Source organism: Mycobacterium sp., from assembly GCF_025965855.1.
Lineage (GTDB): Bacteria > Actinomycetota > Actinomycetes > Mycobacteriales > Mycobacteriaceae > Mycobacterium.
This window is the reverse complement of record NZ_JAOPWB010000243.1, coordinates 1-41,596: the sequence shown is the minus strand read 5'-3', so window position 1 is coordinate 41,596 and position 41,596 is coordinate 1. Positions and strand designations below refer to the sequence as shown.

Here is a 41,596-nt window from a genome sequence, read left to right as displayed (position 1 = left end):
CCCCGAGCTTGCGGTATTTCTCCGGATCGCGCAGGTAGTCGACCACCTCGCTGATCTCGGCCTTGACCTCATCGATCCCGGCGACGTCATCGAAGGTCACTCGCACCGATTCCGGGTCGACGGGCTTCCGCTTGTTCCAGGCGAAGCCGCCGAACATCCCCATTCCCAACTTCTCGCTGCGCTTGAAAAGCCAGTACCAGAAGCCGAACAGCAGCAACATCGGGGCAACCGAGATCAGGAGGTTAGCCAGAATTCCGCGCTGCTGGGTAAGCGGGGTCGCCGAGACCGTTGCGCCACTGTTCTTCAATTGCGTTAGCAGGTCGTCCTGCGCGAAGGTTGGGCGCTCGGTGGTGAACTTCTGATACGTCCGGACATTTTGCGCGCCCGCGGCTTGGCCGGGCAGCGGCTTTGCTTGGCGCAATGTGCCCTCGATGGTGTCGCCGTGGGAGAACACCTCAGCGACATTGCGCTGCTCGACCTGGGTCGTGAATTCGGTGTAGGGCACCTTCGGCGGCGCACCGAGTGCGTCCTGGAAACTCAGTCCCCCAAACAGCAGGAAATACCCGAGTCCGAAAAATAGTAGGACTAACCACCAGTTCGGCCCCCCGCGCCCTCCGCCCTCATCGCCCCGCGCCGGGAGACCCTCGGTGCGCCATGGCTTGGCCGCCGGCCTGTCCGACGGCGGCGCCGATCCGCCGATGCTGTTGTCTTCTGACGGCTGTGTGGCATCTTGCTGTGCCATGACGTGTACCCCACCCCGACAGTTGACGGGAGACACCCGCCTGAATGCGCCATTTGCTTGTTCTTCGACGATATCGCCGAACACCGGGTTTGGTGGAGGGTTGGCACTCTCAGCGTAGTGCTGGTATGACCGCACCATCTCCTCGTGGAAGTCATGTACGGCCGGGCGTATACGCCGGCGATTAGCGCCGCGCTGCCGGCGAAGATTCTCGCCAGCGTCGGCCTGCCGCTGACGACACGCGTGGAACCATACGACGATCACGATGACGTGCTCTGGGCCGGCGATCAGGAGCGCTCCGCCGAGCAACGCGCCGCAATCGCGGCCGAACAAGAACGGGTGTTCACCCGCCGTGGCGGCTGAGTTTCAGCCGGAGGAGATCTTGGCCGTCCTGGATCGCCACGACGTGACCTATGTGTTGATCAGCGGCTACGCCGCGCTATTGCACGGATCAACGTTGCCGACTACCGACATCGACATCACGTCGCGACGTGACCGGGGTAATCTTGCGAAACTTGTTGCGGCACTGGGCGAGTTAGATGGTCGCATCCGCGTCAGCAACGATGTAGAGCCGCTACAGTTCCAGACGAGCCCTGAGTCACTTTCTTCGGCGACAGTGTTCAATCTCGCCACCAGATTCGGCGACCTCGACAGCTGTGTCGCTCCGAAAGGACCACGCCGCCGATCGATCGGGCAGCAGTGGCGCTGTCCGGCAACACTATTCGCATCCACGGTCGGTAGTGCACTCGCAACGTATAGCCAGCCCTGACGCCGCGATCACCCCGGCAGCATCGCCCACGGCCACACCCTCGGCCCCCAGCGCGGAGAGCAGGCCCGGCCGGCGTCGGCGTGGCCGACAGACGCGGCAGGAGGACGATTTCGTCGATGCCGAAGCGGCGGCCGCCGCGCAACGCGCGGAGCACTTCTTCCGGGGATGGCTGATCGTGGCCACGGGCATCTCGATCGTGGCGAACGTGGCTCATGCGTGGTTGAAGGGCACCCGATGAAATCCGGGTGCTCGCGACGATAGCAGCATTTGTTGCATCTGTGATCCAGTCGGTCACCTCCTGTGCGTGACGTTACTGCCGAAATCGAGTCCGGTTGGGATGCTGACGGTTTCGAGGTCGGCGTATCGTGCCACTCTCAACTCCCCGGGGGTGCCCATGAACGCCGCAACGCAATGTGAAAAACGATTTCCGCATGTATAAACGGAGGGTTTTCGATTGCCGGAATTGGAGGGCATGCCGTGGCTAGGATGCAGAAGCGCGAAAACTGTTGGCCGAGGTGGATGCCGAGTTGGCGCTCGCGTCGGAGCGGCGCGGCGAAACGCTTGAGTGGTACGGCGTCGGAGCGGGCTGTTCGCGCCCTGACCTCGGCGACAATCGACCGCAAAATGTGGCTGTCTCGCGCGGACGGCAAGTGCGGTGATGATGTGAAGCTGCGGGTGAAGCTGTCCGCACACCGGCATTCGTCAATCAATCCGAAATATCCTTCTGCAGCAAGTCTTTCAACACGATCTGGTGCGGGTCGCATGCCGACAGCTCCGCGCCGCACGGCATGGTGACGCCGGCGGTCGTCACCGCACCCGATCTCGTCCAGCGATCAGCGGCACCATGCACGTGCCTTAAGGAGCCGCGTATTCAGCGGCTGAATCTCGGCGTTCGTGCCGATGGGCCATAAGGCGACAGTCAGGGCGGATCTACGAGGCACATCCCGCGGATGTTATCTAGAGCCGCTCATTTCCTGTCCTAATCCATTTGTGTTTGAAGGTGATTCGCGTCGAGCTCCCGGTGTGCCGCGTGTGCCGCTCGCAGTAGATCCATCAGCTCTTCTTCACGCCGAATCCGTGCCCGGTGCTTCGGTGCAAGCGCCTTGATCTGTTTCTCCTCATCGAGGAGCCTGGCGAAAATCTTCTCGCGCTCGGCTTGATCGGCGCAGTAATTCAGGTCGAGGTACTCGGTGGCGTGGCGACGGGCGCCAGCGACGGCGTTCTGGGCCCGGCCTCTGGTCGAAAGCAGCGATGCGACGGTGGTGATGACCAGCACACCGACGATCACTGCCAACGACAGGCCGCTGCTGATCTCGGCGACGTCGACGGAATCACCGCCGCGGGTTGGCCTTACGTAACCTGACGATCTCGGCCTCGAGCTCCGCCGCTGTTTGGCCCGGTGACGTGACTGGTCGACGAGACAGCGGCACCAACGCCGCGACACCGTCGGCTAGAGGCGACGTTGATCGACGTAGAACGTCGGCCGCGAGATGCCGTAGCGGCGGCACGTCTCGGCCACCGTGATCTGGTCGCGCATCGGGGTCAACAGAATCTCCAACCAGCATTCGTTCACACTTAGCACTCTCACTTCCGGAGAGTGTCAGGGATGTCCCCGGAACGATGTCTCAGCCATGTGTCCGGACTGAACATCAACCCGGTAAGCACACCTGCTCACTTTTCGACGGAAGAAACTGCGCAACATTCAACCGGAACCGACAGACGGTGGCAGCGCTGGTAGGCGTCCGTCTCGCCGTTGCGGAGAGGCTATGCCGTCCGATGGGTTCCCTGCTGTTGACCGGCCGGATACACGCTGCTGCGGTCGCGGACTGGCGAGCAGCCGCCAGGTTCGATGCTCCTACTGACGGGGCGAATCGGTGTCGAGATTTCTGGCTTGGTGGGTGCACGCGGCGGTCGCATCGGGTTGCCAGACTCGTTTTCAGGGAGGCGTTTCACGGCGTGCTGGCCGCGGCGATTCTCACTCCGGATACGAAGGACTTGGTTTGGGGCGAGATTCGAAGCAATCAATTGGATGGTGGGTGACATCGTGACAACCGAAGCGCCCACGCTGGCGGGGGTTGAGGCTCGCCGTCGGTTGTTGGCGCGGCTGAGGTTCACGGGCACGCTGGCCTACAAGCTGGCGACCACCACCAATCACAAGGTGATCGGGATCATGTACCTGGCGACCTCTCCCATGCGCGGCATGACTGCCGTGGACGCTTCTTGTGGCCGCCTTGCGCAGGTTCCGGACGGGTTTCGCTCATCACTCTCTCCTGTTCACCGCATGAATCGCAGGGGAACATCAGCACCCGGGGGAGCGGTCTTGCTCGCACAAGGCAAGCGATGACTGACCGGGAAGGCAGCGCCCCACGCGGCAGACTCGGCGCAGTCGTCGCCATGTTGGTCAACCGCTTTGAGGAAGTGATCTATGGGATCGCCTTCCTGCTGCTCGCGGCGGCGGCCGTCCTGGTAGTGATCGGCACAATCGGGGCAGTCATCCAAGCCGTGACCCGGCGGATGAGCACGATCGAGGGCGGTGTGCTCGTCCTGGAACGCACTCTGCTCACCCTCATCATCGCCGAACTCGCCTACACGCTGCGTACCGACTTCTTGCACCACGAGATCGCTGCTGAGCCATTCCTGTACATCGGGTTGATCGCCACTGTCCGGCGGATGCTGATCGTGACCGCGGCGTTCGAGCAGCCACAGTCGGACTCGGAGCTCAACCGTCTCCTGCTCGAGCTCGGTGTGCTGGCGCTGCTCGTGCTCGCCATCGCCGCCGCGATCTTCTTGACCCGCTACGGCGCCCGGAAATTCGTCCCGCGTCTCGCCGCGAGCTGATTGTCGAGCGGGGTTGAGAGTCGGTGGCGGTTGTTTACACACCAGCGGTCGGCGGTTCGATACCGTCGGCGCCCGCTCGGTTTGGCGAGCGTGACGCCACTGTGAAAAACCAAGCCGATTTTCGCCGCGGCGTTACGCTCGCGGAGCCGTGTCACGTCGGCGTCAACAGCGATCCAGTTGCATTTGGCAGGGGAACCTCCCAATGCGCCAAAAGATCAGCGACAGCAAAAGACATTTTCGGCTGATCTGGTGCCTTCGAGAAGCGTTGGACTGCAATAAGGCTCAGTCGATGTCGGACGGAGACCAACTGGTGCTTCGGGGCAGGAAATACTCTGCTGCCACTCCTTGTCGACGACCCTGGTCAACCCGACACCGTGTTGTCGTTGAAGTTGGTGACGTAGACGTCGCCGGCGGTGGTGCCCGTTTGTGGTCGCCGGATAGGCCGCAATTACGCGAAGTCGTCGAGGAGATTGGGATTCCGCTTGATTTTCTGGTCCAACGGCACCACGACGCCTGGCTCCGGCGCATTCGTTGGTTCTTGGTACGCCGACTCAAGACTGGCCGGAACCGCTTCTAGGTCGCGGTATATGCGCATGAGTTGCTCGAGGATCTTGATCCGCTGCTGACGCGCTTCGTCCACCGCCCGCCCGGCCTGCTCACGACAATGATCAGCCTCCCGCTTTGCGTCGGCGACAAGTAGGTCGTGCCCCCGCTGGGCGTCCCGCCACGCCTCATCGATCACCGACTGCGTTTCGGCGCGCATCCTGGCCAGTTCAGCATCGAGCTTCTTCCTGGTTTCCCCATACTCGGCTTCTAGGGCTTTTCGCTCCGCGGCCAGGTTCCCCAACAGCGCTTTGTGCTCTTGCTGCGCGTCCTCGGCCCCGGCCTCGGCCGCCGCGATCAGCGCCTCCGCCTCGGCCCGTGCCTCGGCCTGCATCTCAGAAATCTCGTCGACCGCACGCCGTAGCATCTTGGCCATCCGCCGTTGCATCGCCTGGGGCGAGGGGGAAGCGTCCGTGAGAACGGCGACCTCGTCGGTGAGGACGGCGACCTCAATCCGCAGCCCCGCTGCTTCATCACCGAATTCTTTGAGTCGCGCCCGAAGGCTCTTAATTTCGTCGAGCAGCAACTGCTGCTTGGTGATCGTGTTCCCGATGTAAGCATCAACCTCAGTCGGATCGTAGCCCCTGAAGATGAGAGGAAACGTCTTTGCGGTTTCGGTGATCATCGCCAGTCTCCATTCTGGAAACGCCTGGTAGACCCATGAGACGTACCAAGTCGAGTATTTCACGGTTATGCATCCGTCGGACCTATGCTTCGGACGTTTATTTCACGGGAATTCGGGTAGAGCATGCAGCCGTTATCGAGGGGTATGGCACCAGCGTTCAGCCACCTAGGCGGTGTACAAAGTCACCTAATTACCTAATGACAATTCGATCGCGTTTGCGACGCGTTCTGCGTTGTCGCTGATCTGTCGATATGGCAAGGTCTGGGCGTGGGAGAGCAGCCGGAGTTTCACGGTGCCAGTGGGCCCCGCCCGTGGGGCCGCCGTCGGACCAGCAGCCCGCGAACAAAGCCGAACTGCTAGATGGAGTCCGCACGTTGATTCAGGATGCCGATCGTCCCAGGAGCCAGGCGACCTCGAGGCCGCACGTCGACGACGACGAATCGTGAACCCCGTGAAGCCGTTTCGCATCGACGTCTCCGACGAGGTCCTGGAAGATCTGCGCTCCCGCCTGGCGCGCACCCGGTGGCCCGAAGCCGAATGCGTCGACGACTGGAGCCAGGGCATTCCGTTGAGTTACACCCGCGAGCTGGCCGACTACTGGGCCGCGCAATACGACTGGCGGTCTCGTGAGGCCGCGCTCAACCGCTTCGATCAGTTCACCACCGAAATCGACGGGCTGGACATCCATTTCATCCACCAGCGCTCGCCGCATGACGACGCCTTTCCGCTGGTGATCACCCACGGCTGGCCGGGTTCCATCGTGGAGTTTCACAAGGTGATCGAGCCGCTGACCAACCCGGCATCCGGGCGCGCCCAGGACGCCTTTCACGTTGTGTGCCCGTCGCTTCCGGGGTACGGGTTCTCCGCCAAGCCGACCCGCACCGGATGGGGCGTCGAGAGGATCGCCGAGGCCTGGGAGACGCTCATGCTGCGCCTGGGCTACGACCGCTACGGCGCGCAGGGCGGCGACTGGGGCGCCGCGGTCACCACACAGATGGGCCGAAACCGGGGCCACTGCGCGGCGATTCACCTGAACATGCCGATCGGGCGGCCCACCAGAGAAGCGCTGGCCAACCCGACGCCGGAGGAGCAACGTGCCCTGGTCGCGTTGGCCGAGCACCGCAAGTGGGGGACCGGCTATTCCAAGCAGCAGTCCACCCGTCCGCAAACCCTGGGCTACGGGCTGGTCGATTCGCCGGTGGGGCAACTGGCGTGGATCGTCGAGAAGTTCTGGGCCTGGGCGGATTGCGACGGGCACCCCGAAAACGTGCTGAGCCGGGACGAGCTGCTCGACAACGTGATGGTGTACTGGGTGACCGGCACGGGCGCCTCCTCGGCCCGCTTGTACTGGGAGAGCTTCAGGGTGTGGGGGCAGATGGACCGCGTCGAACTGCCCACCGGCGTCGCCGCTTTCCCCGGGGAAATCATTAAGTCGCGGCGGAGCTGGTGCGAGCCGGCCTACAACGTCACCCGCTGGACCGACATGCCGCGCGGTGGGCACTTCGCCGCGTTCGAACAACCGGAGTTGTTCGTCGAGGACCTCCGCGCGTTCTTCGCGACCGTCCGGTGACCCGCCTGCATCGCCGAGTGTGAATCTGACGACGCGTTCGCGCGGGCGTCGCCAGATTCACACTCGGCGGAGGGTGCGGGGGGTGCGGCCTAGACGATGCGCCAGCCCCGCCGCGCCCGAAAGCGCATGTCCCACAGGTAAAGCTGATAGCCGAAGAGCCACGCCCGATGCGGAATCAGCCGATCGGCCAGCCGCAGGGCGGCCAGCAGCCACTCGAACCGGCGCTGCTGGCCCCGCGACCAGTCCAGCCGCATCAGTGCGCGGAACTCCGGGGCCAAGAACCCCGTCGTCGCGAACAGGTTGAACGGCCCGGCCAACACCCGCAACGGCCACGGCAGAAACGCCATCGAGGCCACCCCGCGCAGATGCTCCCGCACCGGCGGGTCGATGCGCAGCTCGTCGAGGGAGCGCTTCCAGTATTCGTCGAACGCGTCCCGGTCGGGTGGCCACATGCGCTCGGGCACTTGCAAGGTGGTGCCCAACCGTTTGGCGTCGCGATAGACGGCGTCGGCTGCGTCCGGGTCATCCAGGTCTAGCGGTCCGTGCAAAAACTCGTGCTGGTCGACGAAGTAGCGGTACAGGCATGAAGCCACCCACAGCTGCAGCTTGGGGTCGAACGCGTTGTACGACACCGGACTTGACGCCGTCGAGCGAACCTGCCGGTGCGCGACGTCCACGGCGTCGCGAATCAAGGCCCGGTCGGACTCGGTCCCGATGGCCGCGACGGCCAGGTAGGTCCCGGTGGTGCGGGCCCGCTTGAACGGATGCTTGTAGACGTTGCCGCTGTCCACCCGGCTTTCCAGCACCCCATAACCGACGCCGGGCAGGGACAGCTGCATGATCACGTTCGCGGCGGGCAGCAACACCGCCGCCGGGTTCAGCAGGTCGGCGATCCGGGTGGCGGGTCGCTTCATCGCGGACGTCGCCTCATGTAATCGAGTGAACCACGTATGAGACGCTGCCGGGGTGTTTGCGACTCGGACCCGGCTCGCGGGCGTGCTGGCCGGGTATCTGGCCGACCTCGCGCTGGGCGATCCGAAACGGGGTCATCCGGTCGCGGTGTTCGGCCAGGCGGCCGCCGCATTGGAGCGCGTCACCTATCGCGACAACAAGGTGGCCGGCGCGCTGCACGTGGCCGTGCTGGTCGGTGCGGTCACCCTCCTGGGCGCGGCCGCCACAGGCCGGCTCTTAGCCACCGCCGCGGCGACCTGGATCTGCCTGGGCGGAACGTCTTTGGGGCGCACCGGCCTGGAGATGTCGCAATTGCTGGAGCGCGGCGACGTCGAGGCCGCCCGACGGCTGCTGCCGTCATTGTGCGGGCGCGACCCGGCCCGGCTGGACGGCCCGGGCCTGACGCGCGCCGCGCTGGAGTCGGTCGCGGAGAACACCTCCGACGCCGAGGTGGCGCCGCTGCTGTGGGCGACGGTGGGTGGGGCGCCCGCGGTACTGGCATACCGCGGCATCAACACGCTGGATTCGATGATCGGCCACCGCTCTCCGCGCTATCTCCGATTCGGTTGGGCCGCGGCGCGATTGGACGACGCGGCCAACTACGTCGCCGCGCGGGTGACCGCGGCGCTGGTGGTGATGTGCGCACCCCTCGTCTCCGGATCGCCGTCGGGGGCGCTGCGGGCCTGGCGCCGCGACGCGGCGCGGCATCCCAGCCCCAACGCCGGGGTGGTCGAGGCTGCCTTCGCGGGGGCGCTGGGCGTTCGGCTGGGCGGGCCCACGCAGTATCGCCACGGGCTGCAGATCCGGCCCGCGCTCGGCGACGCCCGGCCGCCCGAGGTGGCCGACCTGCGCCGCGCGGTGGCGTTGTCGCGGGCGGTGCAGGCGGTCGCCGCGTTACTGCCCGGGCTTTTTGTTTTCGCCTGGCGGTGACGCGGCCGGGCTTGTCACATCTATCGCCGGCGGCCGTAGCGATCGGCGAGCTTCTCCTCGACGGTCACCGGGGATTGGGGGGCTTGTTGCTTTTCCCGGCGCCGGACACGCATCTCGGAATAGACGAAGTAGCCCAACCCGATCGGCGCGAGAATCCCGAACGAAATCCACTGGATGCCGTAGGACAGGAACGGCCCGGCGTCGAGGTGCGGCACGCCGATCACGCCCAGGCCGCCGGGCTGGTTGTCGACCAATTGCAGATAGGACCCGGCCAGCGGCACCTTGGTCAACGCCGTCACCTGTTCGGTGTTGATCGAATACACCTGCTGCACAGCGTCTCTGAGGAAGGGATCCTTGCCCGGCGCGGTGGGTTCGGAGTCTCGCAGCCGTGCCGTGATGGTCACGGTGTCCGCCGGCGGGCGGGGGATCGGGGGGACGTGAGATCCCTGCTCGGGTCGCACGTAGCCCCGGTCGACCAGAACGGTGGGGCCGTCGTCGACGACGAACGGTGCCAGCACCTCGAACGCCGGGTCCCCCTCGACCACCCGCAGGCGGGCCAGCACCTGCACTTCGGGCAGGTAGTGCCCGGTTGCCGTCACCCGGCGCCACTGCGCGCTCGCGGCCGACGAATCCTGCTGGGGCAACAGTGTTTTCAGCGGTACCGGCGGGTTGTTGAGGGAGTACTCGATCTGGTGGTTCTCCCGCGATGTCGTGGTGTTCTTTCCCAGCTGCCACGGCGCGAGCACCGTGAAGCACAGGTAGGTGAAGGCGATCACCACCAGCGCCAGCGCTATCCAGCCCGGCCGCAGCAGGAAAGCCAGGCTCGTCCTCAGACTGGGCATCAGCCGTTCCCGTTTTCCGCGAGTCGCTCGTCGACCCAGGCGTGCAGGCCGGGCAGGGCCGCCTCGATGACGGTCAAAACGTCTTCGAAGTCGTCGTGGTCGCCGTAGTAGGGGTCGTCGACGTCGAGGGCATGGGCACCCGAGCGCGGGTCGAACGACCGCAGCATCCGTATCCGGTCTTCTCCGACGCCCAGCTGACGCAACATCCGAACGTGGTTGCGGCCCAGGGCCACCACCAGGTCGGCCGCCAGGTGATCGGCGTCCAGCTGCGCGGCGCAGTGGGCGGTGGAATAGCCGTGGGCATGCAGCACCCGGGTGGCCCTGTCGTCGGCGCAACTGCCGACATGCCAGCTGCCGGTGCCGGCGCTGGTCACCCGGACCGCGTCGCTCAGTCCGCGCCGCTGCAGTTGGTCGGCGAACATCTTCTCGGCCATCGGCGAGCGGCAGATGTTGCCGGTGCAGACGAAGGTGACGTGCAGCGGTTCAGACACCGAGCGCCCTCCGCAATTCGTCGATCGTCGCGGCTTGGGTCACCCCGGTGATCCTGAACCCCTCGTGAAAGTCGTCCCGCCCGTAGCCCCAGCCGACCACCACCGTGTCGATGCCGTGCGCGGCCGCGCCGTGCACGTCGTGGCTGCGGTCGCCGACCATCAGCACGCGCTCGGGTAGCGGCTGGAGCTGTTCCAGCGCGTGGGCCAGCACCTCCTCCTTGCTCTTGCGCGAGCCGTCGGGAGCGGCGCCGGCGATGACCTCGAAATGCTGGTCCAGCCCAAAATGGCCGAGGATGCGCCGCGCCGTTGGTTCCAACTTGGAGGTCGCCACGGCCAGCCGGACGCCGGCGGCGCGCAGGTCGGCCAGCAGCGGCTCGATGCCGTCGAACAGCGTGTTCATCGCCCAGCCCCGGGCACCGTACTCGGCCCGGAAGGCCGCGATCGCCTCCCCGGCGGAGTCGCCGAACATCGAACGGAAGGTGTCGTCCATCGGCGGGCCGACGATCTGCGTGACCAGATCGCCCTCGGGCACCGGCGCGCCGACGTGGGTGAGCGCGTGCACGAAGCTGGCCACGATCCCTTCCGCCGAGTCGGTCAGCGTGCCGTCGAGATCGAAGATCACCAGCTGCGCGCCGCCTGACGACGATTTGCGATGCGCGGCGTCGTGAGGAGGGGTCGGGCAATCGGCGCTCGCGTCGATCGTGCCTGTCACCTCACCATTGTCCTAAAGCGTGTCGACCAACTCTGTGCTGGGTGGTCGGCACCGCCCTTCTCGGGCGTCGTCGGTTCAGGCCGCGGGTGCGGTGTGAACGTCGGTTCCCGCGTCTTCCAGGCTGGTTTCACCGGCACACGAAGGGTGCTGGTCAGCGCCGTCCCGTCGGCGAGCATTGGTGGCCCGGCCCCGTTGCTTGAGGGTCCGGGGATCTGGTGATGCATTGTGATGATTCTCGCCCCAGCTAGCCAGGTTCGTCGCCGCGTTGGTGTCGCGGTCGGCGGAATGCCCGCAGCTGCAGGGAGTCCGACCATGCTTTCAACCCTTTGCCGAGGTTTACGGCGGCTTCCTCGAATACTTGCTGGCAAACCTCAGTCCGCCACGCCAAACCAGTCACCACGGTCTCGGTTACGCCATCGCTATCGACGGAGAACACGCGGCCGGCGTCCTCCGTCTTCTTCCAGGCGTTAAACGCATTGATCAGATCAAACCCGGTCCACGGCACGTCGGTGTCTGGGCTGGTCTTGCGTTGCGTGAGAGCGGTTTTCGCCATTCGTAGGCACTGGTTGAACGCAAACCTTGACGCCCCGGCATGGCGGGCCAGCAACTCGCGGTGCTCGACGGTGGGGTCGAGGCAGAATTGGAGTGTCGGCACATCTCACTTTTAGCATCCCAAAGGCCACCGACAATCTCCCTGACATGCGGTGACGTCTCGGACCGCGCGATCAGCATCGGCTGTCATGTGACCCGACCCCCGAAGCGGCCGCGGCCTGGTGCGACGGTGTTCCTGCCACGCGCTTACCGCGGCCCACTAGTGTTTCACGGATGGCGACTCTGAACCCGAGCCCGCCAGCGGCGGCCCGCTATCACGGCGATCAGGCCGTGGCGCCCGGGATGCTCGATTTCGCCGTCAACGTCCGTCACCCGCAGCCGCCGCAGTGGCTGATGCGGCGGCTGGCCGCGCGGCTGCCGGACCTGGCACGCTACCCGGGCCCGCAAGACGTGCACCGGGCGCAGGACGCGGCCGCCGGGCGACACGGCCGGAGCCGCGACGAGGTGCTGCCGCTGGCCGGTGCGGCGGAGGGGTTCGCGTTGCTGCCCAACCTGCGCCCGGCGCGGGCGGTGATCGTTGCGCCGTCGTTCACCGAGCCGGCCGTCGCGCTGGGCGCGGCCGGGGTGCCCGTGCGCCACGTCGTCCTGGAGCCGCCGTTTCGCCTGGAGGGTGCGCAGGTGCCCGACGACGCCGACCTCGTCGTGGTGGGCAACCCGACGAACCCCACCTCGGTGTTGCACACCCGAGAGCAGCTGCTCGCGCTGCGCCGGCCCGGCCGGATCGTGGTGGTCGACGAGGCGTTCGCCGACTCGGTTGCCGGCGAGCCGGAGTCGCTGGCCGGTGACGCGCTGCCCGACGTCCTGGTGCTGCGCAGCCTGACCAAGACGTGGTCGCTGGCCGGGTTGCGGGTGGGCTACGCCCTGGGCGCGCCGGACGTGTTGGCGCGCCTGACCGCGCAGCGCGCGCACTGGCCGGTCGGCACCCTGCAGCTGACGGCCATCGCGGCCTGTTGCGACCCGGGGGCCGTCGCCGAGGCGGCGGCCGGTGCGCTGCGGTTGACGGGGCTGCGCGCCGAGATGGCGGCCGGCCTGGTGTCGGTGGGCGCCGACGTGGTGGACGGCCGGGCCCCGTTCGTCCTGTTCCGTATGCCGGACGCGGCGCGGATCCGAAACAGCCTGCACGACAGGGGAATTGCCGTCCGGCGATGTGACACATTTGTCGGTCTGGACGAGCGGTACCTGCGGGCGGCGGTGCGCCCGGAGTGGCCGCTGCTGATCCAGGCCATCTCGGAGCTGCACCGATGAGCGTGCGGCTGGCCGACGTGATCGCGGTGCTCGACGCGGCGTACCCGCCGCACCTCGCCCAGGCGTGGGACTCCGTCGGCCTGGTGTGCGGCGACCCCGACGAGGCGCTGGACTCGGTGACCGTCGCCGTCGACGCGACGCCGGGCGTCGTCGACGAGGTTCCCGAGCGCGGCCTGCTGCTGGCCCATCACCCGTTGCTGTTGCGCGGGGTCGACACCGTGGCGGCCAGCACACCGAAGGGCGCGCTCGTGCACCGTCTGATCCGGACCGGGCGCTCGCTGTTCACCGCACACACCAACGCCGACTCCGCGGCACCGGGCGTGTCCGACGCGCTCGCCGACGCCCTCGGCCTCTCCGTCGAGGCCGTGCTCGAACCGCTCACTGCGGCGGGCGATCTGGACAAGTGGGTCGTCTACGTGCCGCGCGAGAACGCGGAAGCGGTGCAGGAGGCCGTGTTCGAGGCCGGTGCGGGCCACATCGGCGATTATTCGCACTGCAGCTGGAGCGTCAACGGCATCGGGCAGTTCCTGCCGCACGAGGGGGCCTCGCCCGCGGTCGGCAGCGTCGGCAGCGTCGAGCGGGTGGCCGAAGACCGGTTCGAGGTCGTCGCACCGGCGCGGGCCCGGGGCGCGGTGTTGGCGGCGATGCGCGGCGCCCATCCCTACGAGGAGCCCGCGTTCGACATCTTCGCGCTCGTGGCACCACCCAGCGACGCCGGGTTGGGTCGCATCGGCACGCTGGCGCAACCGGAACCGCTGCGCAGCTTCGTCTCCCGCGTCGGCTCCGCGCTACCGCGGACATCCTGGGGCGTGCGCGCGTCGGGCGACCCCGACGCGCTCGTGTCGCGGGTCGCGGTCTGCGGCGGGGCCGGGGACTCGCTGCTGGCCGCGGTGGCCCGCGCGGACGTGCAGGCCTATGTCACCGCCGATCTGCGGCACCATCCGGCCGACGAGCATCGCCGGGCCTCGAACGTGGCCCTGATCGACGTGGCGCACTGGGCAAGCGAATTCCCGTGGTGCGAGCAGGCCGCCGGCATACTGCGGTCCCGTTTCGGAGCGGCGCTGCCCGTCCGGGTGTGCACCATCCGCACCGATCCCTGGGACCTTGGCACTAGCACTGGAGAGATCAGCCATGAAAGCTGAAGTCACACAGCAAGTTTCGCTACTCGAGTTGTCGAAGCTGGACGCGGAGCTGTCTCGCATCGCGCACCAGGCCACCCATCTGCCCCAGCAAGAGGCAGTGGAGCGGATCCGGGCCGAACACAACGCCGCCGCTGACCGGCTGGGCGCCCTCCGAATTGCGCTAGAGGACCTGGACGCCCAGGTGTCGCGATTCGAGTCGGAGATCGAGGCGGTGCGGCAGCGTGAAGACCGGGACCGCTCGATGCTCAAGTCGGGGGCGACGGACGCCAAGCAACTGTCGGATCTCCAGCACGAGCTCGAGACACTGCTTCGGCGTCAAACCAGCCTGGAGGATTCCCTGCTGGAGGTGATGGAGCGCCGCGAGGAGCTGCAGGCCCAGCTGGATGGCGAGCAGCGGGCGGTCGAGGCGCTGCAGTCCGAGCTGGCCGGCGCCCAGCGGGACCTCGACGCCGCGGTCGCCGAGATCGACGAGGCCCGCCAGACACGTTCGTCGCGGCGCGACACGCTATCCGCGACTCTGGATCCCGCCCTGTCCGCCATGTACGAGCGGCAGCGCGCCAGGGGAGGGCCGGGCGCCGGGCCACTGCTCGGGCATCGGTGCGGCGCCTGCCGGATCGAGATCGGCCGCGGCGAACTGTCCCGCATCTCGGCCGCCCCCGAGGACGAGCTGGTGCGCTGCCCGGAGTGCGGCGCGATCCTGTTGCGGGTCAAGGGGTTCGAGCAGTGAAAGTCGTCATCGAAGGCGACGGCGGGTCGCGCGGCAACCCCGGACCGGCCGGTTACGGCGCGGTGGTGCGCACCGCGGACCGCTCGACCGTGCTGGCCGAGACCAAGCAGGCCATCGGCGTCGCGACCAACAACGTCGCCGAATACCGGGCCCTGATCGCGGGTTTGGAGGACGCGGTGAAACTGGGCGCCACCGAGGCCGAGGTCTTCATGGACTCCAAGCTGGTGGTCGAGCAGATGTCCGGGCGGTGGAAGGTCAAGCATCCCGACCTGATCGAACTGCATTCGCAGGCCCGGAAGCTGGCGTCGCGGTTCGACCGGATCAGCTACACCTGGGTCCCGCGGGCCCGTAACTCGCACGCCGATCGGTTGGCCAACGAGGCGATGGACGCCGCGGCCGCTATCGACAAGGTGCTGGAGGCGGACGTATCCCAGCCGGCCGTCACTGAGCCCGCGAAAAGCGTTGCGGCCGAAGCCAGCACGTCGCCCGGATGGACCGGCGCGCGGGGAACGCCGACCCGGCTGCTGTTGCTGCGGCACGGGCAGACCGAGTTGTCGGCGCAGCGCCGCTATTCGGGGCGCGGCAACCCGGCGCTGACGGACGTGGGGCGGCAGCAGGCCGGGGCCGCGGCGCGGTACGTCGCGCAGCGCGGCGGGATCGCCGCGGTGTTCTCCTCGCCGCTGCAGCGCGCCTATGACACCGCGGCGGCGGCCGCCAAGGCGCTGGGGCTGGACGTCACCGTCGACGACGACTTGATCGAGACCGATTTCGGCGCCTGGGAGGGGTTGACGTTCGCCGAAGCGGCCGAACGTGATCCGGAGCTGCACCGGCGCTGGCTGCATGACACCAGCACGAGGCCGCCGGACGGTGAGAGCTTCGACGCGGTGCTCGACCGGGTGCTGCGGGCGCGCGAACGGATCATCGCCGCGCATCAGGGCACGACGGTGCTGGTGGTCTCCCACGTGACTCCGATCAAGATGCTGCTGCGGCTGGCCCTGGACGCCGGGCCGGGCATCCTGTACCGGTTGCACCTTGACCTGGCGTCGCTGAGCATCGCAGAGTTCTATTCAGATGGGGCGTCGTCGGTGCGGCTGGTGAACCAGACGGGCTACCTCTAGCCCGGCGATGATGCACGCCGCGAGGCGGCGTGAGGTGGGGGTACCTCCCGCTTGCGGGGGCGAGGCGGGCAATCAGGCCGGAGCCGGAGTGAACTCGACCGGCAGTGCGTCCGGCGAACGGAACGCCACGCCGACGACCTGCGGGGACGGGGCGGCCGGATCCAGCCTAAGGTCGGGCAGCCGGTCGAGCAGCGCGTTGATGGCCACCGTCCCCTCCATCCGCGCCAGGTGCATGCCCAGGCACAGGTGCGGGCCGCCCCCGAACGTCAGGTGGGCGATGTTCTTGCGGCTGGGGTCGAAGCGGTCCGGGTCCGGGTAGCGCGCCGGGTCGCGGTTGGCGGCGGCGACGCTGACGCTGACGGTCGTGCCCGCCGGGATCGCGAGCCCGCCGAGCTCGCAGTCGCGGACCGCCCGTCGTACCACCGTGGTGATCGGCGGCTCCCAGCGCAAGGCCTCCTCGAAGGCGCCGCGCAGCTTGCCGCGATCGGCCCGCAGCTCCGCCAGCAGCGGCGGCTCGGTGAGCAGCGCGACCAGCAGGTTGCCCGAGGCGCGGTAGGTCGTCTCGACGCCGGCGGGCAGGATCAGCAGCAAGAACGCGAAGATCTCGTCGTCGGTCAGGCGCGCGCCGTCGATCTCCGACTCCGCCAGCATGCTGATCAAGTCGTCCTGCGGGTGACGCCGCCGCTCCGCGAGGATCTCCGCCAGGTAGGCCTTCAGCTCGGCGGACGCGGCGATGCCGCGATCCCAGTCGTAGACCACGTTGAGCAACTCGATCGACAGCCGCTGGAAGCGCTGGTAGTTCTCCCGCGGCAGGCCCATGATCCGCGCGATGACCTGGACCGGAAACGCGAAGGTGAATTCGCGGGCCAGCTCGGCTCGCCCGCGCGGCGCGAACCGGTCAATGAGCTCGTGGACCACCCGCTCGACGAGTTCGGTGCGCCAGCGCTCCAGCAGCGCCGTGCGGAACGACGGCGAGACCAGCGCTCGGCTGGCCCGATGCTCGGCTCCCTCGAGTTCGAGCAGCGTGCGGCCCATGACCGGGCCCATGATCCGGTCGTAGATCGACGACGAGAAGGTGTCGGGGTGGGTGAGCACCGCCTGGCACTCCTCGTACCCGAGGACCGTCACGCCGAACTCGCCGACCTGCGCGGCGCTGACCTCGGCGAAGGGATCTCCCACGATCACCGGGTGGGCGGCCCGCGCCTCGCGCAACCGCTCGTGCACGTTCTCGACCTGCATGAGCAGCCCGCCCTGCAGCCCGGCCGGGTCGAATTCCTCCGTGGTCGGGTAAGCCGCTTCAGCCATGAGCCGACACCGTCTCGGTGTCGCGCCCGGACCGCAGCACGGTGCCGGGCAGGGCACCGGTGGCGGCGCCGTCGCGGCAGACCTCGACGCCGCCGACCAGCACCGAGGTGATTCCGTGCGCGTCGGCGACCAGGCGGGGCGCGCCCGCGGGCAGGTCATAGCGCGTGCGCTCGGGCCCGTGGTCGACGGTGGCGGGGTCGAACATCACCAGGTCGGCGTGCCAGCCCGGCGCGATGCGGCCGCGTTCGGTCAGCCCGTAGAGCCGGGCCGGCACGTCGGTAATCAACCGGACGGCCTCCTCGAGCGTCACGACCTGGTACTCGCGGACACCGCGGCCGAGCAGCGACGTCGTGTAGATCGCCCCGCACATCATGTCGAGGTGCGCGCCCGCGTCCGAGCCGCCGATCACGGCACCAGGGTGGTGCCACACCTCGGCGCGCGCCCGCCAGTCGGCCGCGTCGTCACCGGTCAGCGGCGGGCTGAGCCCGGTGCGCAGCTCGTCGGCGATCACGACGTCCAGCAGCGTGTCGAAGGGCTCGGCGCCCCGGGCGGCGGCGACCTCGCCGACGCTGCGGCCGGTCGCGTCGGCGTTCGCGGGTGCGAACGTCTCGACGATGACGAGCCGGTCCCATTGCGCGAGGCCGCGCAGCATGCCGGCCTCCTTCGAGGCGGCTCCCTCGGCGAGGCGGCGGCGCACCGCCGGATCGGCAAGTGCGACAAGCCGTTCGGGCACCGGCAGGTGCATCGTGCCGCGCCAGCCCGGCAGCCCGTCGAGCACGAAGCCGGAGAGGAACGACAGCCGGATTTTCATGGCCTGCGGCAAGGTGAGCGCCACCACCCGGCCACCGCGCCCCGCGGCGATCTCCGAGGCCCGTAACTGCCGCCGGTGCCCGTCCGGGTTTGCGGCCGAGACGCCGAGCAGGTTCCAGTTCAGGGGGCGGTCTGCGGCCACCGACATGTCGGTGAGCAGTGCGATGTCGTCGTCGGTAAAGCCCGACAGGCAACCGGCGATGATGGCCTCGAGCGTGGTACCGGGGTGGCCGCGGAGGGCGGCCGCGAGGGTCACCAGCTCTTCTCTCGATGCGCTGCGGGACGGCACCGGCTGGCCGGCAGCGTCGTTGTGGGTGGGCGACTGCGAGGTCGACATTCCGAGTGCGCCGGCGCCGAGCGCGTCGTGCAGCACCGCGACCATCTTTTCGATCTGATCCGGGCTCGCCTCGCCGCCGACGGCGTCGCCGCCCATCGCGGCCAGCCGCAGCGCCGAATGACCCACCAGGAACCCCGCGTTGACGGCGATGCGGCCCTCGAGCCGGCCCAGCCAGTCGCCGAACGACGCCCATCCCCAGTCGAGGCCGGCCCGCAGCGCGTCCAGCGGCATCCCTTCCACCCGCGCCAGCATCCGGGTGAGGTAGTCGTGTTGCTCGGACGCCGCGGGTGCCAGCGTGAAGCCGCAGTTGCCGCCGAAGACGGTGGTGACGCCGTGCTGCACCGACGGGCTCGCGGTCGGGTCCCAGAACAGCTGCGCGTCGTAATGGGTGTGCAGGTCGACGAAGCCGGGTGCCAGCGCCTGCCCTTGGGCGTCGACGGTTTTGGCGGCCATGTCATCAACCTCGCCGACGGCGACGATCCGCCCGTCACTGACCCCGACGTCGCCGTGGCGGGCGGGCGCACCGGTGCCGTCGACGATCTCGGCGTCGCGGATGAGCAGGTCCAACATGGCAAGCCTCCTACACTGTGGCCGAAGTGCCTAGCCACCCGTCGTCCGGCAGCGGGTGGCGGAACAGCTGTGCCGCGTTGCGGTGGGTGATCCGGTCGGCGTCTTGTTCCGACAGGCCGGCGACGTTGCGCGCCACCACCTGTTGGGTGTCGGGCCAGGTGGAGTCGGCGTGTGGGTAGTCGCTTTCGACGAGGATGCGGTCGGCCCCGATCGCGTCCAGCGCGCCGAACGCGTGCGGGTCGTCGATCGAGCAGAACCAGAAGTTACGCCGCAGCACCTCGCTGGGCAGCAGGTCACTCTTCCACGCCCCGCCCTCGTGGCCCGAAGCCGAGTGCGCCAGAACGTAATCGGCGCGGTCGCCGAGCATGGCCGCCCAGCCCAGACCGCCCTCGGCCAGCGTGATGTTCAGCCTTGGGAACCGCACCGGGATGCCCGACCACAGCATGTCCGCGCAGGCGATCAGGCCGTTCACCGGGAACAGGGTGGTGATCGTTTCAAAAGGCGTGTCCGGGGCCGGGATTGGCGCCCATTGCGCGGAGCCTGTGTGCAGGCACACGACGGTGCCGGTTTCCTCGCAGGCGGCGAAGAACGGATCCCAGACGCCGCTGTGCAGGCTCGGGATCCCGCATTGGGCCGGCAGCTCGGGGAAGCTCACCGCCCTGAAGCCGCGCGCGGCGTTGCGCCGGATCTCCTCGGGCGCGAGCTGCGGGTCGGCGAGCCACGGCAGCTGCAGCGGGATGATCCGGTCGGGGTAGGCACCGGCCCACGCCTCGAGGTGCCATTCGTTCCACGCCCGCAGCGCGGCCAGCCCCAGCTGCAGGTCGTCGCTCTTCCAGAAGACGGTGCCGGCGAAGCCGGCGATCAGCGACGGGAAGTTCAGGGATGCCCAGATGCCGGCGAGGTCCATGTCGGCGATCCGGGCGTCGATATCCCAACAGCCACGGCGCATTTCGTCGAACCGGGCGGCATCCATGCTCCATTCCTCGCGGGGCCGTCCGATCACCGCGTTGAGGCCGATGTTGGGATACTCGCGGCCCTCGTAGCGCCACACCTGCCGCCCGTCGGTCTCGACGACCTTTGGGGCGCCGTCGGCCAGCGCCGCGGGGAGCCGGCCGACGAACAGATCGGGCGGCTCGACGACATGGTCGTCGACCGAAATCACCACGTGCTGTCGCTGCCGGGGATCGGGGTCTGGCAGCAGCGCCATACCTGATGACTATCGTCGGATTTCCGGCGCTGTCAATGCTATCTATGCAATCAATGCAAGGTTGGGGCGCTCGACTGTGCTGCCTGGGCTTTCCCTGTGCAGCCAGGGCGCGGATTTGGCGGATGTTCCGCCCTCAGCGCACACGCGAATCCCTCAGGGCACGCTCGAAGGAACCCCTGTTTCGGGGACAGCGTCGCGATATGTCGGACAGCGCTGATCAGTGGTGACACGATACGGAGGTGGACAACAGCGGCGACGGTCGCGGCGCACCGACTGCGGCGGCCCTTAGCTGTGGGTCGTGCGGCACGCTCTTGGGCACGGCCGCCAAGTTTTGCAGTGAATGCGGCACGCCCGTGGCGCACGCCGCGCAATCCGCGGAGTACAAGCAGGTGACTATCCTGTTCGCCGATGTCGTTCATTCGATGGACATCGCCGCGGCGGTCGGCGCGGAGCGCCTCCGGGAGATCATGGCCGAGCTGCTCGATCGCGCGGTGATGGTGGTCCAGCGCTACGGCGGCACCGTGGACAAGTTCACCGGCGATGGCATCATGGCCGTGTTCGGTGCGCCGATAGCGTTGGAGGACCACGCCATTCGCGCCTGCCTGGCAGCCTTGGGCCTTCAAGAAACGGCGCAGCGGCTCGCTATCGACGTCCGACACCGCGACCGCGTGGAGCTGCGCCTGAGGGTCGGCCTCAATTCCGGACAGGTGATCGCTGGTGAGATCGGTTCGGGGCCGCTGGGATACACGGCCATCGGCGAGCAAGTCGGCATGGCTCAGCGGATGGAGTCGGTGGCACCACCGGATGGGGTGATGCTGAGCGATTCGACGGCGAGGTTGGTGCGGAACGCCGCCGCCCTCGGTGAGCCCGAACTGGTTCACATCAAAGGTGGCAACACGGTGATCGCACGGCGCTTGTTGGCGATCGGCGAGCACCAGCCGCGGCGCCGCACCCAATCGAAACTGGTCGGGCGTACTTGGGAACTCACGACCATCAGCGGGATCCTCGAAGAGGCGATCGCGGGGACGGGCTGCATCGTCAACATCGTGGGACCGGCGGGTATCGGCAAGAGCAGATTGGTCCGTGAAACTGCCACGCTGGCGGGCGGTCGCGGTGTACCGGTGTTCAGCACCTACTGCGAGTCGCATGCCACCGACATCCCGTTCCGCGTGGTAGCCCGGATGCTGCGCGCGGCACTGGGAGTCGACGAACTCAGCGACGACGCCGCGCGGAAGCAGGTACGCGACCGATTCCCGGCTGCCGCCCCGGAAGACCTGCTGCTGCTGGACGACATGCTGGGGATCCGTGATGCGGCCACGACGCTGCCGGACATCTCCCCCGACGCGCGGCGCCGACGATTGACCGCCCTGATCAACGCTGGAGCAGTGGACCGGCCGGAGGCGGCGGTGTACGTCATCGAGGATGCGCATTGGATCGATGAAATCAGCGAGTCGCTGCTGGCCGAGTTCCTGGGCGTCGTGCCCCAGATCCCATCTTTGGTACTGATCACGTACCGTCCGGAATACCAAGGCGCGCTCGGCCGCATCCCCGGCGCCCAGACAATTGCGTTGCGGCCGTTAACCGATGCGCACACCCTGGCGCTGACGACTGAGCTACTGGGCGCCGGGTCGTCGACGGGCGAACTGGGAGCGCAGATTGCCGGCCGCGCGGCCGGGAACCCGTTCTTCGTCGAGGAAATCGTGCGCGATCTGGCCGAACGCGGCGTGCTGCACGGCCAGCCTGGCGCCTACCAACCGTCCGGTGACGCCGAGGATGTCGACGTACCGGCCACGCTGCAAGCCACCATCGGCGCACGCATAGATCGCCTTGGGGCGTCGGCCAAACAGACGCTGAATGCCGCGGCGGTCATCGGGGCGCGATTCGACGCCGATCTGCTGGCCGCACTGGTCCCCGATGTGGACGTGGTACCGCTGACCGAGGCAGAACTTGTCAATCAGGTGAGGTTCGCACCCTATGCCGAGTATGCGTTTTGCCATCCGCTGATCCGCACGGTTGCCTACGAGTCTCAACTCAAATCCGTTCGCGCGCAATCACATCGACGACTCGCGGCAGTGATAGAGGCGCGGGCATCGGCGGACGAGAATGCGGCGCTGATCGCTGAACACGTTGAGGCGGCAGGGGATTTGCATGCGGCCTTCGACTGGCACATGCGTGCCGGCACGTGGTCCGCCTTCCGCGACATGGTCGCGGCACAGACGAGTTGGCGGCGGGCTCGGCGGGTCACCGATCGGCTGGCTCAAGACGATCCTGATCGTTTGACCATGAGTATCGCGCCCCGAACACTCTTGTGCGCGCAGGCATATCGGGTGGGCGGCAGTGGCGCCGACACCGGGTTTGAAGAGCTGCGTGAGTTGTGCACCGCCGCGGCTGATCAGCAGTCGCTCGCCATCGGGATGGCGGGCCAAATGACGTGGCAGACAATGAAAGCGAACCGCCGGGAGGCATCGGAGCTCGCCGACGAACTCGTCGAACTGCTGGAGGCCATCGGCGATTCAATGTTGACGGTCGCGCTGGCCTATGCCGCAATGCTTCCCAAACATGACACCGCCGAAATGGCCGACGTGCTTCGGTTCGCCCAGCTCGCCATCGACCTTGCCGAGGGTGATCCCGCCAAAGGCGACCTGATCTTCGAATCTCCCTTGACGCTCGCAATCACCACGCGCGGTTTCGCCCGATGGTGCATGGGCATTGCCGGCTGGAGAGATGACTTCGACCAGGCCATCACCACCGCGCGTGCGCTCTTGACTGATCCAGGGGCAATTGGCGGTGTCATGTGGTTCACGTACGGCCCCGCGATCCCGTACGGGGTGCTGCTGTCCGATGCAGCGGCCCTGCGCGACACGGCGGAATTCCTGTCAATAGCTGAGCAATCGGGTGACGATCTTGCCCTTGACCTGGCTCGGGGAGTTCATGGCCTCGCTCTGGCATATCAGGACGGTCCCGCGCGCACACGTGGCTTTGAGTTGCTCGCCAAGGTGCGAGAGCGGTGCGCCAACAACCGGTTCGCCTTGAACAATCTGCCATTAATCGACGTACACATCGCGCGGGAAAAGGCGCGGACCGGCGACATCGGCGGCGCCATCGAATTGGCTCGCACTGTCGCCGACGAGTTGTTCAACTCCGGCGGGTGCATCTGGACCGCGCTGGCCACCAGTGTCCTGGTGGAGGCGCTGCTACAACGCGGCGGCGAAGGCGATCTCGACGAGGCCGCAAGCGCGATTGATCAGTTGGCGGCTGCGCCGACTGATCCTGGCTTCATACTGCACGAGATCTCATTGCTGCGACTGAGGGCGCTGCTGGCCCGCGCCCGCGGAGACGAGGCCGCCTACCGCGACTATCGTGACCGCTACCGCGGCATGGCGACATCGTTGGGCTTCGAGGGACACATGAAGTGGGCCGAGGCGATGCCATGATTGCGATATCTACACCAAGCTGGGGCTGACATCCCGCACCGGCCTCGTCGCCGAGTCGAATTCGATTGGCAGCGTTGTCGGTCCGCTCATTCCAGTGAGGGGTTTCCACGGCGCGGGGCCGGTCCGGTGGGCGTTGGGCATGCGCTGCGTCATGACGACCAGGGCTTCGGCGAGCTCAAGCCTGGCCAGGTTCGCGCCGAGGCAGTAGTGCATGCCGGCGCCGAACGTCTGCATTGCCGGGGCTGCATTACGGGTGATGTCGAGGCGGTTGGGGTCGTCGTAGACGGTGGGGTCGCGGTTCGCCGCGGCGGTGTTGGCGATGACCAGTGTGCCGGCGGGGATCACGACGCCGGCGATTTGGACGTCCTCGCGGGCGGTGCGCAGGGTGGCGGCCGCGATCGGTGAATGTCGCATCGTCTCTTCGACCGCGTTGTTCGCGAGCTCCGGATGCTGGGCCAGCAGCGCCCATTGGTCGGGGTGATCGCACAGCACGTGCACCGAGGCCGCCAGCTGGTTGCGGGTGGTGTCGGTGCCGGCCATCAGCAAGCCCGCTGCGAGCATCCGTAGGTCGTCGGCGCTGAGGCGATCGCCGTTGTCCTCGGCGCGGATCAGCTCGGAGATCAGGTCGTCGGTCAGCGTGTGCCGCCGCTGGGCGACCATGTCGTCGATGTAGGCGTCGAGTTCGTCCCACGCCGCCAAAATGGTCCGCTGGTGGGCGGCGACGTCCCAGCTGAAGGCCTTGAAGATGTCGTCGGTCCAGTCTGAGAACAGCTTCCAATCGTCGGCCGGGGCGCCCAGCAGCGCGCAGATGATCGGGATTGGAAATTGGCGGGCGATGTCGGTGACCACCTCGCAGCGCCCCGCGGGGGTGTGGCGGTCCATCAGTTCGGTGATCACCGCCATGATCGTCGAGCGGAGCCGCGCGGTGGCTCGCGGTGTGAAGGCTTTGGCCACCAATCGGCGTAGCCGGTTATGCTCGGGCCCGTCGAGACTGATCAGGTTCGTCGCGACCCGCTCCCATAACGGGCCACTGGCGATGCCTTGGGACGCAAGGAACATGCCTTGAGGCACGCGGAACCGTGGGTCGCGCAGCACGGTCCGCACCAATTCATAGGTCAGCAGCTCGGGCCCGTGCGGGCCGATCGCAATCGGGGCCTCGCTCCGCGCCGCGTTGATGATGTCGTGGGCCTCGTCGGGGCTCTGGCAATGGTCATAGTCAACCGTCGGGAGGCCGGCCTTAAACACATTCGGGCAGATCGGCGCATCAACCGTGGTGGTCATTGTGGTCCCCAGAGGTCGTCGGTGAAGTACCTTCACCACGAAGTCTTGGTGGCGCCGCCTCGCATCACACGCGTAGTCGACTACCTAATCTTCGTATCGCCGGGGCCATAGGCGCCGGTCTGTTGGAAACAGATGTCGCGGTACCCGGGACAAGACTGGTCGGCTCCTGACGTCGGTGTCGTCGTAGTGGGCGCAGGAACTGGACGCCTTGCGATACCGGGGTGACAAGTTGCCGTCGACGACGATTCGGTCCATCTCCAACTCCCGGAACCGCTGGCCGGACGACACGATCGTCACCGAGGGCGCCGTGGATTGGTTGGCCGTAACGGCGATCGGTTGAGAGCGGTGCCCAGCTCGTCTTGGAACAGGCGATATATGAGCGTCTCGGAAGCTTGTTTCGGTTGCCAGCTTTGACATGGGCTGTGTGGCATCCTTTGCATGTGCCCCCGGGCGGCCCGCCTTCGGGTGTTGTGACGTTTTTGTTCACCGATATTGAGGGGTCGACCCGTCGGTGGGAGTCAGACGCGGCTGGGATGCGGTCGGCCCTGTTTGCCCACGACGACGTGTTGCGCGCCGCGATCGAGGGGCACGGCGGCTTTCTGTTCAAGCACACCGGTGATGGGGTATGCGCGGCGTTCTCATCGCCGAAATCCGCGGTTGACGCCGCCGTCGGCGCCCAGCGGCGGCTGCGATTGCCAGTCCGCATGGGGCTGGCGACCGGCGAGGCCGAGCTGCGTGAGGGCGACTACTTCGGCATGGTGCTCAACCGTGCGGCGCGCGTGATGGCCGCCGGGCATGGCGGTCAGATCCTGCTCGCGGACACAACCGCGGCTCTCCTCAGCGGAATTGACCTGCTCAATTTGGGCCCGCGGCGGCTGAGAGACATACCGAGCCCCATCACGGTATTTCAACTGCAAGCGCCGGGCCTATCCAAAGAGTTTCCGCCGCTGCGGAATCTCGACCCGGCCCCAGGGAACTTGCGACCCCCTACTACGAGCCTCATAGGCCGCGAGACCGAACTCTCCGACGTGCGAGCGGCCCTGCGTTCACATCGGCTCGTCACCTTGACCGGAGTCGGCGGTGTCGGAAAGACCAGGCTTGCATTGGAAGTCGCGACACAGCTGGCCGACGAATTCTCGGACGGCGTATGGGTTTTCGAACTGGCCGTTGTTGCCGATCCCGCCGCGGTGCCCGATGCGGTGGCGGCGGTGCTGGGCATAGTTCAGCAAGCTGGCAAGGACGTCAGCGAGTCGGTGGCATCCGCTTTGGAGGGCCGGTTGCGGCTGCTGGTGTTCGACAACTGCGAGCACGTGGTTGACAGCGTCGCAGATCTGGTCGACGCGATCCTCGCGGCCTCGGCGACCGTGAAAGTCTTGGCCACTAGTCGCGAGGGAATCGGCGTCGCCGACGAGCGGTTGTGGCGGGTGCCACCTCTGGATGTCGGTGCCGCCGCGGAGCTCTTCGTTGAACGCGCTCGAAGCGTGGTTTCGGGGTCGTTGGCCGGCGAGACGACCGCGGTGGAGGACGTTTGTCGCCGCCTCGACGGGATCCCATTGGCGATCGAGTTGGCGGCCTCGCGGATGGCGTCGATGACGGCGGCGGAGGTGCGTGATCGTCTCGATGACCGATTCAAACTGCTGGTGGGGTCACGGCGCGGATCGGAACGCCACCAGACGCTGCGTCACGCGGTGGCGTGGTCTTATGACCTTCTGGACGACGCCGAAAAGTCTTTGTTGCAAAGGTGTTCGGTCTTCTCGGGTGGCTTCGACATCGAAAGTGCGTGCGCTGTAGTCGGATCCGATGACGTCGACGAGTACATCATTCTTGATCGGCTGGATGCCCTCGTGCGCAAGTCGCTGCTCATCGCCGACCGAGCGTCCGAACGGAACCGGTTTTCGATGCTGGAGACGATCCGGCAATTCGCCGAGGAACAACTCGCGGCCTCGGGCGACGGCGAGGCAACGCGTAACGCATACGCCCGCTACTTCGCCGAACGGGAAGGCGACGTGCTGGCGCTGTGGGACGGCCCGCGCCAGCGTGAGGCGTTTGTTTGGCTGATCACCGAGTTGGCCGACCTGCGTACCGCTTTCCGTTGGGCAGACGCTCATGACGACCTCGATACCGCGGCCGCGATCGCCGTCTACGCCGGATTTCTCGGCGGATGGATTGAGCAGCATGAGCCGTCGACATGGGCCGAGGAGCTGATCGATCGTGCTCGAGCGGTCGGCCATCCGCGGTTAGGCCAGCTCTATGTGATATCGGCCGAGTGTTACCGGACCGGCAGATTGGACGATGGTGTCGAATACGCCGACGCGGGCGTGGCGATGCTCGGTACCGGTCATTTCGATCGGATGCTGTACGACATCGAGCCGACGGCGCTGGGTGGCACATATATCACCGTTGGCTCCATCGACCGGTGGCTGGAGCTCTGCCGCAAACGGTTCGCGCTCGGAGAAGGTATGAACGCCTTTAATCGCGGCTCCATGGTCATGGCATTGACAACCGCGGGCGAGTTAGACGAGGCGAAGTCGGCTTCCGAGGATCTGCTGAAGGCCGCGGATGCAACCGACAACCCGGGTGCTCAGGCTTTTGCAATGCTTGCGTACGGCTACGCTTGGCGCGACGCCAGTCCCACAGCGGCATACGAAGCGCTGCGCCGGGGTCTGACGATCGCTCAGACCAGCGGCAACCGGATGATCGAGTCGTACCTCGCGGTGAACTTGTCGGCCTTCGCCGCCGCGAACTGCGACCCGGTGGACGCCCTCGACTTCTTGACCCTTGCGATCAAGAACTTCTTCGACACGGGTAGCTACTCTCACATGGTCAGCCCACTGGCAGTTCTGGCCACCCACTTCGATCGGATCGGACAGTATGAGGCGGCCGCGACCATCGCAGGGTTCGCAGTTAGCGCTTTCGCACTAGCCACTTTTCCCGAAATCGACGTGACGATCGCCCATCTACGCGAAGTGCTGAGCGACAACGTTTACGAGTCGCTGAGCGAAGCCGGCGCGTCGATGGCGAACGCGGGTGCCGCGCGGTACGCCCTCGACAAAATCAACCAGGCCCGAGGAGAACTGCATGCCGTCTCGGAATAGACGGGTTTCGAGAGTCTCAAACCTTCTGCGGCCCTGCCCGGTCGCGTAGCCTCCCTGTATGAGAAGGACTTTCGTCGCTACATTCGCGTTCGGGTTGATCGTCGCGCTGTTCGGTCTGATCTGGGCACTCCAGGGATTCGGAGTGCTTGGTGGTAGCCCGATGAGCAACACCACGACCTGGTCCATCATCGGTCCGATCACGGTGTTGATCGGCCTCGTGATCGCGGTGTTCAGCTGGCGGAAACTCTCTTCCAAATAGCACCGAAACAGCGCCTCATCGCTCCGCCACGGTGAAGTCCACCGTGTGCCAGCCGGTGGCGCCGTCCGGAACCGTACCAACTCGATCTGCCGTCTGGACAGCCCCGGTGTTGTCGGTGGCACGCACGGTGATGGAGTGCTTCCCAGGGCTTTTCGCCTGCCACGGGAAGCTCCATAACCGCCACGTCCCGTTGGAATAGCTCGCGCCTTGTTCGGCGGGCTGCCACACGCCGTCGTCGATGAGGACCTCAACGGCCCGCACGCCACGATTCTGCGCCCAGGCGACACCGCCAAACACCACGGGCCCCATCGGCACCTTCTGGCCGCCTTTCGGCACGTCGATCCGCGACTCGGTCTTGATGGGTGCACGCGGCGCCCAGCCCTGCCGCGTCCAGTACGCCTCCGCTCTGTCGAAGCGGGTGAGCTCCATCTCGACGACCCACTTGGTGGCCGACACGTACCCGTAGAGCCCGGGTACTACCAGCCTGGCCGGATAGCCATGCTCGATCGGCAGCGGCTGACCATTGAGGGCGACCGCCAGGAGTGCGTCGCGGCCATCGGTCAGCGCCTGCACTGGCGTCCCGGCGGTGAACCCGTCGATCGATGTCGAGAGCACCATATCGGCATCCGCGTGCACGCCGGTCACCGCCAGCAGATCAGCCACCCGGTAGCCCGTCCAGAGACCCGTCGAGATCAGGTTGCCTCCAACGGGATTCGAAACGCAGGTCAACGTCGTCACCGTTTCGACGGCATCGAAGTGGGTGAGGTCGTCGAAGCTGTAGGTGGCTTCGCGGTCCACCATGCCATGGATGCGCAGCCGCCAGTCGCCGTGGCTGAGTTGGGGAACAATGAGTGCGGTGTCCACCCGGTAAAAGTCGGCGCTGCTCGTGACAAAGCTCGGTAGCGCAACGCCTTTCGGTTGCACATCTGCAGGTATCGGTGGCGCCGGTGTGCGCGGTCGGGGAATTGCGAAGGTGCTGCGGTCAGCGGTCACCGAGTGCACCAACCGCGTGATGACCGCACCCACCACGCCACTCACAACTCCGAATCCGAGCAATCCGTAGACGAGCAACCTGCGCCTTCCGGCGTCCGGCTCGTCGTGGACGGCTCGGTCTTCCGGGTCTTCCGGGTCTGCCGGGCCGGGCCAGAACCGGCGGGTGAGCACGCGTAGGGCCGCCACACCGCAGGCGGCGCCCGCGACAGTGGGGATCGTGTCGAGCGCCGTCGCGCCCGGCCGCGACAGCACGGCGACGCATCCGAGGACGCCCGCCGCCGCGATCGCGGCGCTGCCGAGTGGGCGCCGCCGAGTTTCCACGGTGCCGGCGATCGCGCCGATCGTGGCGATGACCACGAGCACCACGACGGCCAAGAAGAGCTTGTCCAGGGAGCCCAGCGTCTGAATCGCCCACTCTTTGATGGGCCCGGGTGTCAGGTCGACAACCGCTGAGCCGATCGCAGTGCGCGCGTCGGCCCGCGCACCGAACGGGATGCCCACCAGTTGGGCTACCCCAAGCGAGACGGACGCGGCGGCGACGCCGGCGATCATCCGCTCATTCGACGGGGCGGCAGCCATCGGAGTTACTGTACTCGCGTTCCCATCGCTGACCGCAAATACGTTGCCGTGCAGGCGAACCAGCGGCACCGGCATGCTGCCGTCGGCCCTTGGCACGGTACTGGGAATCTAGGCCTGCCCGGCTTGTCTCGAACGGCAGGCGCCGTTTGCTGGCTGGTAGTGGGCTCGGTGTGACATCCTGTGCGGGTGTCCGCGGGCGGCCCGCCTTCTGGGGTTGTGACGTTTCTGTTCACCGATATCGAGGGTTCGACCCGTCGGTGGGAAGCCGACGCGGATGCGATGCGGAATGCGCTGGTGGCGCATGACGAGGTGCTGCGCACCGCGATCGCAAAGCATGACGGCCATGTGTTCAAGCACACCGGTGACGGTGTGGTCGCCGCGTTCGCGTCGCCGATGTCCGCGGTGGATGCGGCGGTGGCTGCGCAGCAGTCGTTGGAGTTGCCGGTACGGATGGGCATTGCGACCGGCGAGGCCGAACTGCGGGAGGGGGACTACTTCGGCGCGGTGCTGAACCGTGCCGCACGGGTGATGGCCGCCGGGCATGGCGGTCAGATCCTGCTGGCCGAATCGACGGCGGGGCTGCTCAGTGGGGTCGACCTGGCAGATCTGGGGCCGCGACGGTTGCGGGACCTGCCGACGCCGGTTGGCGTGTTTCAGGTCCGAGCACGCGGACTGCGGGCCGAGTTTCCGCCGCTTCGGGCGCTGGATACTCGTCCGGGAAACTTGCGGCGCGCGGCGACCAGCATCATCGGGCGCGCGTCCGAACTCGACGAGGTGCAAGCCGCGGTCAAGGCGCATCGGCTCGTGACGTTGACCGGTGTCGGCGGAGTAGGCAAGACCCGGCTGGCGGTGGAGGTCGCCTCACGGATGGCCGATGAATTCCCGGACAGTGTCTGGCTTTTCGAACTGGCCGCGGTCACCGATCCGGCGTCGGTGCCCGACGCGGTGGCCGCGGTGCTGGGCATCGCCCAACAACCCGGAATGAGTGTCAGCGACTCGGTGGCCGCCGCGTTGGAGGGCAGGGTCCGGCTCTTGGTGTTCGACAACTGCGAGCATGTGCGTGACGCCGCAGCCGATCTCATCGAGGCGATCCTCGCGCGGTCCGCGACGGTGACGATTATGGCCACGAGCCGCGAAGGGTTGGGGGTCGTCGACGAGCAGTTGTGGTTCGTGCCCTCGCTGGGCGTTGGCGCGGGCATCGATTCTGCAGCGGTGGATTTGTTCGTCGAGCGCGCCCGCAGCGTCGCTTCCGGGTTCTCGATGGCCACGACCGGTGAGGTGGAGGCGGTCATCGAGATTTGCGGCCGTCTCGACGGCATCCCGCTGGCCATCGAGCTGGCCGCATCGCGTCTGCTCTCGATGACCGTCGCCGAACTGCGGGATCGCCTCGATGACCGGTTTCGGCTGCTGGTCGGGTCGCGGCGCGGCCTAGAACGTCACCAAACCCTGCGCCACGCCGTGGCATGGTCTTACGATCACCTCGACGATGCCGAAAAGTCTTTACTGACAAGGTGTTCGGTGTTCGCTGGCGGGTTCGATCTCTCCGCCGCGTGCGCGGTGGCCGATTGTGATGACGAACTCGCCACGCTGGATCTGCTGGATGCGCTGGTGCGCAAGTCGCTGGTGGTCGCCGACCGGACGTCGGAGCGGACTCGATTTTCGATGCTGGAGACCATCCGTCAGTTCGCCGAGGAGCAACTCGTCGCTTCCGGTGCGGCACCCGAGGTCCGGACCGCGCATGCCCGCTACTTCGCCGGGCGTGAAGCCGACATCATGGCCCTATGGGACAGCCCCCGACAGCGCGAGGCTTACAACTGGTTCGGTGTCGAACTGGCCAATCTGCGCACGGCATTTCGGTGGGCAGCCGACCACAGCGACCTAGACACCGCCGCCGCCATCGCCATCCACGCGACGATGCTTGGTCTTTTAGTGGAACAGTACGAGCCCGTCGCGTGGGCCGAGGAGCTCATTGAACCTGCGCGCGAGGTCGACCATCCGCGGCTTGCGCAGCTTTATGTGGTGGCAGCGCAGTGCCACGCGGCCGGACGGGTCGACGACGCCGTCGGCTACCTCGACGCCAGCCACCAGATAACGCAGCGCGGAGGATTCGACGAGGTTCCATACGAGCTACAAATTTCGACCGGCATTGTGTACAGCCACGCCGGTCAGTCCGACCGGTGGGCCGATCTGTGCCGCCGTGCGATAGCGGCGGATGCGGGCCCCCTGACGATCACCCGCGCATGTCTGGTTATGGCGTTGTGGTTCTTGGGCGAGGGTGACGAAGCGAGGATGGTTTCGCAAGGGCTGCTCGCCGAAGCCGATTGCACTCAGAATCCGATGACGGCTTGCTTCGCGCTCTTGGCGCACGGCCTTGCCTACCAAGACGCGGATCCCGTCGCCGCGTATGACGCCCTACGCCGAGCCCTGACGACCGCCCGGGAGAGCGGCAACCGGCAGATGGAATCGGCGACGGCGGCAACGCTGTTGATCGGTGCGGCTACCGAAACCAACCCCATCCAGTTCGTCGAATATCTGACGGTGGCGATCCAGCACTACGACGACTCCGGCAATGTGGCCAACCTGCGAAACCCGCTGGCAATCCTCGCCTGTCAGCTGGATCGCCTCGGGCACCACGAACAGGCCGCGACCATCTGCGGGTTCGCCGCGTCCGCCTTTACGTTTGCGAGCTACCCCCAACTCAGCGCGACGATTGACCACCTCCGCGACGTCCTCGGCGACAATACCTACCAATCGCTCGCTCGCAAGGGAGAAACCATGACGATCGCTGCCGCGGCGACCTACGCCTACGACCAAATCGACCGGGTCCGAACAGAGCTGGACGCGGTCTCGGAATAGACGCTGTGCGTCCTGGGCTTCGAGTGTGCGTCCAGGGCGAAGATTTCGCGGATTTTCCGCCCTGAGCGCACTCGCGAAGCCGCCAGCGCACACTCGACGATGAGCTAGCGCGGGACGGGATGCCGGACGAACGTCCGTGGCTGGGTGAACGCCCGGATCCCGTCGACGCCGAGTTCCCGGCCGAGGCCGGACTGCCCGCAGCCGCCGAACGGCAGGCGCGGGTCCTGGGCGGCAAGTCCGTGGCAGTTGACGCTGACCGTGCCGGCGACGAGCTGGCTCGCGATCCGGTCGGCGAGCGCGTCGTCACCGGTCCAGACTGATGCGGTGAGGCCGAATTCCGTTGCGTTGGCGGCGGTTACGGCGTCTTCGATGCTGTCGTAGCCGAAGATCGGCAGCACCGGGCCGAACTGCTCCTCGGTGGCCAGTCGCGAGTCCGGGGCGAGGCCGGTGACGACGGTCGGCAGCGCGAAGTAGCCACCGGCGCCGGCGTCGGCCTCGCGGATCCGCCCCGCGGTGCGCACCGACGCGCCCCCGGCCTCGGCGTCTCCGACCAGCGCGGCGACCCTGTCGCGCCCGGCGGCGGTGTGCAGCGGACCCAGCGTGGTCTCCTCGGCGAGGCCGTCGCCGATCACCTCCCGCTCGCAGCGCGCGAGCACCGCCTCGGCCAGCTCGCCGACCCGTTCCGCGGGCGCATACAGCCGCTTGATCGCCATGCAGACCTGACCGCCGGTGGTATAGGTCGCCGCCACCAGCCGCTCCACCAGCTCGTCGGTGACCGCGATGTCCGAAGCGATGATCGCGGCGTCGTTGCCGCCGAGCTCGAGCAGTACCGGGGTGAGGCGCGGCGCGGCGGCCGCCATGACGGCGCGCCCCGTGGCCACGCCGCCGGTCAGCGAGATCAGGTCGATGCCCGGGTGGGTGACCAGCGCCTGGGCGAGCTCGCTGCCAGGTCCGGAGAGGACGTTCACCACTCCCGGCGGCAGCGCCGCGGCCAGCGCCCCGGCGAGCCGCAGCGCCGCCAGCGGACAGCTCGGCGGAACCTTGACGACGGCGGTGTTGCCCGCGGTCAACGCCGACGCCAGCTTCGTCATGGTCAGCGCGAGCGGCCAGTTGAACGGCAGTACCAGCGCGGCCACGCCGAACGGCTCCCGGTGCAGCCGCGGAAATGCCGAACCCGGGTCGACCTGCTCGGGCGCCAGCGCCTCCTGGGCCATGGAACCGATCAGCGCGGCCAGCCCCGGCCCGGTGCTGATCTCGAAGTTCGCCTCGGAAAGCACCTTGCCGTGCTCGCGGGTGTACAGCCGCGCGCCGTCGCGGACGGCCAGCTGTTCGGCGGCCGCCGCCGCGGCGACCGAGACGGCGGCGACCCGTTCGGCGACGCCGAGCGCCCGCCATTCCGGCGCCGCGCGCCTTGCCGCCGACACCGCGGCGTCGAGCTGGGCGCGGTCGGCGGCCGGTGCGTGGCCGACGGTCTCGGCCGGCCGGGCCGGGTTGTGCACGGGATAGGTGCCCGCGGCGCCGGGTTGCGGCTCACCACCGATCGTCAGCACCGGCTCGTCGCCGGCAGTTTGGCTTTCCCGCGTGATCGTCGTTGATCCCGTCATGACCCGTCTCCCTTGACCCGGTGCGGTTGTCCCGTCATCGTATGTCGCTATGACGCAGATCACAGGCCCGGTCCGATGAAAGCCGTCGTGCTGCGCGAGGTCGGACAACCCACGGCGGTGGAGGAGCTCGCGCTAAGGCCCCTGCGCGGTCACGAGGTACGGGTGCGATTGCACGCCAGCGGCGTGTGCCACAGCGATCTGTCGTTGCGCGACGGAGCGATACCGACGCTGCTGCCGTCGACGCTCGGGCACGAGGGCGCGGGGATCGTCGCCGAGGTCGGCGCCGACGTCGGCACGGTCAGCACGGGTGACCACGTGGTGCTGACCTGGAGCGTGCCCTGCCGGTCCTGCCCGCATTGCCTGCGCGGCGAGGCCCAGCTGTGCGTGCACGGCTACGACCACGCCTACGGCGGCCCGTACGCCGAGGGCGCCGGCGCCCCCGTGTGGCCGGGGATGGGTGTCGGTTCGCTGGCCGAGGAGACGCTGCTGCCGGCCGCGGCGGTGGTGCCGGTCGACGAGTCGCTGCCGCTCGACCTCGCCGCGCTGCTGGGCTGCGGCGTCACCACCGGGGTCGGCGCGGTGATGCGCACGGCGGCCGTGCGCCCGGGGGAGAGTGTGCTCGTGATCGGTTGCGGCGGTGTGGGTTTGGCCGCAATCCAAGGTGCGCGGCTGGCCGGCGCGGCGCCGATCATCGCCGCCGACCGGGCCGCCGGCCAGCTTCCCGCCGCGGCGGCCAACGGGGCAACCGACACCATCGACGCCAGCGAGGTCGACCTCGTCGCCGCCGTGCGCGACCTCACCGGGGGCCTCGGGGTCGATCACGGAATCGAGGTGGTGGGCAAGCCCGCCACGATGCGCCTGGCCTACGAAGCCACCCGTCGCGGCGGCAAGGTCACCTTGGTGGGCGCCGCCGGAATCGCCGAGGAGGTGACGTTTCCCGCGCTGTCGTTGATGGCCGACGGCAAGGCGATCCAGGGCAGCGTCTACGGCGCCAGCGACCCGGCGCGCGACATCCCGGTGCTCGCCGCGCTCGCCCAACGCGGCAAGCTCGACCTCGAAGCGCTGGTCACGCGGCGGATCGGCATCGACGACGTCGAGGCCGCGTTCACCGACATGACCGCCGGGCGGGGTGCGCGCAGCGTGGTGTGCTTCGCGTAACCCTCAGCGCGACAGGGTAATTGCCTGCTCCGGGCAGTTCTGTTCACCGGCGACGGCTTGCGCCTCTAGTTCGCCCGAGACTTCCTCGACGAGCACGACGCAGTGGCCCACGTCGTCGGCGTCGAAGACGTCGGGCGCCAAGGTGTAGCAGCGGCCGTGCCCCGTGCAGCGGTCGGCGTCGACGCCGAGGCGGGTCATGACACCGGGAACACCAAGGGCAGCGACTCCACCGACCGCAGCGCGGCGGTGTACGTCAGCTGCGTGCCGGGCTTGATCTCGTAATCCGGGATGCGGCGGTGGAATTCGCGCAGCGCCACCCGCAGCTCCATGCGAGCCAGGTGGGATCCCAGGCAGCGGTGCGGACCACCGCCGAACGCGCGGTGCCGATTCGGGTTGCGGTTGAAGTCCACGAGTTCCGGGTCGGGAAACTCGGCCGGGTCGGTGTTGGCCGCACCCAGCAACGGGCTGACCCGTTCGCCCTTGCTGATGGGACATCCGCCCACCTCGGTGTCCTGGATGGCGACGCGGGCGACGCCGGGCACCGGCGTCTCCCAACGCAACAGCTCCTCGATGGCGCTCGGCAGGATCTCGGGTTGCTCGACGAGCTGGTGACGGTGGTCGGGATGGCGTGCCAGGTACACGAAGAAGCAGTCCAGGGAGTCCGTCACGGTGTCCAGCCCCGCGATGAGGAACAGGAAGCAGACGTCGAGCAGCTCCTCGCGGGATAGTGTCCCGCCGTCCTCTTTGAAGTTCGCCGCGATCATGGCGGATAGCACGTCGTCGCGCGGGCCGGCGATGTGGTCGTCGATGGCGCGGTCGAAGTAGTCGTAGATCTGTTGCGCCGTGCCTGCGCAGGTGTCGTGGCGGCGGTCAAAGCCGGAGTCGCCCTCGGGGCGGATGATGTGGTCCTTCCAGACCAGGAACTTGTCGAGGTCATCCAGCGGCAGGCCGAGCAATTGCAGGAAGACGGTGCACGGAAGCGGGACGGCGAACTCTTCGTGGAAGTCGCATTCGCCCCGGCCGGCGAAGCGGTCGATCATCTCGTTGACGAGGTCGGTGACACGGGGTTCGCGCCGGGCCATCTCCCGCGGCGTGAACAGTGGATCGAGGACGCGGCGGTACTTCGCGTGCTCGGGCGGGTCGATTTGCAGCGGGATCATCGGGCGGATGTTGCCGAGGTCGACCGCGTCCATGTTCGACGAGAACAATTCGGTGTGCTTGAGCGCCATCTCGATGTCGGCGAGGCGGCTCAGGACCACCGCCTGAGGCGACCGGAACACCGGGGTCGTTTCCCGCAACGCCTTGTACATCGGCTGAGGCTCAGCGAGACCCATCACCGACTGATCGACGAAGCCTTCCGTGTCTGTCATGGGCTCAGCGTGACACCAACATCGCTATTTAGGCAATGATTGAATAGATGGGGCCGCGGCCCAATGGCCGCTGGTCAGCAGATTCCGCTGCGGGTACCGTGGATCGTCGCGGACGAGTTGGCCGGGCGGCCGCGGCTCGCGTCGGTCCGCCGGCGTCGAGTCGAGGAAAGTCCGGACTTCACAGAGCAGGGTGATTGCTAACGGCAATCCGAGGTGACTCGCGGGAAAGTGCCACAGAAAACAAACCGCCACCCCCGCGGTGGTAAGGGTGAAACGGTGCGGTAAGCGCGCACCAGCATTCCGGGTGACCGGAATGGCTAGGCAAACCCCACCCGAAGCAAGGCCAAGAAGGCCGCACCCAGTGCGGCCGCGCAGGCGTTCGAGGGTTGCTCGCCCGAGCCTGCGGGTAGGCCGCTCGAGGCACCCGGCAACGGTGTGCCCAGATGGATGGTCGCCGCTCCGCCGCCGTTGCTTATGCCGCGGCGGCGGGGAACAGAATCCGGCTTACAGGCCAACTCGTCCGCCTTACGTCTGCGACCTGCATATTCAGCTGGTCGGAGCCGCCTCCATCCGCAGTGCGTCCGCAGTAAATCCGAGCACCGAATCAATCGCGTCCCGCGTCCGGTCGTCAGAATCGGGCCACAGATGGCTGTAAGTGTCCAGCGTCTCGACCGCGCTGGCGTGGCCGAGCCGTGACTGGACCGTCTTCACACTCTCCACGTGACGGATCAACAGGCTTGCGTATTAGTGGCGCAAGGCGTGGAAGCCCGTCCCGGCAGGAAGCCCAGCCGCCTTGACCGCAGCGCGCCACTTGTGCCCGAACACCGACCGGGTTATCGGCTTCCCCGCCAGAGTGAACACCAGGCCGTCAGGGCCGTCGGGAAACTCCGCTAGATGTGCCGCCAGCGCGTCCACAACCACCCGGGGCAATGGAATTGTCCGGTTGCTGGCCCGCGTCTTAGGCGGAGCCAATTCCGGTGCCCGGCCCTGCACCGTGACGAGCTGCCGGTCCACCGTCACCACGCGCTCAAGAAACCGCACGCGGCCACTGTCAACCCGAAGCATTCCCCCTGACGCATGCCGGTCCCCGCCGCCAGCGTGACGAGCGCCTGTAGCTGCGGGGGAAGGACGGCACGGACCGCTTCCACTTGCTCGGTCACCAGCGGCACCACCTGCTTGCGCTGCACCTTCGGCAACTTCGTTCCGTCGCACGGGTTTGATGCGATCCGCCGATCCCGGATCGCCGTTTTCATCACCGTGGAAACTATGCCGTGCACCACCCCGACCGTGGCCGGGGCCAGCGCCAGGCCCTTTACCCACGCCTGTATATCGCTGGGCATGATCGACGAAAGGCAGCGGTCGCCCAGCGTCGGATAGGCGTGCCTGCGAAGCATTGTCTCGACGTGCGCCTGTGAGCTGAGCCGCTGTACCTGCATTCCCCGCCACCGCTCCGCATAGTCCCGGAACGTGATTTGCCCCGCCTTCGGGTCGACGTACTGAAGCGTGGGCTGAGGCCCGGCTAGGCTGGCGAGCATCGCTCGGCCCAAGGAGATTGTGATGCGCCGCGGAATATTCGGTACCCCGATAGTGCCCGCCTTTAACGCTGTCGCGGCGAAGCTTATCGATGTGCCCCTGTTGGGCAACGTTGTGCGCCGAAACCTGGTGATGATTTCCTACGTCGGCCGTCGCTCAGGCAAGACGTTCACCACACCGGTGAATTACCGGCGGGTCGGTGACGAGGTTGTCATCGGTGTCGGGCTTCCCGGCGCCAAGAACTGGTGGCGAAACTTCCTGGGCGGCGGCGGCCCGATTACGCTGCGGCTCAACGGCACCGACCGAACCGGGCACGCCGTCGCGACCCGCGACGATCAGGGCCAGGTGACCGTCACGGTCAAGCTGGACGACCGGTAGGCGCGATTCCCGAGGTCCATTGCCTTCATCCAGGTCGGCAACGGCCCAGCCCGGGCTGTCGCCAGTCCCGGTCGCCACGAGTCCTTCAATTTCCTTTGCCGGAACGGGGAATCGGGGCCGACTCGCGGTGGCGTCTGCCGGTCCGGCGATGTGAGGTCACCGGGTGGGGTGGTAGCGGAGCCGTAGCCGACTTTGTCAGCGAGGTCGCGGCGCTGAGCGTCGTCAGCGATGCTTACGCCCAGCCACGTACCGGTCGGCTATCCGCAGGGGCGGCACATTCGTCGGAGAAGGCGCGCTGGGGAAGCGCGGCGGCGATCTGGCGTACGATCGCCACCGTCCGTGCCGAGCTCAGCAGGCCACGCCGCGTCAACATGGCGCGCAGATCGGTACCTTCGATCAGTCGCATGTCTACGTAGAACTGCCCGTCGATCTCCCCGCACTGGTTGGATGGGCACCACATGCGGCTCATGCAGCCTCCCCGCGGCACGCGCCTCCCGGTACAGCCGCTGCCTAAAAACCTGGTTCTGCGAGTACGGGGCCGCCAGCAGCTTCACCGCCACCACACGACCCATCACGGTGTCTTCGGCCTCATACACCGCAGTAGACATGGCGTACCGACCGGTGGCCGCCGCAGCGTCGTCGAGAGCTGCGGCATTCCAGGCTCGGCCTCGGTCGGCTTCATCAGATGTGTCTGCCACCTCTCTAGCCGGAGTTTCCCGGACGAGCGAAGAACTCTGCCAACGCGACGATCGAAAACGGAGGCGGATACCGGCCAAGCTGACGCAGTTGCTCCGCGGTGCATACCTGGGACAGGCCTGGCGGCACAGTGGCGTAGCCCTCGTCGTCATAGACGGGGGAACCATACCTGGCCCAGCGGGCATACTCGGACATGACTTCGCGCGCTTCCTCAGGCGTCATAGCGGGGTTTTCCTCCACGACATCTGCGACGGTTCCCCCGCGCGACATAAGGAACCGTGTGCCGTGTTGCAGCTGTTTGATCTCTGTGTCCCACATGATTGGGTCATCGAGTTCGACCCCGTAGACAGAACTGTTGCCGTCGTTGGCGCCGAGCGCGAATGCCCGAGCGACATCCAAGTTGGTCGTTACGTAGGTGTGCTCCCGTCCGTCACGCGGGTCTCTCATGCGGGTAGTCGGATCCTGCCGTGAGAGGCCCTGTACGTCGGCCCGGTAGTACTCCTGTTCGTGATCGCCCATGGTTTCTTTCTAGCGCGCGGCGCTGCTCAACGTTTAGTCTTGCGGCCGCTCCGGATAGGACGGGGGACCCGGGCGCCGCCGGTCCGGCACGCCATGCCCAGGCCGCGCTGCAGCGCTTGCTGGCGCCGACATGAGCGACATACGGTGCTGGGCGTGTTCTACAAACCAGGATGGGGGATGGCCCTCACGGTCACCTTCACTCGCAGGCGTGATCATCACGCAGGCCGCTAACTCTGTGTCCACCCGGGGCGCGAGACGCAAGGAACGCAACGACCGAATCAACGACGCGGTCGGTGACCTGATTGCCTCCGGTACCGCCTGGGTCTATGCGGTAAACGCCTACGAAGAGAGCATGTTCAACACCGTGATCTTGAACCTCCGCGAGGACGAAACGAGGGACGCGATCAGCTCTGGACGGGCTGCTGTCCACTCAGCACAACTCGCCCCTCGCGTGAGGACCAGACCGGAACATCCACGTGACCGAGATCGACGGCCCGCCGCTGACACCAGCCACGGCCCGCCAGCTCTGTTCGCCGATCGGATAGGAACCGATGGGGAATTGCCGGGAAATACCGCCCGCGTATCCAACACTCAACTTGGGTATACCTGAGTACTATGAAGCGCTTTTCACGCTTAGCTGCAGCGACTTTCGCGTTGACCACTGCTTTGGGGCTGGCCGGTTTGGGCGCCGCAACTGACGCGCGAGCCCAGCCGGGGCCTTTCCCGCAATGGTGCCCGGGTGACTTCTGGGATCCTGGGTGGGGCGATAACTGGGACTGGGGGAATTGTCACGACAACTGGCGCGACCGCGGTCCTGGCGGCTGGGGTCCGGACGACCGCGGTCCTGGCGGCTGGGGTCCGGGCGACCACGGTCCTGGCGGACCTGGCCCTGGCGACCACGGTCCTGGCGACCACGGTCCTGGCGGACCTGGCCCGGGCCGACACTAGCGCTGGGGGACACTAACTGCTGGTGCCCCCAATGCCAGAGGTGTACGTAGACGGTCTCCGTGCGCGGCAACGCGGCCCACGCGCTCGCCGCGTCCGCCCGCATGCGCGAGAGTCCATCACGTGATGGCCTAACCAGCCCGCCAGCAAGCCCGCGGGGATAACGGCGAGCCGCAGCACCTAGTTGTTGGTGCCGCGGTGTGCGGCCCGTTCCTGTGCCCGCTCGTCCGCTGCTTCCTGCTCCTCTGGTGTCACCACAATGGCGTCAGGGCCGGGAACCACCGTCGCCACATGGCCGGTGGCGAGCCACCGCACCACGTAGGGAGGCGAGCCGTCCGCGGAGTGCACCTCCGTAATAAGCCCCCGCTGGTCCGAGCGCTCGGTTGTCGTGCCCTTGATCACCAACCAGTCGCCTACGTTAGCTTTCATCGCCGACTCCTTCCTGCACATCGCCGTACTGGTTCGGCTGATATGGGCCCCGCAGTAGATCGGCGATCTTCCAAATCAGGTTGGCATTGGTCTGCGCCATGTCTCGATTCAACCCCCCGGTGTGACATCTGCAACTCGAAGGAAACTACCGCGCATCTTCAAGATCGATGCGTGGAATCGTCACCTGACTCGTCTGCCTGTGAATGGCCGTGAGAAAGTCCCCATCTGTGGCCAGTAGGAAGTACCCACTGGTGGCCATGTAGAAGTCCCCACTCCTTTGCGGGCTCGTCGTGTCTTTTCCGGGAGCTGAGGGCCTGGGCGGTG

The 41,596-nt window shown here is 67.2% G+C and carries 37 protein-coding genes, 1 other RNA gene and 1 pseudogene; 17 read left to right on the top strand and 22 right to left on the bottom strand.

All coding sequences use genetic code 11. The features are described from left to right. A partial coding sequence (locus JWP83_RS20905; protein WP_297734086.1) for an ATP-dependent metallopeptidase FtsH/Yme1/Tma family protein occupies positions 1 to 1,072 on the bottom strand: 1,072 nt, incomplete at its 3' end. 49 nt (positions 1,073 to 1,121) lie between these two features. Here JWP83_RS20905 and JWP83_RS20900 point away from each other — a divergent pair. Continuing rightward, positions 1,122 to 1,508, top strand: a complete 387-nt coding sequence (locus JWP83_RS20900; protein WP_297734082.1) for a hypothetical protein — start codon at positions 1,122 to 1,124, stop codon at positions 1,506 to 1,508. 979 nt (positions 1,509 to 2,487) lie between these two features. Here JWP83_RS20900 and JWP83_RS20895 read toward each other — a convergent pair. Next, a complete protein-coding gene (locus JWP83_RS20895; RefSeq protein ID WP_297734079.1) occupies positions 2,488 to 2,784 on the bottom strand; it encodes a hypothetical protein in 297 nt (98 codons plus the stop codon). Positions 2,785 to 2,958: 174 nt separating this feature from the next. Further along, positions 2,959 to 3,081, bottom strand: a complete 123-nt coding sequence (locus JWP83_RS20890) for a hypothetical protein (RefSeq protein ID WP_297734076.1) — start codon at positions 3,079 to 3,081, stop codon at positions 2,959 to 2,961. A 456-nt stretch (positions 3,082 to 3,537) separates the two neighbouring features. On the opposite strand from JWP83_RS20890, the gene JWP83_RS20885 reads away from it, so the two are divergent. Together JWP83_RS20885 and JWP83_RS20880 are read left to right on the top strand one after the other, a co-directional pair. Continuing rightward, the gene (locus JWP83_RS20885; RefSeq protein ID WP_297734073.1) at positions 3,538 to 3,852 is read left to right on the top strand and encodes a hypothetical protein; all 315 of its coding nucleotides are present in this window, start codon (positions 3,538 to 3,540) and stop codon (positions 3,850 to 3,852) included. Further along, positions 3,849 to 4,346 (top strand): phosphate-starvation-inducible PsiE family protein, encoded by a 498-nt coding sequence (locus JWP83_RS20880; protein ID WP_297734070.1) that lies wholly within the window; start codon positions 3,849 to 3,851, stop codon positions 4,344 to 4,346. Before JWP83_RS20885 ends, JWP83_RS20880 begins: the two co-directional genes overlap by 4 nt. Before the next feature lie 448 nt (positions 4,347 to 4,794). Here the strand turns inward: JWP83_RS20880 and JWP83_RS20875 are convergent, their stop codons facing one another. After that, complete coding sequence (locus JWP83_RS20875) at positions 4,795 to 5,574, bottom strand: DivIVA domain-containing protein (RefSeq protein ID WP_297734067.1); 780 nt, start codon at positions 5,572 to 5,574, stop codon at positions 4,795 to 4,797. A gap of 451 nt (positions 5,575 to 6,025) precedes the next feature. Here JWP83_RS20875 and JWP83_RS20870 point away from each other — a divergent pair, with 451 nt between their 5' ends. Continuing rightward, positions 6,026 to 7,144: an epoxide hydrolase family protein gene (locus tag JWP83_RS20870; RefSeq protein WP_297734099.1), complete on the top strand. Its 1,119-nt coding sequence runs from the start codon at positions 6,026 to 6,028 to the stop codon at positions 7,142 to 7,144. Positions 7,145 to 7,233: 89 nt separating this feature from the next. Here the strand turns inward: JWP83_RS20870 and JWP83_RS20865 are convergent, their stop codons facing one another. Next, positions 7,234 to 8,058 carry an oxygenase MpaB family protein gene (locus JWP83_RS20865; RefSeq protein WP_297734063.1) on the bottom strand — a complete coding sequence of 275 codons (825 nt, stop codon included), beginning with the start codon at positions 8,056 to 8,058 and terminating at the stop codon, positions 7,234 to 7,236. A 52-nt stretch (positions 8,059 to 8,110) separates the two neighbouring features. Between JWP83_RS20865 and JWP83_RS20860 the strand changes: the two genes are divergently transcribed. Continuing rightward, complete coding sequence (locus JWP83_RS20860; protein ID WP_297734061.1) at positions 8,111 to 9,025, top strand: cobalamin biosynthesis protein; 915 nt, start codon at positions 8,111 to 8,113, stop codon at positions 9,023 to 9,025. 20 nt (positions 9,026 to 9,045) lie between these two features. On the opposite strand, the gene JWP83_RS20855 is transcribed toward JWP83_RS20860, so the two are convergent. The 4 genes from JWP83_RS20855 to JWP83_RS20840 form a co-directional block, all read right to left on the bottom strand. Further along, positions 9,046 to 9,867 carry an SURF1 family protein gene (locus tag JWP83_RS20855; protein WP_297734059.1) on the bottom strand — a complete coding sequence of 274 codons (822 nt, stop codon included), beginning with the start codon at positions 9,865 to 9,867 and terminating at the stop codon, positions 9,046 to 9,048. Next, entirely contained in the window at positions 9,867 to 10,358 is a 492-nt protein-coding gene (locus tag JWP83_RS20850; RefSeq protein ID WP_297734057.1) for a low molecular weight protein-tyrosine-phosphatase, read from the bottom strand. Before JWP83_RS20850 ends, JWP83_RS20855 begins: the two co-directional genes overlap by 1 nt. Continuing rightward, a complete protein-coding gene (locus tag JWP83_RS20845; RefSeq protein WP_297734096.1) occupies positions 10,351 to 10,980 on the bottom strand; it encodes an HAD-IA family hydrolase in 630 nt (209 codons plus the stop codon). The genes JWP83_RS20850 and JWP83_RS20845 overlap by 8 nt, the downstream gene beginning before the upstream one ends. Before the next feature lie 334 nt (positions 10,981 to 11,314). Beyond that, positions 11,315 to 11,725 (bottom strand): helix-turn-helix domain-containing protein, encoded by a 411-nt coding sequence (locus JWP83_RS20840; RefSeq protein ID WP_297734055.1) that lies wholly within the window; start codon positions 11,723 to 11,725, stop codon positions 11,315 to 11,317. Positions 11,726 to 11,805: 80 nt separating this feature from the next. Here JWP83_RS20840 and cobC point away from each other — a divergent pair, with 80 nt between their 5' ends. From cobC to JWP83_RS20820, 4 genes are read left to right on the top strand one after another with little or no spacing between them, the layout of a single operon-like run. Further along, positions 11,806 to 12,927, top strand: coding sequence for an Rv2231c family pyridoxal phosphate-dependent protein CobC (gene cobC, locus JWP83_RS20835; RefSeq protein ID WP_297734092.1), 1,122 nt, complete (start codon positions 11,806 to 11,808; stop codon positions 12,925 to 12,927). After that, complete coding sequence (locus tag JWP83_RS20830; protein ID WP_297734054.1) at positions 12,924 to 14,069, top strand: Nif3-like dinuclear metal center hexameric protein; 1,146 nt, start codon at positions 12,924 to 12,926, stop codon at positions 14,067 to 14,069. Before cobC ends, JWP83_RS20830 begins: the two co-directional genes overlap by 4 nt. Next, positions 14,059 to 14,796 (top strand): zinc ribbon domain-containing protein, encoded by a 738-nt coding sequence (locus tag JWP83_RS20825; RefSeq protein ID WP_297734051.1) that lies wholly within the window; start codon positions 14,059 to 14,061, stop codon positions 14,794 to 14,796. Before JWP83_RS20830 ends, JWP83_RS20825 begins: the two co-directional genes overlap by 11 nt. Continuing rightward, entirely contained in the window at positions 14,793 to 15,914 is a 1,122-nt protein-coding gene (locus tag JWP83_RS20820; protein ID WP_297734048.1) for a bifunctional RNase H/acid phosphatase, read from the top strand. The genes JWP83_RS20825 and JWP83_RS20820 overlap by 4 nt, the downstream gene beginning before the upstream one ends. Before the next feature lie 72 nt (positions 15,915 to 15,986). On the opposite strand, the gene JWP83_RS20815 is transcribed toward JWP83_RS20820, so the two are convergent. From JWP83_RS20815 to JWP83_RS20805, 3 genes are read right to left on the bottom strand one after another with little or no spacing between them, the layout of a single operon-like run. Then, the gene (locus JWP83_RS20815; protein ID WP_297734045.1) at positions 15,987 to 17,219 is read right to left on the bottom strand and encodes a cytochrome P450; all 1,233 of its coding nucleotides are present in this window, start codon (positions 17,217 to 17,219) and stop codon (positions 15,987 to 15,989) included. Then, the gene (locus JWP83_RS20810) at positions 17,212 to 18,936 is read right to left on the bottom strand and encodes an amidohydrolase family protein (RefSeq protein ID WP_297734042.1); all 1,725 of its coding nucleotides are present in this window, start codon (positions 18,934 to 18,936) and stop codon (positions 17,212 to 17,214) included. Before JWP83_RS20810 ends, JWP83_RS20815 begins: the two co-directional genes overlap by 8 nt. Positions 18,937 to 18,946: 10 nt before the next feature. Then, a complete protein-coding gene (locus JWP83_RS20805) occupies positions 18,947 to 20,143 on the bottom strand; it encodes an amidohydrolase family protein (protein ID WP_297734039.1) in 1,197 nt (398 codons plus the stop codon). Positions 20,144 to 20,382: 239 nt separating this feature from the next. On the opposite strand from JWP83_RS20805, the gene JWP83_RS20800 reads away from it, so the two are divergent. Then, the gene (locus JWP83_RS20800; RefSeq protein ID WP_297734037.1) at positions 20,383 to 23,577 is read left to right on the top strand and encodes an adenylate/guanylate cyclase domain-containing protein; all 3,195 of its coding nucleotides are present in this window, start codon (positions 20,383 to 20,385) and stop codon (positions 23,575 to 23,577) included. A gap of 9 nt (positions 23,578 to 23,586) precedes the next feature. On the opposite strand, the gene JWP83_RS20795 is transcribed toward JWP83_RS20800, so the two are convergent. Further along, positions 23,587 to 24,858: a cytochrome P450 gene (locus JWP83_RS20795; protein WP_297734034.1), complete on the bottom strand. Its 1,272-nt coding sequence runs from the start codon at positions 24,856 to 24,858 to the stop codon at positions 23,587 to 23,589. A 533-nt stretch (positions 24,859 to 25,391) separates the two neighbouring features. On the opposite strand from JWP83_RS20795, the gene JWP83_RS20790 reads away from it, so the two are divergent. Then, positions 25,392 to 27,953 carry an AAA family ATPase gene (locus JWP83_RS20790; RefSeq protein WP_367185657.1) on the top strand — a complete coding sequence of 854 codons (2,562 nt, stop codon included), beginning with the start codon at positions 25,392 to 25,394 and terminating at the stop codon, positions 27,951 to 27,953. A 58-nt stretch (positions 27,954 to 28,011) separates the two neighbouring features. After that, positions 28,012 to 28,212: a hypothetical protein gene (locus JWP83_RS20785; RefSeq protein ID WP_297734031.1), complete on the top strand. Its 201-nt coding sequence runs from the start codon at positions 28,012 to 28,014 to the stop codon at positions 28,210 to 28,212. A gap of 15 nt (positions 28,213 to 28,227) precedes the next feature. Here the strand turns inward: JWP83_RS20785 and JWP83_RS20780 are convergent, their stop codons facing one another. Next, entirely contained in the window at positions 28,228 to 29,784 is a 1,557-nt protein-coding gene (locus tag JWP83_RS20780) for a molybdopterin-dependent oxidoreductase (protein ID WP_297734028.1), read from the bottom strand. A 216-nt stretch (positions 29,785 to 30,000) separates the two neighbouring features. Here JWP83_RS20780 and JWP83_RS20775 point away from each other — a divergent pair, with 216 nt between their 5' ends. Further along, positions 30,001 to 32,640, top strand: coding sequence for an adenylate/guanylate cyclase domain-containing protein (locus JWP83_RS20775; protein WP_297734025.1), 2,640 nt, complete (start codon positions 30,001 to 30,003; stop codon positions 32,638 to 32,640). 104 nt (positions 32,641 to 32,744) lie between these two features. Here JWP83_RS20775 and JWP83_RS20770 read toward each other — a convergent pair whose 3' ends face one another. Beyond that, positions 32,745 to 34,244: an aldehyde dehydrogenase family protein gene (locus tag JWP83_RS20770; protein ID WP_297734022.1), complete on the bottom strand. Its 1,500-nt coding sequence runs from the start codon at positions 34,242 to 34,244 to the stop codon at positions 32,745 to 32,747. Between the two features lie 75 nt (positions 34,245 to 34,319). Between JWP83_RS20770 and JWP83_RS20765 the strand changes: the two genes are divergently transcribed. Beyond that, positions 34,320 to 35,402, top strand: a complete 1,083-nt coding sequence (locus tag JWP83_RS20765; protein WP_297734019.1) for a Zn-dependent alcohol dehydrogenase — start codon at positions 34,320 to 34,322, stop codon at positions 35,400 to 35,402. A gap of 3 nt (positions 35,403 to 35,405) precedes the next feature. Here the strand turns inward: JWP83_RS20765 and JWP83_RS20760 are convergent, their stop codons facing one another. Further along, positions 35,406 to 35,600 carry a ferredoxin gene (locus tag JWP83_RS20760; protein ID WP_297734015.1) on the bottom strand — a complete coding sequence of 65 codons (195 nt, stop codon included), beginning with the start codon at positions 35,598 to 35,600 and terminating at the stop codon, positions 35,406 to 35,408. Then, entirely contained in the window at positions 35,597 to 36,772 is a 1,176-nt protein-coding gene (locus JWP83_RS20755; protein ID WP_297734012.1) for a cytochrome P450, read from the bottom strand. The genes JWP83_RS20760 and JWP83_RS20755 overlap by 4 nt, the downstream gene beginning before the upstream one ends. Positions 36,773 to 36,885: 113 nt before the next feature. Here JWP83_RS20755 and rnpB point away from each other — a divergent pair. Continuing rightward, positions 36,886 to 37,295: RNase P RNA component class A (rnpB, locus tag JWP83_RS20750), an RNA gene on the top strand. 221 nt (positions 37,296 to 37,516) lie between these two features. Here rnpB and JWP83_RS20745 read toward each other — a convergent pair. After that, the gene (locus JWP83_RS20745; protein ID WP_297734009.1) at positions 37,517 to 37,813 is read right to left on the bottom strand and encodes a hypothetical protein; all 297 of its coding nucleotides are present in this window, start codon (positions 37,811 to 37,813) and stop codon (positions 37,517 to 37,519) included. Continuing rightward, positions 37,789 to 38,307: a hypothetical protein gene (locus JWP83_RS20740; protein WP_297734006.1), complete on the bottom strand. Its 519-nt coding sequence runs from the start codon at positions 38,305 to 38,307 to the stop codon at positions 37,789 to 37,791. Before JWP83_RS20740 ends, JWP83_RS20745 begins: the two co-directional genes overlap by 25 nt. A gap of 22 nt (positions 38,308 to 38,329) precedes the next feature. Between JWP83_RS20740 and JWP83_RS20735 the strand changes: the two genes are divergently transcribed. Then, positions 38,330 to 38,683, top strand: coding sequence for a nitroreductase/quinone reductase family protein (locus tag JWP83_RS20735; RefSeq protein ID WP_297734004.1), 354 nt, complete (start codon positions 38,330 to 38,332; stop codon positions 38,681 to 38,683). Between the two features lie 301 nt (positions 38,684 to 38,984). Here JWP83_RS20735 and JWP83_RS20730 read toward each other — a convergent pair. Then, a pseudogene (locus tag JWP83_RS20730) lies at positions 38,985 to 39,279 on the bottom strand (protein kinase); the annotation flags it as partial. Positions 39,280 to 39,385: 106 nt separating this feature from the next. Then, on the bottom strand, positions 39,386 to 39,898 hold the full coding sequence (locus tag JWP83_RS20725; protein WP_297734001.1) for a hypothetical protein: 513 nt from the start codon (positions 39,896 to 39,898) through the stop codon (positions 39,386 to 39,388). 739 nt (positions 39,899 to 40,637) lie between these two features. Between JWP83_RS20725 and JWP83_RS20720 the strand changes: the two genes are divergently transcribed. Beyond that, a complete protein-coding gene (locus tag JWP83_RS20720; protein WP_297733998.1) occupies positions 40,638 to 40,862 on the top strand; it encodes a hypothetical protein in 225 nt (74 codons plus the stop codon). Positions 40,863 to 41,023: 161 nt separating this feature from the next. On the opposite strand, the gene JWP83_RS20715 is transcribed toward JWP83_RS20720, so the two are convergent. Then, a complete protein-coding gene (locus tag JWP83_RS20715; RefSeq protein WP_297733995.1) occupies positions 41,024 to 41,272 on the bottom strand; it encodes a DUF1918 domain-containing protein in 249 nt (82 codons plus the stop codon). Positions 41,273 to 41,596: the final 324 nt, after the last annotated feature.

What these genes read in the sequence shown, in the direction of transcription:
- JWP83_RS20885 (WP_297734073.1), top strand. Translation starts at nt 3,538, where the DNA reads ATGGTGGGTGACATCGTGACAACCGAAGCGCCCACGCTGGCGGGGGTT.
- JWP83_RS20880 (WP_297734070.1), top strand. Translation starts at nt 3,849, where the DNA reads ATGACTGACCGGGAAGGCAGCGCCCCACGCGGCAGACTCGGCGCAGTC.
- JWP83_RS20875 (WP_297734067.1), bottom strand. Translation starts at nt 5,574, where the DNA reads ATGATCACCGAAACCGCAAAGACGTTTCCTCTCATCTTCAGGGGCTAC.
- JWP83_RS20865 (WP_297734063.1), bottom strand. Translation starts at nt 8,058, where the DNA reads ATGAAGCGACCCGCCACCCGGATCGCCGACCTGCTGAACCCGGCGGCG.
- JWP83_RS20855 (WP_297734059.1), bottom strand. Translation starts at nt 9,867, where the DNA reads ATGCCCAGTCTGAGGACGAGCCTGGCTTTCCTGCTGCGGCCGGGCTGG.
- JWP83_RS20830 (WP_297734054.1), top strand. Translation starts at nt 12,924, where the DNA reads ATGAGCGTGCGGCTGGCCGACGTGATCGCGGTGCTCGACGCGGCGTAC.
- JWP83_RS20825 (WP_297734051.1), top strand. Translation starts at nt 14,059, where the DNA reads ATGAAAGCTGAAGTCACACAGCAAGTTTCGCTACTCGAGTTGTCGAAG.
- JWP83_RS20815 (WP_297734045.1), bottom strand. Translation starts at nt 17,219, where the DNA reads ATGGCTGAAGCGGCTTACCCGACCACGGAGGAATTCGACCCGGCCGGG.
- JWP83_RS20810 (WP_297734042.1), bottom strand. Translation starts at nt 18,936, where the DNA reads ATGTTGGACCTGCTCATCCGCGACGCCGAGATCGTCGACGGCACCGGT.
- JWP83_RS20805 (WP_297734039.1), bottom strand. Translation starts at nt 20,143, where the DNA reads ATGGCGCTGCTGCCAGACCCCGATCCCCGGCAGCGACAGCACGTGGTG.
- JWP83_RS20795 (WP_297734034.1), bottom strand. Translation starts at nt 24,858, where the DNA reads ATGACCACCACGGTTGATGCGCCGATCTGCCCGAATGTGTTTAAGGCC.
- JWP83_RS20790 (WP_367185657.1), top strand. Translation starts at nt 25,392, where the DNA reads ATGCGGTCGGCCCTGTTTGCCCACGACGACGTGTTGCGCGCCGCGATC.
- JWP83_RS20785 (WP_297734031.1), top strand. Translation starts at nt 28,012, where the DNA reads ATGAGAAGGACTTTCGTCGCTACATTCGCGTTCGGGTTGATCGTCGCG.
- JWP83_RS20780 (WP_297734028.1), bottom strand. Translation starts at nt 29,784, where the DNA reads ATGGCTGCCGCCCCGTCGAATGAGCGGATGATCGCCGGCGTCGCCGCC.
- JWP83_RS20770 (WP_297734022.1), bottom strand. Translation starts at nt 34,244, where the DNA reads ATGACGGGATCAACGACGATCACGCGGGAAAGCCAAACTGCCGGCGAC.
- JWP83_RS20765 (WP_297734019.1), top strand. Translation starts at nt 34,320, where the DNA reads ATGAAAGCCGTCGTGCTGCGCGAGGTCGGACAACCCACGGCGGTGGAG.
- JWP83_RS20760 (WP_297734015.1), bottom strand. Translation starts at nt 35,600, where the DNA reads ATGACCCGCCTCGGCGTCGACGCCGACCGCTGCACGGGGCACGGCCGC.
- JWP83_RS20755 (WP_297734012.1), bottom strand. Translation starts at nt 36,772, where the DNA reads ATGACAGACACGGAAGGCTTCGTCGATCAGTCGGTGATGGGTCTCGCT.
- JWP83_RS20740 (WP_297734006.1), bottom strand. Translation starts at nt 38,307, where the DNA reads ATGCTCGCCAGCCTAGCCGGGCCTCAGCCCACGCTTCAGTACGTCGAC.
- JWP83_RS20735 (WP_297734004.1), top strand. Translation starts at nt 38,330, where the DNA reads ATGCGCCGCGGAATATTCGGTACCCCGATAGTGCCCGCCTTTAACGCT.
- JWP83_RS20725 (WP_297734001.1), bottom strand. Translation starts at nt 39,898, where the DNA reads ATGGGCGATCACGAACAGGAGTACTACCGGGCCGACGTACAGGGCCTC.
- JWP83_RS20715 (WP_297733995.1), bottom strand. Translation starts at nt 41,272, where the DNA reads ATGAAAGCTAACGTAGGCGACTGGTTGGTGATCAAGGGCACGACAACC.